The 44,473-nt window shown below is 68.4% G+C and carries 38 protein-coding genes (1 of these 38 cut by a window edge); 29 read left to right on the top strand and 9 right to left on the bottom strand.

The window, feature by feature from the left end; translation table 11 throughout:
* On the bottom strand, nt 1-1,054 hold the 5' portion of the coding sequence (locus EV652_RS28550) for an FAD-dependent monooxygenase (protein WP_132212346.1). The gene continues 191 nt to the left of window position 1, outside the view; only the first 1,054 of its 1,245 coding nucleotides appear in the window; the start codon lies at nt 1,052-1,054; its stop codon lies beyond the left edge, outside the window.
* A gap of 111 nt (nt 1,055-1,165) precedes the next feature.
* Between EV652_RS28550 and EV652_RS28555 the strand changes: the two genes are divergently transcribed.
* Together EV652_RS28555 and EV652_RS28560 are read left to right on the top strand one after the other, a co-directional pair.
* A complete protein-coding gene (locus EV652_RS28555; protein WP_132212347.1) occupies nt 1,166-2,068 on the top strand; it encodes a TetR/AcrR family transcriptional regulator in 903 nt (300 codons plus the stop codon).
* A gap of 33 nt (nt 2,069-2,101) precedes the next feature.
* Nucleotides 2,102-2,977 (top strand): hypothetical protein, encoded by an 876-nt coding sequence (locus tag EV652_RS28560; RefSeq protein ID WP_242002070.1) that lies wholly within the window; start codon nt 2,102-2,104, stop codon nt 2,975-2,977.
* On the opposite strand, the gene EV652_RS28565 is transcribed toward EV652_RS28560, so the two are convergent.
* The gene (locus EV652_RS28565; RefSeq protein WP_132212348.1) at nt 2,960-3,907 is read right to left on the bottom strand and encodes an NAD-dependent epimerase/dehydratase family protein; all 948 of its coding nucleotides are present in this window, start codon (nt 3,905-3,907) and stop codon (nt 2,960-2,962) included. The two genes, EV652_RS28560 and EV652_RS28565, sit on opposite strands and share 18 nt — an antisense overlap.
* A 54-nt stretch (nt 3,908-3,961) precedes the next feature.
* Between EV652_RS28565 and EV652_RS28570 the strand changes: the two genes are divergently transcribed.
* From EV652_RS28570 to EV652_RS28590, 5 genes are all read left to right on the top strand, one after another.
* Entirely contained in the window at nt 3,962-4,636 is a 675-nt protein-coding gene (locus EV652_RS28570; RefSeq protein ID WP_132212349.1) for an SDR family oxidoreductase, read from the top strand.
* Between the two features lie 87 nt (nt 4,637-4,723).
* Nucleotides 4,724-6,277, top strand: coding sequence for an LCP family protein (locus tag EV652_RS28575; protein ID WP_132212350.1), 1,554 nt, complete (start codon nt 4,724-4,726; stop codon nt 6,275-6,277).
* 359 nt (nt 6,278-6,636) lie between these two features.
* Complete coding sequence (locus EV652_RS28580; RefSeq protein ID WP_132212351.1) at nt 6,637-7,014, top strand: YciI family protein; 378 nt, start codon at nt 6,637-6,639, stop codon at nt 7,012-7,014.
* A gap of 205 nt (nt 7,015-7,219) precedes the next feature.
* Nucleotides 7,220-8,032, top strand: a complete 813-nt coding sequence (locus EV652_RS28585; protein WP_132212352.1) for an alpha/beta fold hydrolase — start codon at nt 7,220-7,222, stop codon at nt 8,030-8,032.
* A gap of 219 nt (nt 8,033-8,251) precedes the next feature.
* Nucleotides 8,252-8,875, top strand: a complete 624-nt coding sequence (locus EV652_RS28590; protein ID WP_132212353.1) for a superoxide dismutase — start codon at nt 8,252-8,254, stop codon at nt 8,873-8,875.
* A 73-nt stretch (nt 8,876-8,948) separates the two neighbouring features.
* Here the strand turns inward: EV652_RS28590 and EV652_RS28595 are convergent, their stop codons facing one another.
* From EV652_RS28595 to EV652_RS28605, 3 genes are all read right to left on the bottom strand, one after another.
* Nucleotides 8,949-9,746 (bottom strand): alpha/beta fold hydrolase, encoded by a 798-nt coding sequence (locus EV652_RS28595; RefSeq protein WP_132212354.1) that lies wholly within the window; start codon nt 9,744-9,746, stop codon nt 8,949-8,951.
* Nucleotides 9,743-10,204 (bottom strand): alpha/beta fold hydrolase, encoded by a 462-nt coding sequence (locus EV652_RS28600; RefSeq protein WP_132212355.1) that lies wholly within the window; start codon nt 10,202-10,204, stop codon nt 9,743-9,745. Before EV652_RS28600 ends, EV652_RS28595 begins: the two co-directional genes overlap by 4 nt.
* Before the next feature lie 90 nt (nt 10,205-10,294).
* Nucleotides 10,295-11,554, bottom strand: a complete 1,260-nt coding sequence (locus EV652_RS28605; protein WP_132212356.1) for an RNA polymerase sigma factor — start codon at nt 11,552-11,554, stop codon at nt 10,295-10,297.
* A gap of 212 nt (nt 11,555-11,766) precedes the next feature.
* Here EV652_RS28605 and EV652_RS28610 point away from each other — a divergent pair, with 212 nt between their 5' ends.
* Nucleotides 11,767-14,754, top strand: coding sequence for a glycine--tRNA ligase (locus tag EV652_RS28610; RefSeq protein ID WP_199238457.1), 2,988 nt, complete (start codon nt 11,767-11,769; stop codon nt 14,752-14,754).
* Here the strand turns inward: EV652_RS28610 and EV652_RS28615 are convergent.
* Both EV652_RS28615 and EV652_RS28620 read right to left on the bottom strand, forming a co-directional pair.
* Nucleotides 14,738-15,730 (bottom strand): GDSL-type esterase/lipase family protein, encoded by a 993-nt coding sequence (locus EV652_RS28615; protein WP_132212358.1) that lies wholly within the window; start codon nt 15,728-15,730, stop codon nt 14,738-14,740. The genes EV652_RS28610 and EV652_RS28615 overlap by 17 nt on opposite strands.
* Entirely contained in the window at nt 15,727-16,464 is a 738-nt protein-coding gene (locus EV652_RS28620) for a GntR family transcriptional regulator (protein ID WP_199238445.1), read from the bottom strand. The genes EV652_RS28615 and EV652_RS28620 overlap by 4 nt, the downstream gene beginning before the upstream one ends.
* Nucleotides 16,465-16,645: 181 nt before the next feature.
* Here EV652_RS28620 and EV652_RS28625 point away from each other — a divergent pair, with 181 nt between their 5' ends.
* The 5 genes from EV652_RS28625 to EV652_RS28645 all read left to right on the top strand — a co-directional run bounded on the left by EV652_RS28625 (nt 16,646) and on the right by EV652_RS28645 (nt 23,426).
* Nucleotides 16,646-17,716: an isocitrate/isopropylmalate dehydrogenase family protein gene (locus EV652_RS28625; RefSeq protein WP_132212359.1), complete on the top strand. Its 1,071-nt coding sequence runs from the start codon at nt 16,646-16,648 to the stop codon at nt 17,714-17,716.
* Nucleotides 17,713-20,241: an aconitate hydratase AcnA gene (acnA, locus tag EV652_RS28630; protein WP_132212360.1), complete on the top strand. Its 2,529-nt coding sequence runs from the start codon at nt 17,713-17,715 to the stop codon at nt 20,239-20,241. The genes EV652_RS28625 and acnA overlap by 4 nt, the downstream gene beginning before the upstream one ends.
* A 69-nt stretch (nt 20,242-20,310) precedes the next feature.
* Nucleotides 20,311-21,033 carry a VIT1/CCC1 transporter family protein gene (locus tag EV652_RS28635; protein ID WP_132212361.1) on the top strand — a complete coding sequence of 241 codons (723 nt, stop codon included), beginning with the start codon at nt 20,311-20,313 and terminating at the stop codon, nt 21,031-21,033.
* Nucleotides 21,034-21,052: 19 nt separating this feature from the next.
* On the top strand, nt 21,053-22,831 hold the full coding sequence (locus EV652_RS28640; protein ID WP_158441263.1) for an FAD-binding protein: 1,779 nt from the start codon (nt 21,053-21,055) through the stop codon (nt 22,829-22,831).
* A 10-nt stretch (nt 22,832-22,841) separates the two neighbouring features.
* Complete coding sequence (locus tag EV652_RS28645) at nt 22,842-23,426, top strand: Chromate resistance protein ChrB (protein WP_132212363.1); 585 nt, start codon at nt 22,842-22,844, stop codon at nt 23,424-23,426.
* A 20-nt stretch (nt 23,427-23,446) separates the two neighbouring features.
* Here the strand turns inward: EV652_RS28645 and EV652_RS28650 are convergent, their stop codons facing one another.
* Entirely contained in the window at nt 23,447-24,388 is a 942-nt protein-coding gene (locus EV652_RS28650; protein WP_158441264.1) for a MurR/RpiR family transcriptional regulator, read from the bottom strand.
* Between the two features lie 233 nt (nt 24,389-24,621).
* Between EV652_RS28650 and EV652_RS28655 the strand changes: the two genes are divergently transcribed.
* The 13 genes from EV652_RS28655 to EV652_RS28715 all read left to right on the top strand — a co-directional run bounded on the left by EV652_RS28655 (nt 24,622) and on the right by EV652_RS28715 (nt 38,981).
* Complete coding sequence (locus tag EV652_RS28655) at nt 24,622-25,839, top strand: C45 family autoproteolytic acyltransferase/hydrolase (RefSeq protein ID WP_199238446.1); 1,218 nt, start codon at nt 24,622-24,624, stop codon at nt 25,837-25,839.
* 28 nt (nt 25,840-25,867) lie between these two features.
* Nucleotides 25,868-26,890: an ABC transporter substrate-binding protein gene (locus EV652_RS28660; protein WP_158441265.1), complete on the top strand. Its 1,023-nt coding sequence runs from the start codon at nt 25,868-25,870 to the stop codon at nt 26,888-26,890.
* 1 nt (nt 26,891) lies between these two features.
* On the top strand, nt 26,892-27,953 hold the full coding sequence (locus EV652_RS28665) for a FecCD family ABC transporter permease (RefSeq protein ID WP_132212366.1): 1,062 nt from the start codon (nt 26,892-26,894) through the stop codon (nt 27,951-27,953).
* A 73-nt stretch (nt 27,954-28,026) separates the two neighbouring features.
* Entirely contained in the window at nt 28,027-29,052 is a 1,026-nt protein-coding gene (locus EV652_RS28670; RefSeq protein ID WP_132212367.1) for a FecCD family ABC transporter permease, read from the top strand.
* Between the two features lie 10 nt (nt 29,053-29,062).
* Nucleotides 29,063-29,872, top strand: a complete 810-nt coding sequence (locus tag EV652_RS28675) for an ABC transporter ATP-binding protein (protein WP_132212368.1) — start codon at nt 29,063-29,065, stop codon at nt 29,870-29,872.
* 9 nt (nt 29,873-29,881) lie between these two features.
* On the top strand, nt 29,882-30,856 hold the full coding sequence (locus EV652_RS28680) for a threonine/serine dehydratase (protein ID WP_132212369.1): 975 nt from the start codon (nt 29,882-29,884) through the stop codon (nt 30,854-30,856).
* Between the two features lie 159 nt (nt 30,857-31,015).
* A complete protein-coding gene (locus EV652_RS28685; RefSeq protein WP_132212370.1) occupies nt 31,016-31,816 on the top strand; it encodes a COG4280 domain-containing protein in 801 nt (266 codons plus the stop codon).
* Nucleotides 31,813-32,031 carry a hypothetical protein gene (locus tag EV652_RS28690; protein ID WP_132212371.1) on the top strand — a complete coding sequence of 73 codons (219 nt, stop codon included), beginning with the start codon at nt 31,813-31,815 and terminating at the stop codon, nt 32,029-32,031. Before EV652_RS28685 ends, EV652_RS28690 begins: the two co-directional genes overlap by 4 nt.
* 159 nt (nt 32,032-32,190) lie before the next feature.
* Nucleotides 32,191-33,660 (top strand): TldD/PmbA family protein, encoded by a 1,470-nt coding sequence (locus EV652_RS28695; protein WP_158441266.1) that lies wholly within the window; start codon nt 32,191-32,193, stop codon nt 33,658-33,660.
* A complete protein-coding gene (locus EV652_RS28700) occupies nt 33,657-35,012 on the top strand; it encodes a metallopeptidase TldD-related protein (protein ID WP_132212373.1) in 1,356 nt (451 codons plus the stop codon). Before EV652_RS28695 ends, EV652_RS28700 begins: the two co-directional genes overlap by 4 nt.
* Before the next feature lie 73 nt (nt 35,013-35,085).
* Nucleotides 35,086-35,772, top strand: coding sequence for an MBL fold metallo-hydrolase (locus EV652_RS28705; RefSeq protein WP_132212374.1), 687 nt, complete (start codon nt 35,086-35,088; stop codon nt 35,770-35,772).
* A gap of 14 nt (nt 35,773-35,786) precedes the next feature.
* The gene (locus EV652_RS28710; protein ID WP_132212375.1) at nt 35,787-38,051 is read left to right on the top strand and encodes an aminotransferase class III-fold pyridoxal phosphate-dependent enzyme; all 2,265 of its coding nucleotides are present in this window, start codon (nt 35,787-35,789) and stop codon (nt 38,049-38,051) included.
* Between the two features lie 21 nt (nt 38,052-38,072).
* The gene (locus EV652_RS28715; protein ID WP_132212376.1) at nt 38,073-38,981 is read left to right on the top strand and encodes a ribonuclease Z; all 909 of its coding nucleotides are present in this window, start codon (nt 38,073-38,075) and stop codon (nt 38,979-38,981) included.
* Between the two features lie 29 nt (nt 38,982-39,010).
* Here the strand turns inward: EV652_RS28715 and EV652_RS28720 are convergent, their stop codons facing one another.
* A complete protein-coding gene (locus tag EV652_RS28720; RefSeq protein WP_132212377.1) occupies nt 39,011-40,153 on the bottom strand; it encodes an epoxide hydrolase family protein in 1,143 nt (380 codons plus the stop codon).
* Nucleotides 40,154-40,214: 61 nt separating this feature from the next.
* Between EV652_RS28720 and EV652_RS28725 the strand changes: the two genes are divergently transcribed.
* From EV652_RS28725 to EV652_RS28735, 3 genes are all read left to right on the top strand, one after another.
* Nucleotides 40,215-41,159, top strand: coding sequence for a helix-turn-helix transcriptional regulator (locus EV652_RS28725; protein WP_132212378.1), 945 nt, complete (start codon nt 40,215-40,217; stop codon nt 41,157-41,159).
* A 17-nt stretch (nt 41,160-41,176) separates the two neighbouring features.
* A complete protein-coding gene (locus tag EV652_RS28730) occupies nt 41,177-42,016 on the top strand; it encodes an alpha/beta fold hydrolase (protein WP_132212379.1) in 840 nt (279 codons plus the stop codon).
* Between the two features lie 121 nt (nt 42,017-42,137).
* The gene (locus tag EV652_RS28735; protein ID WP_132212380.1) at nt 42,138-44,213 is read left to right on the top strand and encodes an HNH endonuclease signature motif containing protein; all 2,076 of its coding nucleotides are present in this window, start codon (nt 42,138-42,140) and stop codon (nt 44,211-44,213) included.
* Nucleotides 44,214-44,473 lie beyond the last annotated feature (260 nt).

The following is a 44,473-nucleotide window of genomic DNA, read 5'->3' on the forward strand; positions in this document are numbered from 1 at the left end:
TCCTGATCCCGCCCGGCGGCAGTTCCATCCGCTGGTCGACGTACGCCTGCAGTTGAGCCTGGTACGACGGGAAGGCCCGGACGTGATCGCCCTCCGCGGCGGCCAGTTCACCGGCGAGGACGTACGCACCGACGAGTGACAGCGCGGTCCCGTGTCCGGCCAATGGCGAACCGCAGTACCCGGCATCACCGACGAGCACGACCCGGCCGCGGGACCACTCCGGTACGACGACGCGGCTCGTGCTGTCGAAGTAGAAGTCGTCCGCGTCGCGCAGCGCGGTGAGGATGTGGTCGGTGTGCCAGCCGAGACCTTTGAAGCGCTGTGTCAGCAGTGCCTTCTGGGCATCGACATCGCGCCGGTCGTAGCTGAGGACGGGGGAGCGGAAGCTCAGCAGGGCCTTGGCGTACCGCGGGTCGTGGTCCGGCCGCAGTCCGACCCAGCGACCACCGGGTGCGGAGTAGATCTTCATCCAGTGGTTCAGCGGTTCGGGTGTCTCGACGGAGAAGAACGACCCGTAGCCGCCGAGGTGCTGGACGAACTGCTCCTCCGGCCCGAAGGCCAGCTTCCGGACCCGCGAGTGCACCCCGTCCGCGCCAACCACCAGGTCGAACCGCCGCTGCGATCCACTGGTGAAGGTGACGGACACTCCGGCTGTGTCCTGGTCCAGTGCGGCGATCGAGTCGCCGTACAGGTACTCGATCTCACCCGCGATCGCGTCGTTCAGGATCCCGGCCAGGTCGCCGCGGAGGATCTCGATGTCGGCGACCGGGCCGGCGCCGTCGAGCAGTTCGGCCGGCATCGCGGCGCCGGTGCGGCCGTTGGCCCGAACATACTCGAGGCCGCGCTCGTGCAACTGTGCCCGCTTGATCGCCGGCATCAGGCCCATTCGCTCGACCACCACCTTGGAGATCCCGCGGATGTCGATGGTCTGCCCGCCGGGCCGCGGTGCCGGCGCGATCTCGACGATCGTGGGGGTGAACCCGTGCCGCCGCAGCCAGTAGGCCAGGGCCGGTCCCGCGATCCCGCCGCCGGAGATCAGCACGCTCTTCGTCATGGTGGGTTCCTCTCGTGGAGCTAGTGCGCTTACGCTGTACACGTACACCGTGTGGTGCACTGCTGCCGGTCGTCTACCGGCGCCTGAAGCGCACTAGTACAGGAGAGAGTGATGGCTGAAGCGCCGTACCGGGTGATAGCGGCCGAGCTCCGGCGCCGGATCGACGCGGGCGAGCTGGGTCCAGGAGACCGGGTGCCCTCCACCCGGGCGCTGGTCCGGGAGTTCGGTGTCGCCATGGCAACAGCAACCAAGGCGCTTCAGGTGCTTCAACAACAGGACCTCGTCCAAGCGCTCCCTGGAGTCGGCACAGTCGTCGGGCCCCGGACCGTGCGCGTCCGCCCGGCCCAGCCGTCGCGTGAACTCAACCGCGACGAGGTGGTCAGGATCGCGATCGCGATCGCGGATGCCGAGGGGCTCGCGTCGTTGTCGATGCGACGGATCGCGGCCGAGCTCGGGGTGTCGACGATGGCGCTGTACCGGTACGTCGGTGGCAAGGACGCGCTGGTGTTGCGGATGGTCGACACGGCGATCGGCGAGTTCCCGTTGCGGCCGGTGGAAAGTTGGCGGGCCGAGATCGAGGCCGTGGCCCGGCTGCAATGGACGGCGTACCGGCGGCATCTCTGGCTGGCGAGTGCGATCAGCCTCAGCCGTCCTCAGGCCCTGCCGAACCTGCTGCCGCACACGGACGCCGTACTGCGTGCGCTCGGTCCGTTCGGGCTCGACGGCAGTACGGCGCTCTACACCGCGATCACCGTGTTCGCCTACGTCCGTGGCGTCGCGCTGGCGATGGAGGCCGAGGTCCAGGCCGAGCAGGACACCGGGATGACCGCGGACGAATGGGCCGACCAGCACATCGGTCCGATCGCCACCATGATCAGCCTGAAGGACCTGGCCGGTTTCCGGGCGGTCTTCCAGCCCGGTTTCGACTTCGACTACGACCTGGACCAACTGTTCGAGTTGGGTCTCGAACTGGTCCTGGACGGTCTCGAGGTGAAGCTGTCCCGGCTACGCTGAGTGCATACAGCGCCAACAGCCGTGGAGGTGCCGATGGAGCCGGTGTTCGCACCTGACGTTCCCGACGGCGTACGGCGGTTGTACGAGCGCAGACCCGAGTTGTTCGTACCGGCCGGGCAGCCGAAGCCGAAGCGGGAGACGTCCTGGTCGGTCGCGCCGGGGAACACGTTCGGCACCCTGCTGGTCTGGCTCGCGGTCTGCGTCGGTGGCTGGATCCTGGCCGTGATCATCATGGCCGGGACCCTGCCGGCCGAGGTCGCCGCCTGGTCCGCCGTGGTGCTGGCCGGGATCGCGGTGGTCGCCACCGCCGGGATCCTGGTCATGTCCGGGTTCGAGGATCGCGGCCACAAGGCGGTCCGCCGGCAGCATGGGAAGTACCTGCTCTCCGACGACTTCGACGACGAGGCCCGCCGATTGCTGGGCCGGGCCCAGCGTGCGGTGAAAACGGTGCTTGAGGCAACAGTCACCCGGCGCGGGCTGCTGGACGAGGTGAAGAACGACCTGGTCCTGCCCGAACAGCTCTGGGATATCGCCCAGGTGCTGCGCGAGCAGTCCATCCTGCGCGCCCGTCAGCGCGAGATCGCCCGCGGGATGGCGACGGCCGAACTGGAGGCCGTGCTCGGGCCGCAGCGCCGCGCACTCGCGCTCTCGGTCGACGCGATCAAACGCAAGGTCGACCTCCTCGATCGGTACGCCGATCGCGTCCGCTCGGCCGATGCCGCCCTCCGGGCCGAGGCCGCGCTCGAGGACGGCGACCGCTACATCGAACTCCTGGCGCGGACGGAACCGGCCGGCGACACCTCGGTCGTCCAGGGTTTCGCCGACGAGGCGGGCGCCCTGCGCGACACCCTCACCCGCAGCATCAACGCGGCCCGCGACGCCGGCCGGACGCTAGCCCTGCCCGAGTAGCTTCTGCTCGTCCTCCGCGGACAGACCGACATCGAGCGGCGGTTCGCCACGGTCGCGGTCCCAGGCGAGGACGTCGGCGACGGTCTGCCGCAGCGGCGTGACCGGCATCCCGGCCGCCCGCGCCTTCGCCGGGTTGCGCCGCCGCTCACCCGCCTCCTCCACAGCCTCGACCAGCGGGAATCGCGCCGGTACGGCGTCCACCGGCACCTGCACCAACTCCACGGAGGTGCCGGAGAGTTCGGCCGCCGTCTCGATCAGCTCGGCGATCGTGCTGAACGGACCGACCGCGTTGAACGCACCCGACCGCCCGTCCGTGATCAGTTGGACGACGAGCCGCCCGAGATCCCGGCTGTCGATCAGCTGCAGCGGCTGCTCGGGCCTGGTCGGCAAGGCGACCCGCCCGCCGCGCCCGCCGCGTCTGATCCAGTACACGACCGTGCTCGTCGAGTCGCCCGGGCCGGTCACCTTCCCGGGCCGCACGATGGTCGCGCGATCGCCGTACCGCTCGAGCACGTCGTCCTCGCAGGCGACCTTGCACGGACCGTACGTGTCGTTCGTCAGTACGGCGGCCGCCCGCAGTGGCGGACGGCGTGCGGCGTTCTCGTCGGTGCCCGGCGGCAGATCGCGTACGTAGACGGCGTGGCTCGAGACGAACACGTACCGGCCGACCCGGTCGCCCAGCACGTCCATCGCATCGTCGACGTGCTTGCTCTGGTAACCGCTCAGGTCGACGACGACGTCCCACTCGCCGGTCCGCAGCGCCGCGTAGTCGCCGGTGTCGCGATCCCCGACCAGTTGCGTGACCTCCGGCGGGAGGTCGGTGCCGCTCTTGCCTCGACTGAAGGACGCCACCTCGGCGCCTTGGTCGAGCGCGTCAGCCATGACCGCGCGCCCGACGAACCCGTTACCGCCCAGCATCAGAATCCGCACAACCTCTGACCGTAACCCTCCTGATGCGTTGGCGCATCCGAATAGGCTCCGACCATGACGAACACGGTGGTGGTTGCCGGAGGCACCGGGGCGCTCGGGGCCGCGGTGACGGCGGAGTTCCTACAGGCCGGCTGGCGGGTCGTCGTCCCAGGACGGACCGAGGAGTCACTCGCCCGGCTCGGCACCGATCCGGCGCTGAACCCGATCGTCGCCGACCCCTTCGACCCAGCCGGTACGGCGGACGTCGTCGCGCTCGCCACGTCGGACGAGACCGCACCCCTGACCGCACTGGTCAACCTCGTCGGCGGATTCGCCTCCGGCTCGCGGGTGCACGAGACGCCGGTCGAGGAGTTCGAGAAACAGCTCCGGCTCAACCTGCGACCGACGTACCTGATGACCCAGGCCGTGCTTCCGCATCTGCTCGCCGCCGGCGGCGGGGCCATCGTGTGTACGTCGAGCGGTGCGGCGCTGCGACCGTTCTCCGGGGCGGCCGGGTACATCACCGCGAAGGCCGGCGTGATCGCGTTCGCCGACGCCCTGCACGCGGAGTACGCACGTGACGGCATTCAGGTGAACACCATCATCCCCGGCACCATCGACACCCCGGCCAACCGCGCCGCGATGCCGAACGCCGACACCAGCAAGTGGACCCCGCCGGAACGCATCGCCGGCGTGGTGCGCACCCTCGTCGAGACCCCCGGCTTTGCGGGCAGTCACCTGCCCGTATGACAACCGATTGACCCTGTAACACGTCTGAACGGGTACAGGTGTGGGTACTTGACGCACACTGGTTCTGGGGACGGCGACAGGGGAGCCATGGGGAGACGCTCGCGCGAGGCAGGCGCCACGGAGAATTCCGAGTTGCCGGAAGCCGAATCGGCCGGACGACGGCCGCGATCGGTGCCGAAGCTGCTCGGGCTGACCCTGTTCGGCGCCCTGCTCCCCGGGTCCGGCCTGATCGCCGGTGGGCGGCGCCGGATCGGCGTCTTCATCCTGACCGTCACCCTCGGGCTGATCGGGCTCGGCGTGTACATCGGCCTGACCCGGCGCGAGGAGGTGCTGGCGGCGGCCGTCGTACCGAGCCGGCTGCTGATGACCTCGGTGGCGATCGGGACGCTCGGGTTCCTCTGGATCGTGGTGATCGTCGCCTCGCACCGTTCGTTGCGTCCGGCAACAGGTGGGGCCGGCGGCCGGGCGGCCGGGGCGCTGCTGGTCGGCGTCCTGTGTTTCGCGATCGCGGTGCCGGCGGCGATCGGCGTACAGAGTGTGCTGGCCCAGCGCGAACTGGTCCAGGACGTGTTCGTCGCGCAGGGCGAGAGCAAGAGCGCGACCAGGCCGTCGGTGGTCAACACCCAGGACCCGTGGGAGGACAAGCAGCGGCTCAACCTGCTGCTGCTCGGCGGCGACGATGGGCCGAACCGGCCGGGGGTGCGGACCGACACGGTGATCGTGGCGAGTATCGACACCAAGACCGGCAACACCGCGCTGATCTCGATGCCACGGCAGCTGACCTTCATGCCGTTCCCGAAGGACTCGCCGCTGCACGAGATCTACCCGAACGGTTTCGGCAAGGAAGGGCTCAGCCTGGAGGGCCGGCTGGAGTGGATGCTGACCGCGATGTACCAGAACATTCCGGCCGCGCACCCCGGCATCCTCGGCCCGTCCGACAACGAGGGCGCCGACGTCCTCAAGCAGTCCGTCGGTGAGGCGATCGGGCTGCGACTCGACTACTACCTGCAGGTCAACCTGAAGGGATTCGCCCAACTCGTCGACGCGCTCGGCGGGATCACCGTCAACGTCAACGAGCGGGTCGCGATGGGCGGCGTCAGCAGTTCACACATCCCGCCGGACAGGTGGATCGAGCCTGGTCCGAAGCAGCACCTCAACGGGCTGCACGCGCTCTGGTTCGCCCGCGGCCGGTACGGCGCCGACGACGACCAGCGCCAGATCCGCCAGCGCTGCGCGATCAAGGGCATCGTCGACGCGGCCGACCCGCAGACCCTGATGACCAAGTACAAGGCGATCGCCAAGGCCGGCCAGCAGTTGCTCCGCACCGACATCCCGCAGGAACTGCTGCCCGCCCTGGTCCAGCTCGCCCTCAGGGTGAAGTCGGGCACCGTCTCCAACGTCAACCTCGATGTCACCAAGCTGCGGCTGAAGTACCTGCACCCGGACTACGACGCGCTGCGCGACACGGTCGAGAAGGCGCTCGAGCAGCCGACGCCCGCGGCGACCACTGCCCCGACCACACCGGCCATCCCGAAGTCGACCAAGCCCGCCCGCAAGCCGACCACAACGGCGCCTCCGGCTCCCACGCAGGACCTCGAGGACGCCTGCGCGTACCACCCGGACGGCGACCAGCCGAACTAGGGCACGTCTCTCAAGTCGACGGGAACCTTCCGGCCGAAGAGGGCTTCGGCGACTGCGGCCAGGTGCGGTTTGAGCTCCTCTTCGGTTGCTTGGTCAACGTCGGCGTACCGACAGCCGTCCGGAGGATGCCGACGCCGAGCAGCCAGGCCGCGGATAGCTCGGCTCATCCTGCGGGCCGTCGGGACGCCCGTCGACCCCTCGCTGCCCACCTTCGATCCTGACAACGCGCGCCGGCTCTACGACCTGACGACAGGGATGGCCGGCCGCTGAAATTACCCGTCGCGGCGAGTGTCGATCTGGTCGTGAACCGCTCGACGTGAGAGTAAGGATCGACCGACACGACGAGGAGAGTCACTGCGATGCGATACATGATCATCAACAAGGCGGACGCCGACAGCGAAGCCGGGAAGTTCCCGTCCGACGAGGTGGCCGGCGCCGTCGGCCAGGCCGTGGAGGAGATGTCGAAGGCCGGCGTCCTGCTGTTCGCCGAAGGCGTGCACCGTAGCTCGCTCGGCGCCCGGGTGAAGGTCCAGGGCGGTCAGCGCACCGTCACCGACGGCCCGTTCGCCGAGACCAAGGAACTGATCGGCGGTGTCATCGTCGTCGAGGTCCGCAACCGCGACGAAGCCGTCGAATGGGCCGCCCGCCTCGCCGAAGCCCTCGGTAGCGAAGTAGAAGTCCGCCGAGTAGTAGAAGAAGCCGACTTCGACCCGAACTCAGACCTCTACCAGAACTGACCGCCTGTCACCGGCCTGGGCATGCTGCTGCAGGCAGCGATCGCCTCACGGACCTGGCCCCTGGCAACAAGTGCGTCCGCCAGGGTCCAGGCCGTGTGCGAATTGCGAGAAGTTTGATCAGCTCACGGGACGAGGTCGGTACCGGTGTCCATTCGGCGGGTTGCCGTTCGTGGTAGTGCCAAACAACTCGTCGAAGGAGAAGACAATGACCGCGACTTCCGTTTCCAGCACCACGCTGACCGTCCCTGACGCGGACCTGTACTACGAGATCCGTGGCACCGGGCCCTTGGTGGTCCTGGTGGGGGCGCCGATGGATGCCGACTCGTTCGCGCCGCTCGCCGATTTGCTGGCTAGCGATCACACCGTGCTCACCACCGATCCACGCGGGATCAACCGCAGCCCGCTGCGCGGTGAGGGGTCGACGCCTGAGCAGCGCGCGGACGACCTGGCCCGGCTGATCCGGCACGTGGACGCCGGGCCGGCGACCGTGTTCGGGTCGAGCGGCGGCGCGGTGACCGCGCTGGCCCTGGCTCAGGCTCATCCGGAGCTGGTCAGCACGGTGATTGCCCACGAGCCGCCGCTGGATCGGCTGGTCGAGGACGCCGACGAACTGCTGGCCACGTCGGAGCAGATGATGGCCGACTACGTGGCCGGGGACGTGATCGGTGCCTGGAAGCAGTTCTTCGCGCTGGCGAACATCCAGGTCCCGGACGGCATGATCGAGGGGATGTTCGGTGGTGAGCGGGATCCGCGGCAGCTCGCCGATGAGCTGTTCTGGTTCGAGCACGAGCTGCGGGAGTCGATCACCTGGCTGCCGGACGTCGACACGCTGCGGGCCGGCGGTGTCCGCATCGTGGTCGGGATCGGCGCGGAGTCGGGCGGGCAGCTGTGCGAGCGGACCTCGACCGCACTGGCCGCCCGGCTCGGGATCGAGCCGACCCGGTTCCCCGGTGACCACACCGGATTCGCGGAGGGCCCCGAGCCGTTCGCGGTCGCTCTGCGCGCGGTCCTCGGTTAGATGAGACTCGCCCGTGGCTCCGCGGGCGGAGTATGTGAAGCTGGGGGTGACCGGTGTGGGCCTGTGTGAACGGGCCCGGATCGGGCACTGGGCGGAGGTGCCGGCCGGGTTCACCCGCGTGGCGCCTTGACCTCAACCGTGGTTGAAGTTTCAAGCTGGTGCCGCTGAAACAGGACATCGGAGATATCGGCCCCCGCGGGCCCCGACGAAGGAGCAGAGTTGACCACGTACACGCTTCCCGACCTCCCCTACGACTACGGCGCACTGGCGCCGAGCATCGCCGGTGAGATCATGGAGCTGCACCACTCCAAGCACCACCAGACCTATGTGAACGGCCTGAACGACACCCTGGAGAAGCTGGCCGCGGCCCGCGAGAAGGGTGACTTCGGCGCCATCGTCGGGCTGGAGAAGTCGCTCGCCTTCAACCTCGGCGGGCACGTCAACCACTCGATCTTCTGGAAGAACCTGTCACCGGACGGCGGCGACAAGCCGGACGGCGAGCTGGGTGCCGCGCTGGACGAGTTCTTCGGCTCGTTCGACTCCTTCCAGGCCCACTTCACCGCGGCGGCGACCACCATCCAGGGCTCCGGCTGGGCGATCCTCGGCTGGGACGCGCTGGCCGGCAACCTGCTCGTCCACCAGCTGTACGACCAGCAGGGCAACCTGCCGGCCGGGCAGATCCCGATCGTGATGCTGGACATGTGGGAGCACGCGTTCTACCTGCAGTACAAGAACGTGAAGCCGGACTACGTCAAGGCCTGGTGGAACGTGGTGAACTGGGGCGACGCCCAGGCCCGCTTCGACGCGGCCCGCGCAGGCGCTTCCGGTCTCATCACCGGCTGACCTGAGCTACACACGACTCGAGGGGCGCCCGGACCACGGGCGCCCCTCGCGGTCTGTTCACCGCAGGAAGGTGTCACCGTAGGAAGGCGGAGATCACCGGCGCGATCGCCGAAGCCTTGATCATGTGGTTCTGACCAGGCACTTCTTCGTGTTTCGCACCCGGTACGGCGCCCGCGAGCGCCTTCACCGACGTCCGCATCCAGCCCGGGCTCTTCCCGCCGTTGACCACCAGCACCGGTGCCTCGATCGTTGCCCATTGCTCCGGGTCGAGCGGCCGGCCGAAGCAGTTCTCGCCGAGCAGTGCGGCGTCGTACGGAAGGGTGTGCGCGACCGCCTTCATCCCCTTCCAGGCCGGCATCAGCTTCATCATCCCGACCATGAATCCCGGCAGCCCGATGCCCTTGGTCATGAAGTACTTCACCGCGTCACCCGGCTTGCCCGCGTCGCTCAGTGCGCGCATGTCCGCGACCCAGGTCGACGGGATCTGCTTGCGGCTCTGGTCCACGACGTACGGCGGCTCGAACGCGACCAGCTTCGTGATCGGCAACCCGGCCGCCGCGGCCCGCAGCGTCAGCGCCGCGCCCGACGACGTGCCATAGACGTACGCCGTCCCGCCGGCCGCCTCGATCACCGCGGCCAGGTCCTCGATCTCGCGCTCGACGTCGTACTCCGTCGCGTCGCCGCTGTCGCCTCGGCCACGCCGGTCGTAGTTGTAGACCGTGAACTCAGACGCCAGCAGTTCGGCGAGCTCCGGCATAGGTCCCTGCGCGCGGCTGCACAGGGCGCCGTCCACCAGGACCACGGCCGGGCCGCTACCACGCTGGTCGTAGGCGATCGTCGTACCGTCCTTGGAAATCACTGTCGCGGTCATGCGAAGAACTCCTTCAGCGCGGGGGCCAGGGCGGTCGGGGGACCGGTGAACACTCGGGTCGGAATCGCTATCGTCGCCGCCTCAGGGGGCAGCTCAGTGGTGCCTCCGAGCGGCTCGCAGAGGGCCAGCTTCGTCACCGGGCGGCCGGCGGCCGTCGCCAGCACGGCCAGGTCGGCGCCGGACGACGTACCGCACAGGTGGGCCGAGCCGCCGATGGCTGCGAAGATCGCGTCCAGGTCCTCGATCTCGTGCTCGATCGCGCACTCCGCGCCGTCGCCGGAGTCACCGCAGCCGCGGCGGTCGTAGTTGTAGACGGTGAAGTTCTGGGCCAGCAGCGCTGCGAGTCCGGCGTTCGACACCCGGTCCACGGAGCTGTCGCAGACGAGGACGACCGGGGGCCCGTCGCCGAGCCGGTCGTACGCGATGGCGGTACCGTCCGCCGACGTGACCTTCTCCATGATGTTCCTCCTGCATCAGTGGGCCACTCAGCTGGCCTCACCCCTGCGTCGAACATCGGTCCCGGAAATCGACATGCCGTACCGGAGAACTTACTGACAGGCCGCCGCGCGCTCGAGGAGCAGCGTGCGTTCCCGCTCGTTGCGGGTCAGACCGGCCGCCTTCTCGAACTCGGCGCGCGCCTCGTCGAACCGGCCGAGCTTGAACAGCAGGTCGCCGCGGACACTCGGCAGCAGGTGGTAGTCCTTCAGCGAGGGCTCGTCCGCGAGCGCGTCGACGGCCGCGAGTCCGCGTTCCGGGCCGAACGCCATCGAGAGCGCGACCGCCTGGTTGAGCTCGACCACCGGTGACGGGGTGACTTGCGCGAGGACGGCGTACAGGCCGGCGATCCGGGCCCAGTCGGTGTCGTCGGGGTCGGCCGCGCGGGCATGACAGGCGGCGATGGCGGCCTGGAGCAGGTACGGGCCGGGCGGTTTGTCCAGGGCCCAGGCGTGGTCGAGTCCTTCCAGACCGCGGCGGATCAGCAGGCGGTCCCAGCGACGGCGGTCCTGGTCGAGCAGCAGGACGGGTTCGCCTTCGGGGCCGATGCGGGCGTTGGCGCGGGAGGACTGGAGTTCCATCAGTGAGAGCAGGCCGTGGACTTCGGGCTCGTCGGGCATGAGCTCTGCCAGCAGGCGGCCGAGGCGCATCGCCTCGTTGCACAGCGCCGGGCGCATCCAGTCGTCGCCGGCGGTCGCGGAGTAGCCCTCGTTGTAAATCAGGTAGACGACCTCGAGCACGCTCGTCAACCGGTCGAGCAGGTCGTCACCCGAGGGGACCTCGAACTCGACGCCGGCCTTGGCGAGGTTCCGCTTGGCCCGGACGATCCGCTGGGCGATCGTCGCCTCCGGGGCCAGGAACGCGCGGGCGATCTCGTCGGTCTTCAGGCCGCCGAGAAGTTTCAGTGTCAGCGTCACCCGCGCGTCCATGGTGAGCACCGGGTGACAGGCGGTGAACACCAGCCGGAGCAGGTCGTCCTCGATGTGGTCCTCGAGGATCGCTTCCACGTCGTCCTCGACGCTGTCGCCGTCGATCTCCAGCTCGTGGCCCATCTCCGCGAGCTTGCGCTGGTACGTCTCCTTGCGCCGGATCAGGTCGATCGCTCGGCGCTTGGCGATCGCCATCAGCCAGGCACCGGGATTGTTCGGTACGCCGGACTCCGGCCATTGCTCCAACGCCGCCACCAGCGCGTCCTGGGCCAGTTCCTCGGCCAGCCCGACATCCCGCACGATCCTGGCCACACCGGCGATGATCCGCGCGGACTCGATCCGCCAGACCGCGTCTACCGCCCCCTGGGCCTCGATAACCGTCACCCGCCGATAGAACAACACCCCAGGGCCAACGGCAACCGCGTTCAGCTGAACTGCGGTTCCCCGAGCGGGAGGGTGAGCCCCCTCCGCGCTGACGCGAATCAAACGATTGCTGGTCTCCGCCTCCGGCCGGGACCTGGGCACCCGGTCGGGGCGAATAGACTTCGGGGGCTGGAACCCCCTCCGAAGATGGCTCGAGGTTTGTTGTGCTCACCATGCAGGACGCGCTGCTGGCGCTGACGAAGTACTGGACCGACCGCGGGTGCATGGTCGTGCAGCCGTTCAACACCGAGGTCGGCGCCGGAACGCTGAACCCGGCGACCATCCTGCGGGTGCTCGGTCCCGAGCCGTGGCGGGTCGCGTACGTCGAGCCGAGTGTCCGGCCGGACGACAGCCGGTACGGCGAGAACCCGAACCGGCTGCAGACGCACACCCAGTTCCAGGTGGTGCTCAAGCCGGACCCGGGTAACCCGCAGGAGCTGTTCCTCGACAGCCTGACCGCGCTCGGGATCGACGTCCACGCCCACGACGTCCGGTTCGTCGAGGACAACTGGGCCAACCCGGCGACGGGTTCCTGGGGGCTCGGCTGGGAGGTCTGGCTGGACGGCCTGGAGATCACCCAGTTCACCTACTTCCAGCAGGCCGGCGGGATGACGCTGGACCCGGTGTCGGTGGAGATCACCTACGGCATCGAGCGGATCATGATGGCGCTGCAGGGCGTTTCGCACTTCAAGGACATCGCCTACGCGCCCGGAATCTCGTACGGCGAGGCGTTCGGCCAGGCCGAGTACGAGATGAGCCGCTACTACCTCGACGACGCCGATGTCGAAAGCCAGAAGCGGCTGTTCGAGGAGTACGCGAACGAGGCCCGCCGAATGCTCGACGCGCGGCTCCCGGTCCCGGCGCACGTCTACGTGCTGCGCTGCTCGCACACCTTCAACGTGCTCGACTCCCGTGGTGCGGTCAGTACGACGGAACGCGCCAAGGCCTTCGGCCGGATGCGGTCGCTGGCCCGCGAGGTGGCTCAGTTGTGGGCCGAGCGTCGTACCGAGCTCGAGCACCCGCTGGGGATCGCCGAGTTGCCCGCCGCGGCGCCGGAGCCGACCGAGTTCCCGACCGTCACCGGGACCCGGCAGCTGACGTTCGAGATCGGCACCGAGGAGATGCCGCCGTCGGAGGTGACCAAGACCGCCGAGGCCGTCCGTACGGCTCTGACCGAGAAGCTGGCCGCGACCCGCCTCGGCCATGGCGACATCACGGCGTACGCGACTCCGCGCCGCGTCGTCGCCTTCGTCGCCAGTGTCCAGGCGGGCGAGCCGGACGCGGAGCGCGTCGTGCGTGGTCCGCGGAAGTCGGCCGCGTACGACGCCGACGGCAACGTCACCAAGGCCGCCGCCGGGTTCGCCCGCGGTCAGGGTGTCGACGTGAGCGAGTTGCACGATCTGGACGTCGACGGCGTCGAGTACGTCGCGGTGACCAAGCCCGACCCGGGTCGTGGTGCGGCCGAGGTACTGAGCGGCGTTTTGAGTGAGATCGTCAGCGGGCTGCGGTCGGACAAGAACATGCGGTGGAACGACGCCAAGCTGTCGTTCACCCGCCCGGTCCGTTGGCTGGTCGCGCTGCTCGGTGACCAGGTGGTCCCGGTGTCGGTGTCGTCTCTGGCCGCCGGCCGGACGACGCGAGTGCTCCGGACCGCTGCCCAGACGCAGGTCGAGATCGCCGCGGCCGAGGGGTACCTGGACCTGCTCCGGATCCACGGCATCGAGGCCGACCCCGCTCGTCGCCGCGAGCAGATCGTCACCGCCTCGCGTGAGCTGGCCGCGAGCGTCGGCGGTACGATCGACGTCGAGGGCGAATCCGCCCTGATCGACCAGATCGTCAACCTGATCGAGGAGCCGACCGCGATCCTCGGTGGATTCTCCGCCGACTACCTGACGCTGCCGGGCGAGATCCTGACCACCGTGATGCGCAAGCACCAGCGGTACCTGCCGGTCCGCGACGGCGACGGCAACCTCCTCCCGCACTTCGTTGCCGTGGCCAACGGTTCGGTCGACGAGGCCGTGGTCCGCGGTGGGAACGAGGGAGTGCTGCGGGCGCGCTACGAGGACGCCGCCTTCTTCTGGCGGGCCGACCTGGAGACGCCGCTCGAGACCATGAAGAGCGAGCTGGAGAAGCTGGCCTTCGAGGAGCGGCTCGGCTCGATGGCCGACCGGGCGGCGCGGATCGGCCGGATCGCCACGGCCCTGGCCGCGGTGGTGGGGCTGGACGGCGACGACCTGACCACGCTGAAGCGGGCTGCCGAGCTGGCGAAGTTCGACCTGGGGTCGCAGATGGTGGTCGAGCTGACCAGCCTGGCCGGCACGATGGCCCGTGAGTACGCGCGGCGTGCCGGTGAGACCGAGGCCGTCGCCCAGGCGCTCTACGACATGGAGTTGCCGCGGTCCGCGGGCGACCCGGTGCCGTCGACCACGCCGGGTGCGCTGCTAGCGCTCGCCGACCGGTTCGACCTGCTGGCCGGGCTGTTCGGGATCGGCGCCAAGCCGACCGGTAGCTCCGACCCGTTCGCACTGCGCCGCGCGGCCGCCGGTGTGGTCGCGATCCTGCGCGAGCACCCGTCGTTGAAGGCGATCACCCTGGAGGCCGGCCTGAAGGCTGCCGCCGCGGAGATCGGTGCCCAGGGCATCGACGTACCGGCGGATTCGCTGGACGAGGTTGCCGAGTTCACCGTCCGGCGGTACGAGCAGCAGCTGATCGATCGCGGTGACGACCACCACCAGGTGGCTGCGGTGTTGCCGTTGGCAACGGCTCCGGCGGTCGCGGACGAGACGCTGGCGTCCTTGCAGGAGCTGGTCGGCAGCAGCGACTTCGCCGACCTGGTGGCGGTTCTGCAGCGGGTACGACGGATCGTGCCGGAAGGGACCGAGGCGTCGTACGACGCGGGCAAACTGACCGAGCCGGCCGAGGTCGTCCTGCACGAGGCGGTCCAGAAGGTCGGCCAGGCGCCGACTGTGCTGGCCGACTTCGTCACTGCCGCATCGGTACTGGTCGAGCCGGTCACCACCTTCTTCGACGAGATCCTGGTGATGGCCGAGGACCAGGACCTGCGCGCTGCCCGACTGGGGCTGCTGGCAACGATCAGCGCGCTCGCCGCGCCGGTCCTCGACTGGCAGGCCCTCGGCACCAGCCTCAGTGCGGGAGAGTGAGCAGACCGGCGAGGCGTTCGCCGATCAGACGGTAGCCGTCGGGCCCTGGATGCACATCATCGGCGTACAGGGCCCGGGCCTCGTCCGTCGTGAGCACGTCGCGCCCGTCGATCACCTGGACGGCCGGGTCGGTCCGGGCGCCCAGCTCGACGCAGGCGCGGACGTCGTCCAGGGTGAGGCCGACCGCGTTCGGTTTGTCTTCGCGGTTCGGGGCGGGCAGGGGAGTGATCACGACGAGCGGCGTCTTCGGATGGCCCGCGCGGACCGTTGCGACGAATGCCTCGACCTGGCCCGGCAGGGTCCGGCCGCTGAAGGTCTCGCCGCCGTGGATGTTGATGCCGAGGCACAGCGAGATCAGCCGGGCCGGGAGATCCCGGAGCGTCCGGGCCGCGACCGGGTCGAGATGACACTCACCGGCGAAGCCGAGATTGACGGACTCCCAGCCGTGCTGCCTGGCGACCAGAGCCGGCCAGGTCTCGGACGGTCCGTACGCACCGCCGCTCTGGGTGATCGAGCTGCCGTAGGTCACCCACCGCGGTCCGGTCGGTGCGAGCGGCTCGGCCGCACCGTCGAAGCGCGGCTCGCGAATCGAGATCACGCCGGCCTGCGGTAGCCAGATCTCCACCTCCACCTGACCCCCCGGCAGGTCGAAGGTCAGCCGCTGCTCCCCCTCCCGGACCGCGGACCGCTGGTGCAGTTCGCCGTCGACCAGGACGTCGACCGGCGCGATCCTGGTGTAGATCCCGAGCTCCGCCCGGATCTCCAGGCTCACCGAGGATGCCGCCGTACGCCAGGCTCCTCGTACGCCCGCGGGTGTCGCGGCGCGATCCCAGAGCCGATGACCCGGGCGGTCCGGGTACCCGGTCCAGTCGATCTGCCGGAAATCGTGACCACGCGGATCCAGCCGCCAGTACGTCGTCCAGCCGTCGGCGTCGACCTCACGATGCTGGAAACCGGTCCACAGCGCGTCGGTCATGTTCGTGCTCCTCGGATGCCCCGGAGTGACCGGGCGACGGGTTGTGCGGCGGCGGACGTGAGGCGGGCGACCGCACGCGCACCGAGGCTGGCATCGACATGGGCGAGCATGACCGCAGCGGCCGTCTCGGAGTCCCCGGCCGCGATCGCGTCGACCAACGCGAGGTGCTCGGCGTGGGTACGGTCCAGGTCCTCCTCGGTGCGTCCGTCCTCGAGAGCAAGCCTGCGGTACCGGTCCGCCTTGTCCCACAGTCCGTCCAGGGTCTGGACCAGCATCTGGTTGTGCGACGCGGTGTAGATCGCGACATGGAACCGCCGATGCGTGGACAACTCGGCCGGCCCGGGGTCGGTCCGCAACGGCAACAGCTCGTCCGCCGTCGCGCGGATCAGTTCGAGGTCCTGCCTGGTACGACGCTCAGCCGCGAGCCCGGCCGCCAACGGGTCGAGCGACCGGCGCAGCTCGACCAGGTCACGCGCCTCCTCGGCGGTCAGCCGGGTCACCCGCGCGTCCCGGTGTGCATCCAGCTCCACCAGTCCGTCGCTCATCAACCGCCGCAGCGCCTCCCGCAGCGGCGTCGTACTGATCCCCAACTGCCGCGCCAGGGCTGCCTGCTGGATGACCGATCCGGGCACCAGATCTCCGTGCAGCACCTGGTCGCGCACGAGCTCGTACGCGACCTCGGCCTTGGTCGCCATCTTGGCCGCCCCGTTGGCCGCCAGATTCGGCTCTGCCACGCCTGCCCTCCTCGTCCGGACCGGGCTACAACTTACCTCAGGCATCTGGTTATAACGAGATCCAGGCACAGACCGCCTGATTTCAAGGCTTGAGACGATCATAGATGACCTGTTGACGCAGAAGGTTATAACGACTCATAGTCAGAGCTGATCTGGTGGACGTGCTGTTGGGAAGGTGGCCATGGCAGACAACTACAGGCTGGGCGTGCTGGCCGGTGACGGCATCGGGCCCGAGATCGTGCCCGCGGCCGTTCAGGTGCTCGACGCGGCGGTAGCTGCTGCCGGTGGTGCGGCGATCGAGTGGGTTCCGCTCCCGGTCGGTGCCGAGGCGATCGAGACGCACGGCAGTGCGCTTCCGCCGATCACGCTGGAGACGCTCGAGCAACTCGACGGCTGGCTGCTCGGTCCGCACGACAGTGCGTCGTACCCGGAAGAGCATCGAGTGCAGTTGAACCCGAGCGGCTTCCTGCGGAAACAGTTCGACCTGTTCGCGAACATCCGGCCGGCGAAGGCCTTCGAGGGGACGCCCGCGCTGGTGCCCGGTCTCGACCTGGTCGTCGTCCGCGAGAACACCGAGGGCTTCTACGCCGACCGCAGTACGTATCGCGGCACCGGCGAGTACATGCCGACCGCCGACGTGGCCATCGCGATGGGGATCTTCACCCGGCCCGCGATCGAGCGGATCGCGCGCCAGGCGTTCGAGCTGGCGATGCGGCGCCGCAAGCATCTGACCGTCGTCCACAAGGCGAACGTGCTGCGCCTCACCACAGGCTTCTTCCGCGACATCTGCCGCGAGATCGCCGTCGAGTACCCGGACGTCCGGGTCGACGACTTCCACATCGACGCGATGACCGTCCACCTGGTCCGGCACGGCGCAGACTTCGACGTCCTCGTCACCGAGAACATGTTCGGCGACATCCTGTCCGACCTGGCCGGCGAACTGGCCGGCTCCCTCGGTATCGCGCCGTCCGTCAATGCCTCCGCCGACCACGCGATGGCCCAGGCCGCGCACGGTTCCGCACCGGATATCGCCGGCCGCAACCTGGCCAACCCGACCGCGATGATCGCGTCGGGCGCGATGCTGCTCGACTGGCTCGGCAACCGGCGCGACGACCCGGTCGCGCGGCAGGCCGCCGTACTGGTCGAGCAGGGGCTGCGGACCACGGTTGTTCGAGGCATCCGTACGGCGGACCTCGGCGGAACTGCCGGTACGTCGGAGTTCGCCTCGGCCGTGGCCGATGGTCTGAGATGAACACCCTGACTGTCGGAGACCGCGAGTACTCCTTCCACTCGTTACGCGGCATCGCGCCGGACCACCTGCCGCGGACGCTGCGGATCCTGCTCGAGAACGCGCTCCGGCACCAGACGTCGAGCGGCGTACTCCGGGTCTGGGAGCCCGGTGTGGTCGGCGAGTTGGAGGTGCATCCGTCGCGGGTGTTCCTGCACGACACCAACGGCGTACCGGTGCTCGCGGACCTGGCGGCGATGCGTGACGCGATGGTGGCCGAGGGCAAGGATCCGGCGCTGGTCGATCCTTTGATCCCGGCAGAACTGGTAGTGGATCACTCGGTGATCGCGGACGCCTTCGGCCGGCCGGATGCGATGCAGTTGAACGTCGCGCTGGAGTACGAGCGGAACGCCGAGCGGTTCCGGTTCCTGCGCTGGGGGCAGCAGACGTTCAAGCAGCTGAAGGTTGTCCCGCCGGGTGCGGGGATCATGCACCAGATCAACCTGGAGCATCTGGCCCGCGTGGTCGAGGAACATGACGGTCTGCTGTTCCCGGATCTCTGCCTGGGTACGGATTCGCACACCACGATGGTCAACGGGTTGGGTGTGCTCGGCTGGGGGATCGGTGGGATCGAGGCCGAGGCAGCGATGCTCGGGCAGTCGGTGTCGATGATGCTGCCGCGGGTGGTCGGCGTACGGCTGACCGGTTCGCTGCCGATCGGGACGACGGCGACCGATCTGGTGCTGACGATCACCGAGACCCTGCGGACGCACGGTGTGGTCGGCAAGCTGGTTGAGTTCGGCGGTCCGGCGCTGGCCGAGTTGCCGGTGCCGGATCGGGCCACGATCGCGAACATGAGCCCGGAGTTCGGCTCGACCGCGGCGTACTTCCCGATCGACCAGCGCACGCTGGACTACCTGCTCTTCACCGGCCGACCGCCTTCGAAAGTCGCGCTGGTCGAGGCGTATGCGCGGGCGCAAGGACTGTGGCATGACCCGGCGGTGGAGCTTCGGTACGACGAGTACGTCGACATCGACCTGAACACGGTGGTCCCGTCGATCGCCGGTCCACGTCGGCCACAGCAGCGCACCTCACTCGCCGAGGCTCGCCAAGCCGTTGAGGCGGAACTCCCGACGGGGCGCCGCACAGTCGGGGCTCCGGGCCATGGTGCTGTCGTCGTTGCGGCGATCACCTCCTGCACGAATACCTCCAATCCCGCGGTGATGGTCGCCGCCGGGCTGCTCGCCAGGAACGCGGTCGAACGCGGTCTCACCAGCAAACCGTGGGTGAAGACGACACTGTCGCCCGGATCGCGCGTGGTGATGGACTACCTCGGCGACGCCGGCCTCACGCCGTACCTGGAGAAACTCGGATTCCACCTGGCCGGCTTCGGCTGTATGACATGTATCGGGGCGTCGGGTGCACTGATCGACTCGGTTGGCGAGGCGGTCCGTGCGCAGGACCTGACCGTGGCCGCCGTCCTGTCCGGCAACCGCAATTTCGAGGGCCGGATCCAGCCCGACGTGCGACTCAACTACCTCGCCTCGCCGCCGCTCGTGATCGCCTACGCGCTGGCGGGCCGGATGGACATCGATCTGCTCACCGAGTCTCTCGGCATCGACGCGAGCGGTGACCAGGTCTACCTCGCAGACCTCTGGCCTGCGTCAGCCGACATCGATGCGGTGATCGGCCAGACGCTCAAGCCCGAGCTCTTCACCAGTGCGTACGACGATGTGTTCGCCGGTGACGAGCGGTGGCGACGGCTCGATGCGCCCGAGGGGGAGACGTTCGCCTGGGGTGATTCGACGTACCTGCAGAAGCCGCCGTACTTCGACCAGGCGTCGGCGCCGGGTGAATTGATCGGGGCACGTGCGTTGGTGCGACTCGGTGACTCGGTCTCCACGGACCACCTCTCGCCCGCGGGTGCGATCCCGCCGGACAGCGTCGCCGGTCGGTACCTCGCCGAACTAGGGGTGCCGCGCAGCCAGTTGAACACCTATGCGTCGCGACGCGGCAACCATCTGGTGATGATGCGAGGTGCCTTCGGCAACGTCCGGCTGCGCAATCAGCTTGCTCAAGGCATCGAAGGGCCGACGACCCCAGGACCGGACGGCGTACTGACGTCGATCTATGCCGCGGCCGAAGCCTATCGCGCAGCCGGCGTACCGATCGTGGTTGTTGCGGGCAAGGAGTACGGGACCGGATCGTCCCGGGACTGGGCCGCGAAAGGGCCGGCGTTGATCGGCGTGCGGGCGGTCCTCGCCCAGTCGTTCGAGCGGATCCACCGGTCGAACCTGGTCGGGCTCGGCATCCTGCCGCTGGAGTTCCGCACCGGTGAGGGCGACGACCTCACCGGTGCGGAGCCGATCGGCATCCACCTCGGCGAGGACGGCTTCGCCACCGCGTATTCCGCGGGCAAGGAGTACCGGCTGAAGATCCGCCTCGACACCCCTCGAGAAGTCGACTACTACCACCACGGCGGCGTTCTGCCCCATGTGCTTAACCGTCTGCGGGAGGAATCGTTGCGGGGTCAGAAAAGTAACGAGTAGACTGATGTAACAGGTGATGCAAATTAACTAAGGTTACGCTCACCTACCCCCGCGGAAGGATTCTTCGAAATGACCGCGCATGTAGCGGAAGTACCGACTCCCGAGATTCACCACTCGCACCGCGACGTCACCGGCGGCTGGCTGCGGCCCGCGACCTTCGGCGTGATGGACGGCCTGGTGTCGAACTTCGCCCTGGTCGCCGGTGTCGTCGGTGGTGGCGCGACCGGCAAGGTCGTGATCATCACCGGACTGGCCGGCCTGGTCGCCGGCGCCTGCTCGATGGCCTCCGGCGAGTTCACCTCGGTCTCGTCCCAGACCGAGCTGATGCAGGCCGAGATCGAGATCGAGCGGCGCGAGTTGCAGATCCACCCCGAGGAAGAAGAGCGCGAGCTCGCGATGATGTACGAGGCGAAGGGCCTGCGTCCCGAGCTTGCGGCGGAGGTCGCCCGCGAGCTGACCAGCGACCCGGCGGTCGCGCTCGACGTGCACGTTCGCGAAGAGCTCGGTGTCGACCCCAACGACCTGCCGTCGCCGTGGCTGGCGGCCGGATCGTCGTTCATCGCCTTCGCCTTCGGCGCAGTGATTCCGCTGATCCCGTTCATCTTCGGCGCCATGAGCGTCTGGCCGGCGCTGGTGCTGAGTGCCCTCGGTCTGGTCGTCACCGGCGGAATCGTCGGCAAGATCACCGCACGGCCGTTCTGGTACGGCGGTGGCCGGCAGCTCCTCCTGGGTGGGGTGTCGGCCGCAGTCACATTCGTCATCGGACTAGCAGTAGGAACCGGGTTGTCATGACACAAGGAGGATGGCCGTTGTGCGCATCACGGCTCTGATCAAGCAGGTGCCGAAGGGCGACCACAGTGGACGGCTGGACGCCGACGGGCGGCTCGAGCGGGCCGGCGCCGTCACGGAGATGAATCCGTGGTGTCGCCGGGCCGTCGCCCAAGCCGTCCGGCTGGCGGCGGACTCCGGCGGTCGCAGTACGGCGATCACCATGGGTCCTCCGGCGGCTGCCGACGTACTGCGAGAGGCCCTCGCGTGGGGTGTGGACGACGCTCTGCACCTGACGGACCCGGCGTTGGCCGGGTCGGACTGCCTGATCACCGCCCGCGCCCTGGCCGCCACGATCGCGGTGCTGGACGACCGACCTGACCTGATCCTGGTCGGTGCCAGCTCCGTCGACGGCAGCACCGGCGCGGTCGGCGCCATGCTCGCCGAACTCCTCGGCGTCCCCTTCACCGGGCCGGTCCTGACGCTCGAACCACACACGTCCGGTACGACGACCCGCCTCCGAACCACCGTCCAGTACGACACCGGCATCGAGGATGTCGACGTACAACTCCCTGCGGTGGTAGCTGTAGCCGAACGCTCCTGCAATCCGTGTAAAGCGCCCGCGGAGACCTGGCCCACCGGGGACACCATCCGCCGCGTCACCACGTCCGACCTGCCCCCCGGCCGCTGGGGTCTCCACGGCAGCCCCACCAAGGTCGCCAACGTCCACCCGGCCTCCCTCACCCGAGACCCGGTAATCTTCCGCGGCCGCCCCGAAACCCAGGTAACCCGAGCCATCACCGAACTAATAGCCCGAGGCTGCTTCGAAGCCCCTCACGCGGAATCAGCCGAGCCCGTCCCCAGTGCTCAGCTCCCGGGTGGGTCCGAGGTGGTTGTGCTTGTTGGGCCTGGTCCGTCGGCCGGCACCCAGGCTCTGCTGGGTGCGGCGGCATCGCTCGCCGCGGAGGTTGGTGGGTCGGTGACTGCAGTCAGAACAGAGCAGAGCAGCGACGACCTCGCGCGGTGGGGTGCTGACGCCGTCGTGACGTTGACGGGTGATGAGCCCCGGCCGGTTGCCGAGAGCCTGGTGAAGTGGATGGCTGACCGCGAGCCCTGGGCTGTGCTCGGTGCGGCGTTGCCCTGGGACCGCGAGGTGCTCGCCCGGCTCGCAGTGGCGACCGGCGCCGGACTGATGTCCGACCTGGTCAGCCTGAACATCAACGGCACCCACCTAGCCGGCCTGAAACCATCCGGCGGCGGCACCCTCGCCGAGATCGTCAGCCACGGATCGCCTCAGATCGCGACCCTGCGAACCGGCCTCCTCCCACTGCGCACCCCGCGAGCCGACCGACCCCTGGACGACCACACCCTGCACGTGCCGGCGGATCCAGCGGTACGCCGGGCAGAGCGTCGTACCGGAAGTGAAGGCGACGCGCTCGACCGCGCCGACGTGGTGATCGGAGTCGGCCGCGGCGTAGCGCCCGAAAGATACGCCGAGCTCGAGCCCATGCGCGTCCTGCTGGGCGCGGAGTTGGCCGCGACCCGCAAGGTCACCGACGAAGGCTGGCTGCCGCACGGTCGGCAGCTCGGCATCACCGGCCGGAGCGTTGCGCCGCGGATGTACTTCGCGGTCGGCCTGTCCGGCAATCTGAACCACCTGGCCGGCGCGAGCCGGGCCGGGACCGTCCTGGCCATCAACACCGACCCGGCCGCGGAGGTCTTCGCGCACTGTGACGTCGGGCTGGTCGCGGACTGGCGGGAGGTGATGCCTCACCTGGTGGAAGGACTGCGTAATCGTGTGAGTGCGCGAGAGGCCGGATAACCTGTGCGGCATGGCGACGACCCGACGGACGAAGGCTGCGGTGCCCACCCCTGACACCGAGGCCTGGCTGCTGCTGATCTACAAGGTGCCCAGTGACTCGTCGCGGGCGCGGGTGGCGGTCTGGCGGGAGCTGAAGCGGCTCGGCGGGTTCTACGTCCAGCAGGCGGTGTGTGTGCTGCCGGACCGTGAGGAGTTGCGGGCCGGGTTGGAGAAGGTGCGGGAGCGGGTCGCCGAGCTCGGCGGCTCGAGCGTGTTCCTCACCCTCACCGATGTCGACGAGGATGCTCGCTCGCAGTTCGTGGAGGGCTTCCGGAGCCAGTCCGCGAAGGAGTACGCCGAGATCGTCGAGGAGTGCGACACCAAGTTCGTCAAGGAGATCGAGTTCGAGCGGTTCCGGGAGAACTACACGTTCGAGGAGGCCGAGGAGATTCGCCAGGACCTGGAGAAGCTCCGTCGCTGGCTCGCGAAGGTCGAGGGCCGGGACTGGATGGGTGCCGACGGCAAAGAGCTGGCGCACTCGAAGGTCGCCGACTGCGAACGCCTGCTGGAAGAGTTCGAAGCCGACGTCTACGAACGGACCGAAGGCAAGGTCTAGCCCAGTTGGTGGGCTGAGGGCTAGCTGCGGCGCCGGGGTTTCGACCTCGGTGGGACGGTGCGGGGGAGACCCAGGATCGTCTCGTCGGCCAGTGGGTAGCCGTTCAGTTGCTCGCGGAGCTGGTTCATCCGGACGGTGTTGCTCAGCGCGCGCTCGCGGTCATGCGCGGCGACGGCGATGACGAGGGCCTCCAGCACGATCAGGACCATCACCTGACTGGTGTACGTCCCGGGCCGGCTCATCCGGGTGGACAGTACGACGGCCACCTCGTCCCGCAGCGCTTCGCCGAGGGTGTCGGTCACCAGGATCACCGGTATGCCGGTCTCGGAGCAGTGGTCCAGGATGATCCGCGCCTCGCGGTTGATCCGGTTGTGCGCCATCACGACGACGACGTCCTCGGGCCCGAGCAGCAGGATCCGGTCCGCCAGCCGGTAACCGGTGTCGGTCGCGACCCGGGCGCGGTGCCCGATCCGGGTCAGGTGGGTGGCGACGTACTCCGAGACGCCGTCCAGGCCGGCGAATCCGCAGACCACCGTCTCCCGGGCGCCGTCGATGAGCTCGACCGCGCGGCGGAACTCGTCCGGGTCGATGGTCTGCTCGGCGATCATCAGGTGCTCGATGTGATCGCGCAGGGTCGCCCGCAGGACCGCCTCGGGTCCGTCGCCGAGCGTCTCGAGGCTGGCGCTGAGCCTGCTGGCCGGGGTGAGCAGGGTCTGCAGGTGATCCTGTAGTGAACGCTTCAGCCCGGGCAGGCCGTCGTACCCGAGTGCCTTGGCGGTCCGGACGACGCTCGCGTCGCTGGTGCCGGTCGCCCGGCCGAGCTCCTCGGCGGACGAGAACGCGGCCTCCTGCGGATGCGCGGACAGGTACTCCGCGACCTTCCGCTCGGTCGCGGTAAGGCCGGCCATCCGTGCGGCCACCCGCTCTTGCAAGGTAGGCGGCTTGGTCTCCGCAGTGGTCACGACGCTTTCACCCCTCACGGTCGTCCGGTCGCTACGCATTGATCATGTCACCTGCCGGTCGCAGATCACCGACAGGTAAACCCGGGCAGAACCCGTTGACAGACATTGTAGCAATCACTACCGTCAACTGAATATTCGTAGTGAACACAACGACAACACTAGGCCGCCACCTCCGGCGGCAGGCGGTGGGTGAGGGTCGGCCCACCTGTTTCCGTCCAGCTCAGGGAGCATCCGTGATCGACACCATCGACATCTCGGCGGCGGACCCGCGGGAACGCGGTCGCCAGTACGGCGAGGCAGCGCGCGAGCAGATCGCCCGCTCGGTGGCCTTCTACGCCGAGTCCGTCGCCCACAAGACCGGACTGTCCTGGCCCCAGGTGCAGGAGCGGGCCGGTGCGTGGGTTCCGATCATCGAGGGTTACCTGCCGGAGATCGTGCCCGAGCTGCGCGGGATCGCCGACGGTTCCGGCCGTTCCTTCGAGGAGATCGTCGCCCTCAACAGCCGGGGCGAACTGACCCGAGGGAACCCCTTCCAGACCACCACCCAGCCCGGTGTCTCCCCCTCCACCGCCGGGCTGGGTGGCGACCCCACCGAGGACGAGGGCTGCACCTCGTTCGCGATCCTGCCCGCGGCCAACCCGCTCGGGCGGGTGTGGGCCGGGCAGAACTGGGATCTGTGGGCCGGTGTCGCCGACACGATCGTCGCCGTCCGGATCGCGCAGCCCGGCAAGCCCACGATCATCTGTCACGTCGAAGCCGGCCAGGTCGGCCGGCACGGGGCGAACTCGGCCGGGATCGCGCTGAACGCCAACGGCCTCGGCGCCGGCTTCGGCACCGGGCTGGGGATCCCCGGCGCGTTCGTCCGCCGCAAAGTCTTGGAGAGCTGGGATTTCCACGAGGCGCTGAAGGCGATCTTCGACGCCCGGCAGTCCTTGTCCAGCAATCTTCTGCTCACCCATCGGGACGGTTTCGCCATCGACGTCGAGACCACCCCGGGACGGAACGCCTGGATGTACCCGACCGAGGGGTTGCTGGTGCACGGCAACCATTTCCAGGCCTTCGTCCCACCGCAGATCGAGAACAGCTACCAGCCGTTCTCGGTGGATTCGCTCTACCGGGTGCCGCGAGTCGAGGAGGGCCTCAACCGGGTCCGCCGCGACGGCACCACCGAAGACGGGCTCGCGAAGATCGTGCAAGACACGATGAGCGACCACTTCGGCCATCCCGACGCCGTCTGCCAGCACGTCGATCCGCGCCGGCACGAGCTCGACCGCTACGCCACCATCGTGTCCAGCCTGGTCGATCTGACCACTGGCACCTACCGGCTCACTCCCGGCCTGCCGTGTGCGAACAGCTACCAGCAGGCGCCGTGGAATCTGTACGACGGTCCTGGTCCAGATGACCGTCCCGACGTCCCCGGACCGGCGCATGCACTCGCCGGCACCCGATGACCCAGCTTCAGTCCGAGGAGCAAGTGCCATGTCCCACTCCGCCACAAAGGTACGGCGTACTGTCGCCGTCCTAGCCCTGACCGTCGCCGCGGCCGCCCTGACCGGCTGCGGCGGCTCATCGTCCTCGCTCGCCACCGGCGCGGCGCCGAACGCCGACCGCGCCGCGGCGGCCGAGGGCGTCAGCCCGGACGTCAACCTGGACCAGTGCGGGAAAGAGGCCCGCACCGTCAAGCACGACCTTGGCAGCACCACGATCACCGGCAGCCCGACCAAGGTGGTGGCGCTGGAGTACTCCTTCGTCGACGCCCTGGTCGCGGTCGGGATGTCGCCGATCGGTGTCGCCGACGACGATCAGCCGAAGCGGATCATTCCCGCCCTGCGTGACAAGGTCGGCGAGTACAAGTCGGTCGGCCTCCGGGCGACGCCGAATATCCAGGTGATCACCGCGCTCAAGCCCGACCTGATCGTGGCCGACAGCGGCCGGCACAAGGCGATCTACGCCCAGCTGTCCAAGATCGCGCCGACGATCGCCTATGCCAGCCTGAACGGGAACTACCAGCAGGTGCTGGACAGTGAGATGTCCACCGCGATCGCGCTGAACAAGTGCGACCAGATGAAGACCCGGCTCTCCGAGCACGCCAAGCTGATGGCCGACCTGAAGGCCGAGGTGCCCGCGGGTGAGAACCGCAAGGCGCTGTTCGTGCGCGCCTCGGACAAGGGCTTCACCGGGTTCCCGCCGAAGGCCTACACGCCGGGAGTCCTGGCCGTCGTCGGGATCCGGTCGCCGCTGCCGGACGATTCCGGGGACGCCTCGGTCTCGCTCACGCTGGAGACGCTGGTCGCCACCAAGCCGGACGTGATGTTCATCGCCCCGAACGACGGACCGACGCTGCGCGACACCTGGGTGAAGAGTCCGCTGTGGAAGGAGATCCCGGCGGTGAAGAACAACGCGACCTTCGACGTCAACCCGAACGAGTGGTCCCGGTCGCGGGGTCTGATCGCCTCCGAGGTGGTCGCCCAGGAAGCCGTCAAGCTCCTCTACGGGAAGTGACATGGCCTCGTCCGTGGGCACTGTGCCCAAACCAGCCGAGGACGCTACCCACAAGCGTCCGAGGATCGTCACCAACAAGCAGCGGGTCACCTGGGTGACGCTGGCACTCCTGGTGCTGGTCGTGGCCGGCGTGCTGTGGGGTCTGTCGATCGGGAGTCAGCAGATCCCGCTGTCGCGGGTGCCGGGGGCGATCTTCAAGGCCGATCAGCCCGATGAACTGATCATCGAGTCGATCCGGATGCCGCGGGTGGTGCTGGCGCTCTGCGTCGGCGCCGCCCTGGCGGTAGCCGGCGCGCTGATGCAGGCGGTCGCCGCGAACCCGCTCGCGGCACCGGAGATCATGGGCGTCAACGCCGGCGCGGTGTTCATCGTCGTACTAGCGATCACTGTGGTGCCGTCGCTGTCGGGTGCGCCGACGATTCTGCTGGCGTTCGGTGGTGCGGCCGTTGCGGGTGTCTCGGTGATGCTGTTGGCGGGGTCCGGCGGGGGCCGGGTCAGTCCGGTCCGGCTCGCTCTGGCCGGTGTGACGGCGAGCAGTCTGCTGATCTCGCTGACGCAGGTGCTGATCATCTTCGACGAGAACTCTGCCGACAGTGTGTTGTTCTGGCTGGTCGGTGGCGTCAACTTCGCCGGCTGGAGCGATATCCGCAACCTGTTGCCGTGGCTGGTGCTCGGTTTGATCGGTGCGTTCGCGATGGCGCGGCCGCTGAATCTGCTGGCTCTCGGTGACGACATGGCCCGCGGCCTGGGTCAGAACGTCGAGCGGACGCGGATGTACGGGTCGGCCCTGGTGATCGTGTTGTGTGGTGCGGCGGTGTCGGTAGCCGGTCCCGTCGCGTTCATCGGGCTGATCGTGCCGCACATCATCCGCCGGCTGGTCGGTTCGAGCTACACGGTGCTGTTGCCGCTGTGTGCGGTGGGCGGTGGGGTGCTCGTGCTGTACGCCGACATCTCGTCCCGGTACGTCAAGCCACCGTTCGAGGTGCCTGCCGGTGTGGTCACCGCGCTGATCGGTGCACCGATCTTCGTCTACCTGGCTCGTCGACAGAAGGTGACATCATGAACGAGCGGAGCGAGTTCATCATCAAGCACAGTGAGTCTTACTCATCGGCGCCCGGAGCGAAGCGAGGACGTCGATGAGTACGGCGATTCTCGCGCAGCACGTTCGGCGTACGTCGCTCGCCCAGCGGCATCCATCCGTTCTGATGGGATCGCTGTGTGTGCTGGCGGTGGTGCTGAGTTTCTACAGTCTCAGTGTCGGCGCGACCGACGTGTCGATGGGTGACGTGTTCAACGCCGTGATTGGCAACACCAGCGATCAGGCGGCACAGATCGTCGTGCAGTTCCAGCTGCCACGAGTCCTGCTGGCGTGGCTGGTCGGGATCGCTCTGGCGGTGTCCGGCAGCGTGATGCAGGGTGTGATCCGCAACCCGCTCGCCGCACCTGATGTCGTCGGGGTGACCAAGGGTGCCGGGTTCGCCGGCATGCTGTTGCTGCTCGCGATCCCCGGCATGCCGGTGGTGGCCGTCGTACCGGCGGCGTTCGTCGGTGGTCTGGCCGCCGCAGCACTGGTGTACCTGCTGGCCTATCGCCGCGGCGCTACTCCGGTTCGGATCGCGCTGGTCGGTATCGCGGTGAGCGCGGCCTTCGAGGCGGGCATCCGGTTCCTGCTGGTGCGCAATCCGCTCGACGTGAGCGCGGCGCTGATCTGGTTGACCGGCAGCCTGTTCGGCCGGTCGATGAGTTCGGTGCTCGAAATCCTGCCCTGGGTGCTCGTCCTCGTGCCGCTGATCGTGATCTGGAGCCGCAAGCTCGACGTCCTCGGGCTCGGTGACGACCTCGCCGCCGGACTCGGTGAGCCGGTCGAGCGAACCCGGCGGACGTTGCTGCTGTTCTCGGTCGCGCTGGCCGCCGCCGCGGTCGCGGTGTCCGGCACGATCGGCTTCGTCGGACTGATCGCACCGCACATGGCCCGCCGCGTGTTCGGTGGCAAGCACGTTGCGTCGATCCCGGCCGCCGCGTTGTTCGGCGTCCTGCTGATGCTCTTCGCCGACATGCTCGGCCGCGGACTCGCCCCGCCGCTCGAGATCCCCGCCGGACTGGTGACAGCGGTCGTCGGCGGACCGTACTTCCTCTACCTGCTCGTGAAGACCGGAAAGTAGGAGAACCGCCATGCGTCTGCAGGCACAGGGCGTACAGCTCGCCTATGACCAGCGCGTCATCGCCAAAGACCTGACCCTGACCATCCCGGACGGGAAGGTCAGCGTGCTGATCGGTCCCAACGGCTCGGGCAAGAGCACCGCACTGCGGGCCCTGGCCCGGTTGCTGCCTCCGCAGAAAGGAAGTGTGATCCTGGATGGGAAGTCGATCCAGGAAACACCGACGAAGGAGGTGGCCCGGCTGCTCGCGATCCTGCCGCAGGTCCTGGTCACCCCCGAGTCCATCTCGGTCGAGGACCTGGTCTGGTTCGGCCGCCATCCGCACCGAGCCTCGCTCAAGGTGCCGAGCCCGGCCGACAAGGAAGCCGTCGAGTGGGCGATGGAGGTGACCAGTACGGCGGAACTGCGGCACCAGCACGTGGATCAGCTGTCCGGTGGTCAACGGCAGCGGGTCTGGATCGCGCTGTGCCTGGCCCAGGGCACGGACCTGATCCTGCTCGACGAACCGACGACGTACCTGGACGTCGCCTACCAGCTCGAGGTGCTCGACCTGCTGCACCAGCTCAACCAGGAGCAGGGCAAGACGGTCGCGATGGTGCTGCACGACTTCAACATGGCCGCCGAGTACGCCGATCACGTGTTCGTGATGAAGTCCGGCGGCCTCGTCACCCAAGGAACGCCGGAAGACGTGTTCACCTGCGACATCATCCGCGACGTGTTCGGGGTGGAGTCGAAGGTCGTCCCGCACCCGGTCAGTGGCAAGCCGATGTGTATCCCACTGCGAGCCGGCCTCCGCGCCCAGCTCTCCGTGGCAACTGGATAGGAGTACTGGATGACATTGAGCCCTGCGGAAGCCGCCGAGCGGTCGGAACGCGTGGCGCCTCGGTTGCGCGAGCATCTGCCGCCGACACCGTTGGTCACTTTCGGTGCGTTCAGTGACGAGGTCGGCGCAGAGGTGCTGGTGAAGTGTGAGCACCTCCAGCGCACCGGCTCGTTCAAGGCCCGTGGTTCGATGGCGAAGATCCTGACGCTGACCGACGAGCAGCGGGAGCGGGGCGTGGTCACGGCCTCGACAGGCAATCACGGCCTCGGGGTCGGGAACGCGCTGGCGACGCTCGGTGGTCGCGGTCTCGTCTACCTGCCGGAGAACGCGTCGCCGAGCAAGGTGGCCGCGCTGCGCCGGCTCGGTCTCGATCTCCATGCCGAGGGCAACGACTCCGGCGTGCTCGAGCCCAAGGCGCGGGCGTACGCCGCCGAGCACGACCTGACCTACGTGCCGCCGTACAACGACCCGGACATCATCGCCGGGCAGGGCACGGTCGCGGTCGAGATCCTCGAGCAGTTGGCCGGCGAACCGCTCGATGCGGTGGTCGTGGCGGTCGGCGGTGGTGGGCTGATCAGCGGAGTCGCTTCGGTCCTCAAGAAGCATCTGCCGGGGATTCGCGTGTACGGCGCCTCGCCCGTGCGCGACGACGCGATGGCCGCGTCGGTGCGGGCCGGGGAGATCGTCCAGGTCGACGCGCAGGACACGTTGTCGGACGGTACGGCGGGCAGCGTCGAGCCCGGCAGTATCACCTTCGACCTGTGTCGTGAACTGGTCGACGACTGGGTGCTCGTGAGTGAGGACGCGATCAGCGCCGCGTTGCGGATGGTGATCGACACCGAACACCAGTTGATCGAAGGATCCGCCGCGATGGCGTTCGCTGCCGCGCGCGCCCGTCGTACCGAACTCGAAGGCAAGCGGGTCGCCGTCGTCTCGTGCGGCGGCAACATCTCCGCGAGCACGTTGGTGGCCGCGCTGAGCTGACCCCTCCCGCCGAAGCACCCGAGGCAAACCACCTCGGGTGCTTCGGCCTGCCCGCGTCCAGGCACTGGTGGCTGTTCTCGGCGTGCCGTTGACACCTTCGCCACGACGTAACTATCGTTTCGTGCAGCATATGTTTCATCTGAGATGAGGAAGTGGCTGATGGATGCGGCAACGTGGGGGTTGATCATCGCGACGTTCGTCGCGTGTTTCGTGGAGATGGTGGAAGCGACCACGATCGTGATGGCGATGGGGTACACCCGGAGCTGGCGGTCGGCGCTGGCCGGCACCTTCGCGGCGCTCGGTGCGCTCGCGGTGGTCACCCTGGCAGCCGGGTACGCACTGGCGAACTGGTTGCCGGAATCGGCGCTGCAACTCGCGATCGGCGGTCTGCTGCTGATCTTCGGTCTGCAGTGGTTGCGCAAGGCAATCCTCAGATCGTCCGGGCGGAAGGCGGTCCATGACGAGGATGCGATCTACCGCGAGGAGGTCGCGGCGGCCAAGGCGGCCGGTGAGACCAAGACCGGCCTGGATCTGTTCGCGTTCATGGTCTCCTTCAAGGGCGTCTTCCTCGAAGGGATGGAGGTCGTGTTCATCGTGCTGACCTTCGGTCTGAACGCGGACAACATCCCGGGTGCCGCGCTCGGTGCGATCGCCGCCGTGGTGATCGTGCTCGGTGTCGCGGTGGCGCTGCGCCGGCCACTGTCGATGATCAACGAGAACCTGCTCAAGTACGGCGTCGGCCTGTTGCTCGCGTCGTTCGGCACCTACTGGGCGGTGGAGGGTCTCGGCATCTTCCGGGACGGCCGGGAGAGCATCGACTGGCCCGGTCACGACCTGATGATCCTGGTCCTGCTGGCCGCCTGGCTGCTGCTCAGCCGGATCTTCGTCGCGGTGCTGCGGACGCCCGCGTCCGCGACGCCGGTGGTTGCCGGCGACGCCCCTGTGGAGGTGAAGAAGTGAAGTTTCTCAAGGCCTTCGGGCAGTTCTGGTACGACTTCATCATCGGTGACGACTGGAAGATCGCCGTCGCCGTGGTGCTCGCACTCGGCGTGACACTGGCAGTGATGGCTACCGGTGCCCTCGGTGACACCGCGCTGACCTTGTTCGGCGGGGTCGCGATCGTGGTGGCGTTCGCCATCAGTCTGGCGATCGACGTACGCCCGAAACGACGCTGATTCTCCTTGTCTGCTTGACCTCCGGCCCCGCACAGGTGTGCGGGGCCGGAGTCTTGCCCGAGTGGCTCTGTAGTGAATCCAACGTCTTCTCAAGATCTCGTAGTATCTGCTACAGTGCAGATCGAGGCGCCCGTTCCCTTTTGCATCGGAGGTCCCGAAGTGTCTGATTCATCGGTACTGCGCGATACCGCCGAGGCGGTGCTCGGGCTGCTTCCCGCAGAGGTGCAGTACGGCGACGTCCGCGTCGTCCGGCGGACGCACGAGCAGGTGCTGGTCGAGCTCGAAGGCCCCGGCGAGGTCGGGTACGACGACTCGACCGGACTCGGCCTGCGCGTACTGATCGGCGGCCAGTGGGGTTTCGCCGCTACTCACCGGCTCGATCGGCAAGGGATCGACGCGGTGGTCGCCCAGGCGGTCGGCCAGGCTCGCGCCGCCGGCGGTGGTGGGCGGGTGTCGCTCGGTTCGCCGGTGACGACCCGCGACACGTGGAGCTCGCCGATGCAGGTGGATCCGTTCACCGTTCCGCTGTCCAGCAAGCTCGACCTGCTGGCCGCGACCGTGAAGGAGGCCGCGACCGCCGGTCCGCTGGTGCAGCAGATCGAGGCGTCGGTGGACTTCTACCGCGACCACAAGGTGTTCGCGAACACCGAGGGCGCGCTGATCGAGCAGACCCTGACCGAGAGCGGCGGCGGCCTGATGGTCAACGCCAGCGACGGCGACGACCTGCAGCGAAGGTCTTTCCCGCAAGGCGTGCCACGGCAGATCCGCGGCCAGCGCGGCGATTTCGCGACCGCCGGCTACGAGCACGTGATCTCGCTCGGCCTGGATCGCGAGGCAGCCCGGATCGCCTCCGAGGCGGTCGCTCTGCTGTCCGCTCCGCAATGCCCGGACGAGATCACCACACTCATTGCTGGAAGCAACCAACTCGCGATGGTGCTGCACGAGTGCGCGGGTCACCCGATGGAGGCCGACCGTGCGCTCGGCACCGAGGTCAGCCTGGCCGGCGGCACCTACGCCACCCCCGAACGGCGCGGCACCTTCCGGTGGGGTTCACCGATCGTGTCGGCGTACGCCGATGCCACCATCCCCGGCGCCCTCGGTTCCTTCGGGTACGACGACGAAGGCGTGCCGGCGCAGCGGACCCAACTGGTCAAGGACGGCATCTTCCTCGGTTACATGTCCGGTCGCGAGTCGGCCGGGACGTTGGGCGGTGAGTCGACCGGGCAGGCCCGGGCCGACGGTTGGCAGCGATTGCCGCTCGTACGGATGACCAACATCTGCCTGGAGCCGGGGGAGTCCTCGCTGGACGAGATGATCGCCGGCACCAAGCGCGGCATCCTGGTCGACACCAACCGCGGCTTCTCCATCGACGACCAGCGGATGAACTTCCGGTTCGGTACCGAGGTCGGCTGGGAGATCCGCGACGGCAAGGTCGGCCGGCTGCTGAAGAACTGCACGTACCAAAGTGTCACGCCACAGTTCTGGGCCAGCCTCGACGCCTTGGGCGGACCGGACGAGTGGAAACTGCACGGCGTCCCGTCCTGCAACAAGGGCGAGCCGCTGCAGGTCGCGCACGTCGGTCACGGCACGGTCCCAGGTCGCTTCCAGAATGTGCAGGTGGGTCGATGAGCATCGAACAGTCCCAGGTCGAACAGGCGCTGGAGATCCTCGGCGAGGGCACCCGGCTCGACGTACTCGGTGAACACGCCGACCTGCTCCGCTTCGCCGAGTCCGAAGTCACCGCCCAGCACAGCGAACGCCGTCTCCGCGTCCGCGTCCGCACCACCCGCAACGGCCGCTCCGTCGCAGGTTCGTTGGAAACGCTGGATCCCGAAGCTGTTCAGGGGTTGGCTGACCGTCTGAATGCCGCCCTGGCCGACCTGGCGCCGTTGCCCGACGCGCACTCCCCACGTGCTGCGAGTGCGGGGAGTGCGGCGCAGGCCGACGGGGCGCAGGCGGAGGTGGCGCCTCAGGTGGTGCCTTCGGCTTCGGTGCTCGAGTCCGATCCCGCCGTCCGGCACCGGTGGTTCTCGACGGTTCGCGACGGGCTCGACTCGTCGACGACGCTCGGTGGTGCGATCCGGTACGACGTACTGGATCGGGTCGTGGCCGACTCGGACGGGCTGTTCCGCGCCGAGACGTTGACCAAGGCAGCCATTCAGGCGATCGCCAAGAAGGGTGACAACTCGGTCAGCGTCAAGTACATGCACCGCGATGCCGACCGGATTCCGGTCGACGAGATCCCGGCGAAGCTGCGTACGGCGTTGACCCCCTTGCCGACCCGCGGAGCCCACCACGGTCCCTGCCGCGTGCTGCTGAAACCACAGGCCGTCATCACGCTCATGGCGACGTACGGACACTTCGTCCTCGGCGCGACCGGCTACGCAACCGGCCGCTCGGCAGTCGCCGGCCGGCTGGGGGAGCGGGTCGTGAGCGACCTCCTCAGCCTGGTCGACGACGGTGCCGACGCGGATGGCCTGCCCAGCGGCTTCGATGCCGAGGGCAACGTACGACGCCGCACCCAGCTGATCGATCACGGTGTCCTCACCGGTGTCGTCTCCGACCGTCGTCGCGCGGCTGTCACCGGTGGCGTTCCGACCGGCCACGCGGTCCCGGACGGTTGGCGCTTCGGCGGGGACCCGAGCCCGTCGAACCTGCTGCTGGCTCCTGGCGACGCAACGGACGAGGAACTGCTCTCCGACTGCGGCAGCGGGCTCGTCGTCAACCGGTTGGACTACCTGCGCTCGCTTCATCCGAAGCAGACCCTGGTCACCGGCACGACACGTGATGGCACGTACTGGGCCGAAGGTGGCGAGCTCGTTGCGTGGCACCCGCAGGTGCGCTTCACCTTCCGGATGGACGACGTACTCAACGCGGTCCTTGCCGTCGGCAACACCCGTGAGTGCGGCGACACCACCTTCATGGACAGCGTCGTCGTACCGTCCCTGCTGATCGACGCCGGTCCGCTCGCCCTCCCCTGATCCAGCAGTGCCCCGCGTGACGCGTGCTCATAATCCGCGGGGCACTGCTGCACCAACCTCGTCTGGAGACTGCATGCCCTCGGTCACACCCTTGCTGAACGGCTACTCGCTGACGTCGGACCACGGCAATCCGGCCTTCTGCTCCGTGGTGCTGGTGGAGAGCGGCGACGAGCGAGTGCTGTTCGACTTCGGTCACGTCGGGCGGCGGCGGAAACTGCTGACAGCGTTGGCGGATCGCGGTCTGGTGCCGGACGACATCAGCAAGGTGGTCGTATCCCACGGTCACTGGGACCACCTCCAGAACGCGGACCTCTTCGACAAGGCGCAGGTCCTCATCCACCCCGACGAACTCCGCAACTTGGCCAACCCGCCGTCGACCGATTTCGGTACCCCGCGGTGGGCCAAGGCAGTCCTGGACGATCTCGACCTGCACGAGGTCGGCGAGGGGGACGAGGTGATCCCGGGCATTCAGGTGCTGGAGCTACCGGGACACACGCCTGGATCGATCGGTCTGGCAGTCAGTACGCCGGAGGGGACCGCAGTACTCGCGGCCGACGCCGTACCAACACTCGCCGTGCTGCGCTCTCGCCGGGCGTCCGGCAGGCCGTACGACCGGGCGCGGGCCGATGCGTCGGTCGAGCGGGTCGGATCGATGGCTCAGGTTGTCTATCCGGGCCACGATCGGCCGATTCGGCTCGCCCCGGACGGTAGCTTCGACTACACCGGACCGGCTGTGCCACTGGAGTTTCGGGTCCCGTGAGCGAAGGAGTTGCTGTGGACACCATCCCCGAGCGGACGCCGAGCATGCTCGAGGATCCGCCTCAGGTCGACCTGACCGCGGCGACGCGGTTGCTGCAGGTGGAGTACGGCATCGACGCCGAGGTCTCCGACCTGCGCAGTGAGCGGGACCGGAACTTCCTCGCGGCGGCGCCGGACGGCCGACGACTCGTGATCAAGGTGTCGAACTCGGGCGACGACCCGGAGCAGATCGCGATGGAGAGCGCCGCGATGCATCACGTCGAGGTGGTCGACCCTGACCTCCCGATCCCGCGCGTACTGACCAGCCTCGACGGTCGTTCGGTGGTGACGGTCGAGGCGGCCGACGGGCGGTCGCATCTGGTCCGCGTGATGACGGTGATGCCTGGCGAGGTCGCCGATCTGGCCACGCTGCCGGCGTGGTTCGCGGCCGACTTCGGGTCGGTGAGTGCGTGGCTGACGCGCGCCTTGCAGGGTTTCGGCCATCCGGCGGCGTACCGGCGGCTCGACTGGGATCCGCGGATCGTGACCACCTTGCGTCCGTACGCCGACCGCCTGCCGGACGAGCGTCGTCGCGCCCCGATGCACTGGCTGCTCGATCGCTTCGAAGGGCTCGACGCGGCGACGCGTGAGTTGCCGGGGTACGTGCTGCACGGCGACGTGACATTGAGCAATGTGCTGCTGCAGGACGGCCGTATCACCGGTGTGATCGACTTCGGCGACATGCACCACACGGCCCGCGTCGCCGATCTCGCGATCAGTCTGACGTCGCTGCTGCGTGAGTCCGACGATCTGTGGGGTGACGCCGCCCGGTTCCTCGACGGGTACCAGCGGGTGCTGCCGCTCGAGCCTTCGGAAGTCGCGTTGATCGGTGAGCTCGTCCTCGCCCGATCCGCCGCGAGTGTGCTGATCTCGGCCTGGCGTGCGCCGCTCTACCCGGACAACGAGGAGTACCTGACCAGCCTGGTCGCCGGCAGTTGGCGCATCCTCGACCTCCTCGCCGACAGCTCGTCAGCCGACCTGGCCGACCGCTTCCACCGCCTGAGCGGCACCTCGCGCGTCGTCTCCGCCCAGGCGGCTGATCCGACGTTGCTGGTACGACGGCAGGCCGCGCTCGGTGGTGAGCTGTCGCCACTGTTCTACCGATCGCCGCTGCAGGTCGTGCGGGGCGAGGGTCCGTGGATCCACACCGCTGACGGTCGCCGCTATCTCGATGCCTACAACAACGTTCCGGTCGTCGGGCACGCGCATCCGGCCGTCGTCCAGGCGATCTCGCGGCAGGCCGCCGTACTCAATCTGAACTCGCGCTACCTGCATCCCAACGTGGTCGAGTTGGCCGAGCGGCTGACGGCGTCGATGCCGGACGGGCTGGACACGTGTGTGTTCGCCAACTCGGGGAGTGAGGCCAACGACCTCGCGTGGCGGATGGCGCGCGTCGTCACCGGGCGGGGTGGTGCGGTTGTTGCCGACCTCTCCTATCACGGCGTGAGCGAGGCGACCGCGGCGTTCTCGACCAACACGTATCCGGTGGAGGCCCGGCCGGCGCATGTCGCCGTCTTCGAGGCGCCTCGGGATGCTGGTGATGACGGGATCGCTGCGGTTGAACGGGTTCGGGCCGCGCGAGCGGAGTTGCAGCGGGCCGGACACGATCTGTCGTTGCTCGCGGTCGACACTGTGTTCAGCAGCGCGGGGATCCTGACGCCGACCGACTCGTTCATGCGTGGTTTGCAGGACGAGGCACGGGCGGTCGGCGGGTTGTTCCTCGCGGACGAGGTGCAGGCCGGGTTCGGGCGCGGCGGGCGGAACCTCTGGCGGTTCCAGGACTTCGGACTGACCCCGGACTTCGTCACGCTCGGCAAGCCGATGGGCAACGGGCACCCGGTCGCGGCGCTGATCACACGGCGGGAGATCGCGGAGGCATTCGTCGAGGTGGACGAGTACTTCAGCACCTTCGGTGGCAACCCGGTCTCCTGCGTCGCGGCGCTGACCGTCCTCGACGTGATCGAACAGAGTGACCTGGTCGCTCGTTCCGGCGAGGTCGGTGCACTGCTGCGCGCCGGCTTGGAGTCGCTGGTCCCGGACCTGCCGGTGCGCGGGCAAGGGCTGATGGTCGGAGTGGAGATGCCCGGCGCGGCAGACTTCGCCGAACGGTTGCGGGAGTACGGCGTACTGGTCGGAACGACCGGACCTGGTGGGGGAGTGCTGAAGATCCGGCCGCCGCTGATCTGGACCGCGGCCGAAGTCGAGCAGTTCTTAATCGCGTTCCAACAAGCGCTGCGTTAGCGAGGCACTACTGTTGGGCGCGTGCGCGAACTGGTTGTGCTGGGCACCGGAAGCCAGGTGCCGTCGCGCGAGCGCACGCAGAACGGCTACTTCCTGCGCTGGGACTCCGAGGGGTTCCTCTTCGATCCGGGTGAGGGCACGCAGCGCCAGATGCTGTACGCCGGGGTCGCGGCCGGCGCGATCACCCGGCTCTGCGTCACCCACTTCCACGGCGACCACTGCCTCGGCGTACCGGGGATCGTGCAGAGGCTGTCGCTGGACGACGTACCGCATCCGGTCCGGGCGCACTATCCGGCGTCCGGGCAGACCTACTTCACCCGACTGCGGTACGCCGCTTCGTTCTATGAGCGGGCCGAGTTGATCGAGGAACCCGTCGAGGAGGACGGTCTGCTGTCGGTTGGACCGTTCGGGCAACTGTGGGCGCGCCGCCTCGAGCACCCGATCGAGTCCTTCGGTTACCAGTTGATCGAGCCGGATGGCCGGCGGATGCTTCCGGACAAGCTCGCTTCGCACGGTGTCGTTGGCCCCGCGGTCGGGCGGCTGCAGCAAGCCGGCTCGATCGAGATCGACGGCCGGACCGTCACGATCGAGCAGGTCAGCGAGCCGCGGCCCGGGCAACGCTTCGCGTTCGTCATGGACACCCGTCTCTGCGACAACGTCCTCCAGCTCGCCGACCGCGCCGACCTGCTCGTGATCGAGTCCACTTACCTCTCCAGCGAGTCTTTGCTGGCCCGTCGCTTCGGTCATCTCACCGCCCGCCAGGCCGCCCGAGTGGCCCAGCAATGCGGCGTCCGTAAGCTTGTGCTGACGCATTTCTCCCAGCGCTACCTGGACCCGCAGGCCTTCCACGACGAGGCCGCCGAGGAGTTCACCGGCGAAATCATCGTCGCCGCCGACCTGACCCGCACCCGCGTCCCGGCTCGCGGCTGACGGGCTGACGTTTCCTGGCCCGCGGTTCGTCAGCGCAGGGTTCGGAAGAACTCGCGGACATCGGTGACCAGGAGTTCGGGCTCCTCGAGGGCCGCGAAGTGGCCGCCGTGGTCGACGTCGTTCCAGCGGGTGATGGTGTTCTCCACCTCGGCGTACCGGCGGATGCCGACGTCGTGCGCGAACACCAGAGCCGCCGTGGGCACGCCCGAGTTCTCCTTGGTCGCGCCCCACGCCTGTTGCTGGGCATAACCGACGTACGCCGCCGATCCCGCCGTACCGGTGAGCCAGTAGAGCATCACGTTGGTGAGCAGCCGGTCCTTGCTGATGATCTCTTCGGGCAAGGTTTCGGCCGGATGGGTCCAGGCGCGGAACTTGTCCATGATCCAGGCGAGCTGCCCGACCGGCGAGTCGACCAGCCCGTAGGCCAGCGTCTGCGGCCGCGTCGACTGGATCGAGATGTAGCCGAACTCCGCCTGCATGAAGGTCGCGATCCGCCCGATCCGATCCTGCTCCAGCGGGGTCAGGCTGTTGAACTCCTCGTCCGCCAACGGGAACGGCGGCAGTCCCGGAGCGCCGTTGACGTGCACGCCGACCACGTGGTCCTTCGCCGCCCGGGCCACCTCGGGTGACACCGCCCCGCCGATGTCACCGCCCTGTACGCCGTACCGCTCGTAGCCGAGGCGGTTCATCAGCTCGGCCCACACCCGCCCGACCCGGTCCGTCGACCAGCCGCTGTCGCTGACTGGGCCGGAGAAACCGAATCCGGGGAGCGCGGGGATGACCAGATGGAAGGCATCCGCGCTCGAGCCGCCGTACGCGACCGGGTCCGTCAGCGGGCCGATCACGTCGAGGAACTCCACGATCGATCCCGGCCAGCCGTGCGTGAGGACGAGCGGGAGCGCCTCGGGCTCAGCCGATTTCACGTGCAGGAAGTGGATCTGCTGGCCGTCGATCGTGGTGGTGAACTGCGGGTACGCGTTCAGCTCTGCCTCGGCCTTGCGCCAGTCATACCCGGTGCGCCAGTAGTCGACCAGTTCGGACAGCCAGGAGACCGGTACGCCGGTGTCCCAGTCGTCGCCGGGGAGTGCGGCCGAGAGCCGGGTGTTCTCCAACCGGGTCGCCAGGTCGTCGAGGGTGCTCTGCGGGATGTCGATGCGGAAAGGTTCGATCATGGTTCTACAGTGTCATCCGGTTAGGACAGCTTCAGTCCTAACTTCCTGACAGAATCTCGGCATGCTCGAAACTTCTGCTCGATTGCTCAAGTTGCTCTCCTTGCTGCAGCTACCCCGGGAGTGGAGTGGCGCCGCGCTCGCGGCGGAGCTGGGTGTCGGGGCGCGGACCGTCCGTCGCGACGTCGAGAAGCTGCGCAATCTCGGTTACCCCGTCGACGCCGTACCAGGGGTGGCCGGCTATCGCCTCGGCGCGGGTACGGCGCTGCCGCCGTTGCTCCTGGACGACGACGAGGCTGTCGCCGTCGCGATCGGGTTACGCGAAGCCGCGACGGGCGGTGTGGCCGGAATCGAGGAGTCGTCGGTCCGTGCGCTGACGAAGCTCGAGCAAGTGCTGCCGTCCCGGCTGAGGCATCGCATCAAGTTGCTACAGGCAATCGCTGTCACGCCGTCCGGCGGTCCTGTGGTGCAACCGGACGTGTTGCTGGCGGTCGCCGCGGCCACTCGCGATCGGCAGCGTCTGCGGTTCGACTACCGCGGTCATGACGGTACGACGAGCATCCGTACGACGGAGCCGCATCGGCTCGTGCACACCGGTCGGCGGTGGTACCTGGTCGCGTGGGACCTCGACCGTACGGACTGGCGAACCTTCCGCCTCGACCGGCTCGAGCCGCGCATCCCGACCGGACCGCGCTTCACTCCCCGCGAGGTCCCCGACCTGGATACCACCGCCCGCGGCGTCGCGTCCGGCGGCTACCGCTACCAGGCCCGCTTCCTCATCCACGCGCCCGCCGAGCAGGTCGCCGACCGCTTGGGCCCGAGCATCGCGACCGTGACTCCGGTGACCGCCGCCACGACCCGGGTCGAGACCGGCTCCAACTCCCTGGACGAGTTGGCCCTCTACATCGGCCTCCTGCCCTACTCGTTCGAAGTCCAGTCGCCACCCGAACTCATCGCTCACGTCCGCTCCTTGACCACCCGCTTGGCTGCCGCTGTCCCGCCGGGCTGACCTGTACGGTTTCAGTCATGTCGCTTGCCGGGGTGGAGGATCGGTACGTCGAAACCGTGCTCGGCCGGACCCGACTGCGCGTCGGGGGATCGGGACCAGCCATGCTCTTCTGGCCGAGCCTGCTGATGGACGGGATGCTCTGGTCCGGTCAGGCGCCGCATTTCATCGACCGTTTCCAGGTGATCCTGGTCGATCCGCCCGGCCATGGCGACAGCACCCCACTGACGGGACCGTTCAGCTTCGAGCAGTGCGCTCAGGTGATCACCGAGATCCTCGACGACCTCGGCGTCGACAAGGTCCACCTCATCGGCAACAGCTGGGGCGGCATGATCGGTGGCACGTTCGCCGCCCTCCACCCCGACCGGATCGGCATCGCCGTACTGATGAACGCGACCGCCTCCCCGGCCGGCCTGCGGCAGAAGTTCGAGTACGGCGTCCTGACCCGATCGGCCCAACTCCTCGGTGCGATCCGGGGACCACTTGTCCGGCCGGTGATCGACGCGTTCCTCGGCCCGACCGCCAAACACGAGAAGCCGGATGTCGTTGCCGCGGTCAACGAATCCGTCCGGCGGGTGAACATCGCGTCCGGCCGCCATGCGGTCACCAGCGTGGTCCCACGCCGCCCGGATCAGCGCGAACTGTTCGCCCGGATCCGCACGCCCGTCCTCGTCGTGGCCGGCGCCGAGGACGCCACCTTCCCGGTCGCCGAGACCGAGGAGATGGCCGACTCGATCCCAGGCGCGCGCTTCGTCGTCCTGGAGCAGTCCGCTCACCTTGCCGCGCTGGAATCGCCGGCCGAGGTGAACGCCCTCATCGACGACTTCCTCACCGACAACCCCTACCCGCTGCCTGCTTGATCGCTCGCGTCACTTGGTTTCTGTGGACAACCTGGGGACGAAGCCTGTGGGCAGAAATCCCTTAAAAATAAGGGCATTCCTGGTTTGAGAACTGTCGGTGGCGGTGCCTAGGGTGGTCGCCATGGAGATCCTCGGCGAACGACCCGCCTGGTCGATGACCGACAGCGAGAAGCTGTCGCGCCTCGACGCAGCCGTCGCCGAGATCCACAGATTGAAGACCTACTACCTCCACCTCGCCGGCGACCTCGACGCCTCCGGCTACGCCAACGACATCGGCGCCGGCGACACCGCCCGCTTCCTATCGACGCGCTACCGCATCGACGCGGACGAGGCACGCCGCGACCTTCGCCTCGCCAAATCCCTGACCAAGTACCAGGCCATCGCCGCCGCCCTCCCCGACCCCGCCACCCCATTCCCCGGCCCGCCCACCCCCGACGCACCCGCCAACCCCCACCAGACCGCCGACCCCGACCACACCGAAGACACCGACCGGGCCGATGACGGCGGCATGGCCGAAGACACCGACCAGGACGTTGACGCCGACCAGGCCGAAGGCGCCGGCACGGTCGATGAGGCCGATAGCAACAAGCAGACCGACCGGGGTCGCCCGATGCACCCGGCGCAGGCGGCTGCCATCGTGTCCGCCCTGGACAAGGTCCCCGACACCGTGCCGGTCGAGAACCTCGACGCCGCCGAACGCCAACTCATCAACCTGGCCCGCACCTTCACCCCCAGCCAACTCCGCAACGCCGCCCACCGCATGCGCAACATCCTCGACCCCGACGGCCCCGAACCCGACGAAAACCGCGCCTACCACCGCGAATCCCTCACCCTCAAACCCGCCGACAACGGCGTCAAGTTCGGCGGCTACCTCGCCAACGAAAACGCCGAACTCCTCCGCACCCTCATCCACAGCGGCGCCAAACCCCACAAAACCATCGACGGCCACCCCGACCCCCGCCCCCGCGACAAACGCCAAGCCGACGCCCTAACCACCCTCCTCAACACCGCAGCCACCATCACCCACACCACCAGCACGACCAGCACCGCCAGCAACCGCACCACGACAACCACCGCCAGCAGCCGCACCACGACAACCACCGCCGGCGACCGCAGCACGACCAACACCTCTCCCGCCGACCGCCACACAACAGGCAACGCCGGCAGTGATCCCAGCCCAGCCAGCCACCCCGACGGACCCACCCGCCCCAGCACCTCGACCGGCGCAAACGCCCGCACGGATGCACCTCCTGGACATCGCGACAGCACCAGCACCGCTGGCAACTCCGACCAGCGCGGCCGTGGAGACCTGCCACCGGTCGACAGCCCCGCTGCTCACGAGGCGCCCAGTCACGAAGCGCCCAGTCACGAAGCGCCCAGTCATGAGGCGTCCAGTCACGAGGCATCGACTCACGACGGGTCGAGTCGAGATGCGTCGGGTCACGACACGTTCGGCCAGTACATTCCCGGGCACGGTCCGAAGGCCCACCTGACCATCACCATCGACTACCACGCCCTCAAAGCCGCGACCGCCGACGCGACCGGCCAGACCGTCTTCGGCGACGACCTGTCCGCAGCCGCCGTCCGCCGCCTGGCCTGCGACGCCCAAGCCATCCCCGTCGTCCTCGGCACCAAATCCCAACCACTCGACGTCGGCACCACCAAACGCCTCATCACCGCACCCATGCGACTCGCCCTCAACGCCCGCGACCGCGGCTGCGTCGTCTGCGGCGCCCCACCCATCCAATGCGAAGCCCACCACCTCGTGCACTGGATCGACGGCGGCAACACGAGCGTCTCCAACCTCGTCCTACTCTGCAAACGCCACCACATCGACCTCCACACCGGCCACTGGCACATCCAAATCATCAACGACGTCGTCCACGTCACCCGCCCCGGCTGGGCCACCCCCGACCCCATCCCACCCAACACATACAAACCACCCATCCACCACGACACCGCGGACACCTCCACGTGTGTCGCCGATCCTGCCCGCCCACACAACAACGACCGCGGGCAGCATCACAGCCGTTCCCAGGCCAGCACACCAGATCTCCGGCTGAACGCCACACCGGATGAGGTCCGTCAGGCGATCTGGGGTGACGACATCCGGCCGGCCACCCCCGGATCATCCCAACCTGCCAAGCCTGCCACCACAAGACCATCACCCTTCGTTGCTGCTCGCCCGCCCAGCTAGTGCCTGGCTGGGCTGCTGGTCTCGTTCACGGACCGTCGATGGTTGCTGCCTAAGTCGACGCTCGCTCACCTCGGTGCCACTGAGCCCTCTTCCGCCGAGCTGGGCCGTTGGCTCGCTTCGGTGCGACTGCGCTCACTCTTCCGCCGAGTTGAGCCGTTCGCTTGCTTCGGTGCGACTGCGCTCACTCTTCCGCCGAGTTGAGCCGTTCGCTTGCTTCGGTGCGACTGCGCTCACTCTTCCGCCGAGTTGAGCCGTTCGCA

It is taken from the genome of Kribbella steppae, assembly GCF_004342025.1.
Lineage (GTDB): Bacteria > Actinomycetota > Actinomycetes > Propionibacteriales > Kribbellaceae > Kribbella > Kribbella steppae.

Bases quoted from the DNA above. Each gene is read 5' to 3' on its own strand.
- EV652_RS28555 (WP_132212347.1), top strand. From the start codon at position 1,166: ATGGCTGAAGCGCCGTACCGGGTGATAGCGGCCGAGCTCCGGCGCCGG.
- EV652_RS28560 (WP_242002070.1), top strand. From the start codon at position 2,102: ATGGAGCCGGTGTTCGCACCTGACGTTCCCGACGGCGTACGGCGGTTG.
- EV652_RS28570 (WP_132212349.1), top strand. From the start codon at position 3,962: ATGACGAACACGGTGGTGGTTGCCGGAGGCACCGGGGCGCTCGGGGCC.
- EV652_RS28575 (WP_132212350.1), top strand. From the start codon at position 4,724: ATGGGGAGACGCTCGCGCGAGGCAGGCGCCACGGAGAATTCCGAGTTG.
- EV652_RS28580 (WP_132212351.1), top strand. From the start codon at position 6,637: ATGCGATACATGATCATCAACAAGGCGGACGCCGACAGCGAAGCCGGG.
- EV652_RS28585 (WP_132212352.1), top strand. From the start codon at position 7,220: ATGACCGCGACTTCCGTTTCCAGCACCACGCTGACCGTCCCTGACGCG.
- EV652_RS28595 (WP_132212354.1), bottom strand. From the start codon at position 9,746: ATGACCGCGACAGTGATTTCCAAGGACGGTACGACGATCGCCTACGAC.
- EV652_RS28600 (WP_132212355.1), bottom strand. From the start codon at position 10,204: ATGGAGAAGGTCACGTCGGCGGACGGTACCGCCATCGCGTACGACCGG.
- EV652_RS28610 (WP_199238457.1), top strand. From the start codon at position 11,767: ATGCAGGACGCGCTGCTGGCGCTGACGAAGTACTGGACCGACCGCGGG.
- EV652_RS28615 (WP_132212358.1), bottom strand. From the start codon at position 15,730: ATGACCGACGCGCTGTGGACCGGTTTCCAGCATCGTGAGGTCGACGCC.
- EV652_RS28625 (WP_132212359.1), top strand. From the start codon at position 16,646: ATGGCAGACAACTACAGGCTGGGCGTGCTGGCCGGTGACGGCATCGGG.
- acnA (WP_132212360.1), top strand. From the start codon at position 17,713: ATGAACACCCTGACTGTCGGAGACCGCGAGTACTCCTTCCACTCGTTA.
- EV652_RS28635 (WP_132212361.1), top strand. From the start codon at position 20,311: ATGACCGCGCATGTAGCGGAAGTACCGACTCCCGAGATTCACCACTCG.
- EV652_RS28645 (WP_132212363.1), top strand. From the start codon at position 22,842: ATGGCGACGACCCGACGGACGAAGGCTGCGGTGCCCACCCCTGACACC.
- EV652_RS28660 (WP_158441265.1), top strand. From the start codon at position 25,868: ATGTCCCACTCCGCCACAAAGGTACGGCGTACTGTCGCCGTCCTAGCC.
- EV652_RS28665 (WP_132212366.1), top strand. From the start codon at position 26,892: ATGGCCTCGTCCGTGGGCACTGTGCCCAAACCAGCCGAGGACGCTACC.
- EV652_RS28670 (WP_132212367.1), top strand. From the start codon at position 28,027: ATGAGTACGGCGATTCTCGCGCAGCACGTTCGGCGTACGTCGCTCGCC.
- EV652_RS28675 (WP_132212368.1), top strand. From the start codon at position 29,063: ATGCGTCTGCAGGCACAGGGCGTACAGCTCGCCTATGACCAGCGCGTC.
- EV652_RS28680 (WP_132212369.1), top strand. From the start codon at position 29,882: ATGACATTGAGCCCTGCGGAAGCCGCCGAGCGGTCGGAACGCGTGGCG.
- EV652_RS28685 (WP_132212370.1), top strand. From the start codon at position 31,016: ATGGATGCGGCAACGTGGGGGTTGATCATCGCGACGTTCGTCGCGTGT.
- EV652_RS28700 (WP_132212373.1), top strand. From the start codon at position 33,657: ATGAGCATCGAACAGTCCCAGGTCGAACAGGCGCTGGAGATCCTCGGC.
- EV652_RS28705 (WP_132212374.1), top strand. From the start codon at position 35,086: ATGCCCTCGGTCACACCCTTGCTGAACGGCTACTCGCTGACGTCGGAC.
- EV652_RS28720 (WP_132212377.1), bottom strand. From the start codon at position 40,153: ATGATCGAACCTTTCCGCATCGACATCCCGCAGAGCACCCTCGACGAC.
- EV652_RS28725 (WP_132212378.1), top strand. From the start codon at position 40,215: ATGCTCGAAACTTCTGCTCGATTGCTCAAGTTGCTCTCCTTGCTGCAG.
- EV652_RS28730 (WP_132212379.1), top strand. From the start codon at position 41,177: ATGTCGCTTGCCGGGGTGGAGGATCGGTACGTCGAAACCGTGCTCGGC.
- EV652_RS28735 (WP_132212380.1), top strand. From the start codon at position 42,138: ATGGAGATCCTCGGCGAACGACCCGCCTGGTCGATGACCGACAGCGAG.